This window comes from Ligilactobacillus ubinensis (assembly GCF_024160875.1).
Taxonomy (GTDB): domain Bacteria; phylum Bacillota; class Bacilli; order Lactobacillales; family Lactobacillaceae; genus Ligilactobacillus; species Ligilactobacillus ubinensis.
Genome location: NZ_JAIULA010000007.1, coordinates 57,672 through 105,804 on the forward strand (window position 1 = coordinate 57,672; position 48,133 = coordinate 105,804).

Consider the following 48,133-nt stretch of genomic DNA (forward strand, 5'->3'; position numbering starts at 1 on the left):
ATGCAGGATTAGGCACAGCAATTAATGCTATTTTGCCAAGTTTGTCAGCAGATTCAAATGAACGTGCATCTGCAAATATGTTTAGAAATATCTTAGGACAAACAGGTGGCTTGATTTCTGGTTTAGCTATTTTACCGTTAGTTTCACTATTTGGTGGAACTAACAATTCAAAAGGTTTTGCAATTGGAATGGGAATTTTTGCTATTATTTTGGTACTTTCTGAAATGTTTACTTTTGCTAAGGTACGTGAAAATGTTACTCCCGAACAAGAAAAACCTGTACCTTTACATCAAAGTATTAAAGCACTTGTTCCTAATACTCCTTGGTGGGTAATCATTATTACAAATATTATTATCTTTATAGGTGTTGTTGTAAAAAACTCTTCGATGGTTTACTTCTTCAAATATGTTTTGAACAATGAGCAAATGTCATCAATTGCTAATTCTATTAGTGCTTTAGCTATGATTGTTGGCGCAATTACGATTCCGGTTTTGATTAAGAAATATCCAATGCGTTCAGTTGTTGTAGCCAATTTAGGAATTGCAGTTTTGGGACAGGGTGTACTATGGGTAGCAGCAAGTAATCTGTCAATGGGGATTGCAATGTTAGGAGTTGCCGTTTCAGCATTTGGTTTAGGTGCAGCACAAAGCTTGATGTTTGTTATGACCGCTGAAACAGTAGATTATGGTGAATGGAAGTTTGGTGTACGTGCACAAGGCTTGTTAACATCTGTTTCAGCAATTGGTGCAAGTATAGGTGCTGGATTAGCTGGGGTTATTAATAGTGAAATTTTAGCTGCATTTAAATTTGTACCAAATGTTCAACAATCAGCATCTGGTATTATGGGTATTAATATTTGCTTTATCTATGGACCAGCATTAATAGATGCAATATGTGCAGCAACTATTTTATTCTATACTTTAGATAAAGTGAGCCAAAAAATGCATGCAGATTTAAATCAAAAGCGTCAATTAGAAATGAAACAAGTTTTTGAAGGGAATGGGAAAAATGATTAGTTATTTAAGCACTGAGGTTAATGGATTGACATTGAGAGGAACTGTTCATATTCCGGATGATGCAACTAAGCCAATGCCAACAGTATTAATGTTTCACGGCTTTGGAGCTGTAAGAGATGAGTATTTTTGCTCATTTGTACAGATAAGTCGATTGTTAGCCAAAAAAGGTATTGTAGCAATTCGCTTTGATTTTTCAGGCCATGGAGAAAGTGATGGAAACTTTCTTGACTATACCTTTAGCAATGAAGTTTTTGAAGGAACTAAACTAGTCGAATTTGTAAAAACATTAGAGTATGTGGATTCCGACAAGGTATCATTATTAGGAATGAGTTTAGGTAGTGTTGCAGCAAGTATGGTTGCAGGATTGATGAACGATAAAATTGCGGGGCTATGTATGTGGTCACCAGCAGCAGTTTTTCAAGATGAGATTTTAAAAAACAAAACGTTACAAGGAAAATCAATTGCTGAAGTGGCTGAAAAAGGTTATTTCGATTTTAATTCGCTTAAGTTAGGGAAAAACTTTTTTGAAGATTTAAAGAAAGTAGAAATATACCCAACTGCACAGAAATATCAGGGAGTAGTTAAAATTATTCATGGAAAAGATGATTGGATAGCACCTGTGGAATATGCACAGAAGTATGTAGCGACATATCAACAAGAGGTTGATTTAACCGTCATTGATGGTGCTGATCATAGTTGGGGTGATGTTGTGACAAGAGAGCAATTATTTAACACAACGCTTACTTTTTTTGATAAACTATATAGATAGAGCAATGAATTCTTTAATTGGGGATGAACGAGGTGAAACACACATTAAAAGATGTAGCTGAAAAAGCAGGTGTATCATTAACAACTGTTTCACGTGTGATTAATAAACGTGGTTATTTTTCTAAAGCAACAGAAGCACGTATCTTTGCAGCTATGAAAGAATTGAATTATTATCCTAATTCAGTTGCGCGGTCATTATCAGGTAAGAAAACAAAGTTAATCGGAGTGATTTTAACAAATACACACAATCCGTTTAATGCAGAATTACTAGAGAAGATTGAAACGGAACTGTTTAATCGAGAATATAAAACAATTATTGCTAATAGTTTAGATAATCCACAAAAAGAACGATCATATATTAGTTTGTTGCAATCAAATCAAGTCGATGGTTTGATAACGGCATCACATAATACAATCATTAATGATTATCACCAATTAACTTTACCAGTTGTTTCTTTTGATAGGTATTTTGGTTCGCATATTCCAACAGTTAGTTCAGATAATTTTTTAGGTGGTCAAACAGCAGCAAAGGTTTTACTCGAAGGTGGAGCGCGCAGATTATTACTATTTTCTGGAGAGATTAGTGATACTAATCCTACCTCTGATCGAATGAATGGTTTTATGGATATATGTCTGAAAAGGAAAATAGTACCTGAAATTCAAGGTGTTCCTAGTGATGCAACATCAAATTTTAGGAAAATGCTAATTCACCAAGCGATAACACAGCATCATCCAGATGGAATTATGTGTACTGATGATGCAACTGCTTTGTTGGTGATGAGGGAGTTAAAACAGTTGAACTTGAGAATTCCAAGTGATGTTCAAGTCGTAGGTTATGATGGAAGTGATTTTATTTTACAAACATTTCCTGAATTGTCAACAATTGTTCAACCATTAGATGATTTAGCAAAAACAATGGTTAATTTATTACTAAACAAAATAGACCAACCTGATGTACTACAAGAACGACAATATATTTTTCCGATAACATTCCATCGGGGAACGACAACTAAATTTATTGATACAGAATAATCTAAATACCCAAAACACGAATGAACAGCGTTGAAAAAAAGATTAATGTATGGTAATCTTTTAAAGTGTTCTACTTATATAATGTCATAATATGGATGACGAGTTTCTACCTAAAACCGTAAATTTTAGACTATAAGTAAAAAAGCTGTTTATATACATGGCTTCTTTTACTGTCGATAACTGTAAAAGAAGCTATTTTTATTAAAGGAGAGTTATAAATTGAAGTTATTAGAGGATCGAATTCGTGAAGATGGGCTAGTTCTTCCAGGAAATGTTTTAAAAGTAAATCAATTTTTGAATCATCAGATTGATCCAGAGTTGATGTATGCATTGGCAGAAGAATTTGTTAAATTATATAAAGATGAAAAAATAACGAAAATTTTGACAATTGAGGCATCGGGAATCGCACCTGCAATTATGACGGGATTATTATTGCGTGTGCCGGTTTTGTTTGCACGTAAGCAAAAAAGTTCAACAATGAATGAGGGTTTGTATACAGCAGAAGTATACTCATATACTAAAAAAGTAAAAAATACGGTTTCTGTTGATGAGAAATTTTTGAAAAAAGAAGACCGAGTTTTAATTATTGATGATTTTTTGGCTAATGGACAAGCGGTGCAAGGATTGATTGAAATTTGTCATGAAGCTCACGCTGATATTGTTGGTGTTGGAATTGCGATTGAAAAGTCATTTCAAGAAGGGGCAGAGTTAATTAGAAATCAAGGGGTTCGTCTTGAATCTTTAGCTAGAATTTCATCATTTGCAGATAATAAAGTTCATTTTGTGGAGGATGCGGATAATGAGTAACAATTCTTTTAAAGAAGTTAGTCATAGCAAAGCAGCTGTTTTAGGTTTACAGCACTTATTAGCAATGTATTCTGGTGCGGTTGCTGTACCGTTATTGATTGGAGCTGCTCTGAACTTTAATAGTACACAAATGACCTACCTAGTTTCAATTGATATTTTTATGTGCGGGCTAGCAACATTCTTACAATTATTACGGAATCGTTATTTTGGAATAGGATTACCTGTAATTTTAGGTTGTGCAATTCAAGCAGTGGAACCATTGAAGATGATTGGTAAGGAATTTTCGATTGGAACAATGTACGGAGCAATTATTGTAGCAGGTATTTTTGTTTTTCTAGTAGCAGGTCAATTTGCAAAAATCAAAAAATTATTTCCACCAGTAGTTACAGGATCACTAATTACGGTTATAGGTCTAACCTTAATTCCTATTGCAATTCAAAACATTGGTGGTGGTGACTCAACTGCAAAATCATTTGGCAGTTTACAAAATCTCTTTTTGGGCTTTGTCACAATTGTTATTATTTTAGCAATTCAAGTTTGGGGACGAGGCTTTATTGGAACAATCGCTGTTTTAATTGGATTAGTTACAGGCACGCTAGTTGCAGCATTATTAGGTCAAGTATCACTTTCACCTATTACTGAAGCAGCATGGTTTCATATTCCACAGCCTTTTTATTTTGGTGCTCCTCAATTTGAATGGTCATCCTCACTAACAATGATTATCATTGCACTGGTGTCAATGGTTGAATCTACAGGCGTATTTTTTGCTTTAGGTAATGTTTTAAATAGAAAAATTTCTGCTGATGATTTAAAAAAGGGATATCGTGCAGAAGGAATAGCAGTTATTTTAGGTGGTATCTTCAATACCTTTCCGTATACAACTTTTTCACAAAATGTTGGGTTACTACAATTATCTGGAATTAAGACGAAACGTCCAATTTATTGGTCAGCTGTTTTATTGATGGTAATGGGTCTTTTGCCTAAAATAGGTGCAGTTGCCACAATTATTCCAACACCTGTACTTGGAGGAGCAATGCTAGTTATGTTTGCAATGATTAGTGTGCAAGGAATTCGTATTTTATTAGATGTTGATTTTTCAGATCAAAGGAATATTTTGATTGTCGCAGTTGCTGTTGGAATGGGATTAGGCGTCTCGGTTTATCCAAGTATTTTCCAATTCATGCCAAAATCAGCACAGTTATTTTTAGGTAATGGAATTGTAATTGCAAGTATAACCTCAGTTTTATTAAACGTTATTTTTAAAGGGAAAGACGGTTTAACCGAATAATGTATGGAGAAGATAGATTGATTTTAATTATCTATCTTTTTTGTTGTCTAATAGAACTATTTTTGGAAATGCTTAAAAAAACGCTTGCTTTTTAAATGTAATCCGCTTACAATTATGTTGTAATGATAATTTATATAGCGGATTGTAACTCTTGGAGGCATCACCGCAACTAAAAAATGTATTAAGTATAGTACATTTTAAGTTGCTGTGATGCTTTCTTTTTATTTGTAAGAAAGGAAGAGAAAAATGTTTAAGATATTTACTAAAAAAAATTTCATCGTATCGGCTCCAATTTCTGGCAGACTAATAGATTTAACAGAGATAGAAGATGAAGTATTTGCATCTAAAATGATGGGAGACGGTTTTGCTGTTAGACCAATAAATGGAAATAATCTTGTTATAGCCCCGGTTGAAGGAAAAATAGTCTCGGTGTCTACGACGCGTCATGCAGTTGGAATTGAAACAACTGATGGAATTGAAGTTTTAGTGCATGTTGGTATTGATACTGTAAGATTGCAAGGGAAAGGATTTAAGCTATACGTAGCGGACGGTCAAAAAGTCAAAAGAGGTGATAAGCTTATAGAATTTGATGAAAAAATAATGTCAGAAGAAAAATTGGATATGGCAATATTAACGATATTTGTTAAAGGATACGATAAAAAAGTTATTTTAGATAAGCAATATGGTCAAGAGGTGGCCTCAAATGAAGTCTTAATTCTATAATTCTTTTTTTGTGAAAGGATGGTTATAGTTTTGAAGGTTATAAAAAAGATCAATAATAATGTAGCCGTTTGTTTGGATAATAATGAAGAAGAATTGGTAGCTTTTGGTAAAGGAATTGGTTTTCCTAAAATACCATATGTCTTGAATGACATGTCCAAAATTGAGATAACGTTCTATCGTTTAAATTCGCAGAAGCTATTGCTACTAAAGGAAATTCCAGAAGATGTAGTTGAAATAAGCACAGAAATTGTAAAACTAGCACAAAGAAGAATAACCAAACGCTTAAATCCAAATATTATCTTTGGATTAGCGGATCATATAAACTTTGCACTCATTCGACAACAAAAATATAAAGATATAAAACTTCCCTTTGCATACGACATTAAAGAACTATATCCAACTGAATATGAGCTTGGTATTCAAGCAGTAAAATTAATTAGAAATAAAATAAATCCAAATTTTTCTAGTGATGAAGCTATTGCAATTGCTACACATTTTATTAATTCACAAGAAAATGGTGAACCTTCGGATTTAAATAGAGTTGTGTCTAGCATTATAAAGGAGACTACGATAATTATTGAAGAACATTTTAAGATAAAAATTAATGAGCAAGGTTTTTCCTATAATCGATTTAGTATCCATCTAAGATATTACATTAAAAGAATTCAAGAAAATAAACAAATTGAAGATGGAGCTAGTGAAGACTTGTTGAATACATTTCGCAAGAACGATTTTTCAATATATAAATGTACTATGGATATAGTTACAATGATTGATGAAAAATTAAATAGTATTAGTTCAAACGATGAGATGTTCTATTTGATGATATATGTTAAACGAATGATTTCAAAAACAGAATAAAGGAGTGAACAAAATGAATAATAAAAATAAAAAATATAGAGAAACTGCAGAGGCAATTTTAAAAAATGTTGGTGGTTCCGAGAATGTTGCTAGTGTAACGCATTGTATGACAAGGTTACGATTTAACTTGAAAGATATGAGTGTTCCAGATGATGGCACGGTAAAAAAAGTTAATGGTGTTTTGGGAACTATGCGTGCGGGTGGTCAATATCAAGTTGTTATTGGGCAAACTGTTAATGAAGTATACTCAGAGATTGTTGAAGCTGGTAATTTAACCCAAAGTGAACCTGTGGATGAAAATTTAGATGCACCGAAGGAAAAATTTTCATGGAAAAATTTAGGATCAACTATTTTAAATAAAGTTGCAGGAAGTTTAACGCCATTGATTCCTATGTTAATGGCAGCTTCAATCTTCAAAATGTTAGCAGCTGTTTTAGGCCCTAATATGCTAAATGTTATTGCCGCAAGTAGTGATTTATATAAGACATTTGTTTTTGTGGGGGATGCTGGTTTTTACTTCTTCCCAATTGTAATTGGATATACATCAGCCAAACAGTTTAAAACATCACCAATTTTAGGTATGTTTTTAGGAGCAATTATGTTGGATCCAAATTTGGTTAAAATAGTAGATGCTGGCAAAAGTTTTTCAATATACGGAATACCAATGCATTTAACTGATTATTCAAGTACAATAGTTCCAATTCTATTGTCAGTCTGGGTTATGTCTTATGTAGAACGTTTTTTTGAAAGAAAAATTCCAGCTTCGATTAGAACAATTTTTGCACCTACATTAACTGTTGCAGTGATGTTACCGGTTGTTCTTTGTGTTTTAGGTCCTTTGGGCGGATATATAGGAGATTATATCTGTAATGGTATTTTAGCATTTGGTAAAATGGGTGGAATAGCGACAGTACTTGGTGTAGCATTAATTGGTGCTTTATGGGAATTGTTGGTTATTACAGGAATGCATTTGGTAATGTTAAGTGCAATGATGTTGCTATTCTCACAAGGTGGCCATGATAATTTTGTTACTTTAGGAGCAGTTGCTGCAAGTATGGCTGTATCTGGAATGAGTTTAGGTGCTGCATTACGTATTAAGGATAAAGAACAAAAGTCATTGGCTTTAGGTTATTTAGTAGCAGGTCTGATTGGTGGAGTTACAGAACCAGCTTTATACGGAGTAGCTATTCGATATAAAAAACCTTTTATTGGGATGATGATTGGTGGCTTTTGCGGAGGACTTTATGCATCAATAACACACAGTACTGCATATGTACTAGTTCCCGTAGCTAATTTCCTATCATTGACTGCTTATGTTGGTGGATCAACTGCTAATATATTAAATGGAGTGATTAGTGGTGTAATAGCGTTTATAGTTGCAGCTATTGCAACTTATGTAATAGGAGTTAAAACAGATGAAGATATTTCTCTAAGTGAAAGAAGTGTTAATGTATGAAAAAAATGTTAATTAGAGCAGATGATTTAGGATATTCAAAAGCTGTTAATTATGGCATTTTTGAAAGTATTCATTCAGGTATAATCAACAATGTTGGAGTAATGGTAAATATGGAAGCTACATCACATGGATTAAATCTTATAAAAAAAGAAAATGTAGATTTAGGACTGCACACAGTTATTTGTGCAGGACGACCATTAACAAATCCAAAAGATATTTCTAGTATTGTTGACGAAAGAGGCTTTTTTAAAAATTCTAGTACTTATCGAAGTGCTAATAAGGATTTTGTTAATTTAGATGAAGTAATGATTGAAATTGAAGCGCAATACCAAAGATTTATTCAGTTAATCGGACGCAAACCAGATTATTTTGAAGGACATGCAGTTGCAAGCCAGAACTTTGTAAAGGGAATGAAAATGATTGCTAAAAAGCACAAAGCACCGTATTTACCATTTGCATTTGGCACCAAAGTGACTTTTAAAAATACCACTTTGATGCCGGTAATGGAAAGTATGGAAGAAAATTATCAGCCTCAAGCGACTTTTTTTAAAGCAGTGTCACTTAGTTCTGAGTCAAGTGAAAATATTCCAATGATGATTTGTCATCCAGGTTATTTAGATGAATACATTTTGGAACATTCTAGTTTAAAAATTCCTCGTGTTAAAGAAGTTGAGATGCTATGTGCTGCAGAAACTAAGGAAGCTTGTCAAAAACAAAAAATTAAGTTAATTAGATATAGTGAGCTAACTTAATTTTCTACAATCACGAGAAAAAACATCTGAATTATGTTCAAATATTTAAAAGTCCACAAGTTTTCATAGAAATTTGAAAACTTGTGGACTTGATTGTATTTTTGTTAGAAGAATACTACTTTTGCGTTAATACAGGAACTATGCCTTTTGCTGTTTTTAATAGTTTTGTTAACTAGTCAAAAGGATATTTCATTCCCCAAGCGTTGCGAACACTATCTAAGATATGTGCAACATCGTGAGAAAGAGCTAAACGACCATCGTCTTGCCCAGTTGTAATATATTGCTGCATATCTAAAACTTCATATTGTAAGGCTTTATTAGTATCACCTGCACTTATTGTTTCGGTAGTTTGCTGATGAGCGTCTTGGGTGTAAGTTATTTTCGCATTTGTAGCTCTAGGGTAATTTTCAATTTCAATATAACCTTTAGTACCAGAAATAACACCACGTTTGGGTTGTTTTGCCCGTATTGACAAGGTAATTACAGCTAATTGTTCTTCGTTATTTTTAAGGATAATACCGGATTGTTCGTCAACGCCGGTTTCAAAGAATTTAACTGTTGTTAAAGTAGTGTTAGGCTGACTGGATAAAAACATACGAGCAAAGGCTGTTGCATAACCACCTATATCGAGTAACGCTCCACCTGCTAGATCTTTGTTGAAAAAGCGATTTTTAGGGTCGTAATCCTTGAGACTGCCAAAGTTGACTTGAACTAATTTGATTTCTCCAAGTTTTCCGGTGTTAATAAGTTGGTTAATTTGTTTAAAAAGAGGCATATGAAAGAGTGTAAAACCTTCTGTTAAAATCAATCCTTTTTCATGCGCAATTTCTTGTACTTCATCAAATTGACGAGCGTTGACAGTTATTGCTTTTTCGCAAAAAACATGTTTACCTGCTAACAAGGCTTCTTTGATATATTCATAATGAAAAGTATGTGGTGTAGCGATATAGATAATATCAATATTTTTGTCATTGAACATTTCTTTGGCATTTGAAAAGACTTTGGTTATTTTTTTTTCAGTAGCAAATTGTGTTAGTTTTTCCATATTTAAAGCAGTTACTCCATAAATGGAACCATTAACAGCATTAAGTGCATCTGCCATTTCATGTGCTATCCAGCCTGTACCTATAATTCCCCAATTATAATTTGTCATAAATATCATCCTTTCTAAGCGGTTTAACCTTACCATCTGGTGAGAATGTTAAAGCCATGGTAACTAGATTGTTGAAATAAGATGTTGCAACAACACCAGCAATTTCTTCTATTTCAGTAGCGATGTGCTGGATATCTGACCAGTCTTTAGCATAACAGTCGATTAAAAGATTATTGAGTGGTGTTTTAAAAAAGTCATTATGTTCTTTATCATAACGTAAAGAACAGTGATAACCTAATTTTTCGAGATAGTTTAGAGTATAGTCAGCAGCGGCAAAAACAACTTCAACTGTCAGTGGTATTTTCGTATTTAGAGTAGGGGTAAATCGATTTATAGGGGTTAGAATAATATATTCAGCTGCCTGATATGCATATAGTTTTTCGAAGAGATGAATACCACCGTTACTTTTAAGTGCGTTTAGCCGATAGTCAATAGCATCACAACCATCAAAGGCTAGGTCTATTTTTGAAATGTTTGAGATAGGTGTTATTGTTAATCCCAAATGTTCACACAATTTCTTGGTTTCTTGAGAAGGCGTACAGAAGGTTAGATTGAGCTTTTTTCTATCAGATAAGCTCTTAGCTAATTGTGCAACATTACTACCACCCCCAAGACTAATTGTCATATTTGGCTTAATTAAATTTAAAGCTGTTTCAATTACAGGTTTGATGTTAATTCCCCCTTATAAAAAGTTATTGTTTAGAAAATAATTTTCATATATAATAATATTGTGAAAATTAATTTTTGTCAATTGATTTGATTAGTATTTTATCAAAGATAAAGTTGTAGGCTAAACCTATTTTTTTGAGTTGGAGTATCATATAATAAATAGTACATAAGGAGGGGCAATGTTGAAAAAAAGTGATAGTATCATTGATGTTATTTATAGTCATTTGAGCGGTATGACTCAGACTGATGAAAAAATTGCCCAATTAATTTTAGATAATCCTAAAACGATAGTAGATTATACAATTTCAGAACTTGCGGATAAAGCAGAGGTTAGTGCAGCATCTGTATCCCGTTTTTGTAAAAACTTACAATTAGCTGGTTTTCATCAGTTAAAAATTGAAATTGCAAGAGTTTCTGAAAATAAAGCTAGTTACTATAAAAACTTTGCGATTGATAGTATTCAAAAAGCTTTAAGTAATATTGCAGATAATAAAAAAGCAGAAGTAACAAGAACATTAAGCAGTATAGAAACACGAGAAATAAAGCTAATTTTAAAATTACTTAATAATTGTCGTATTTTACAGGTAGCAGCTGAAGGAAATACGTATCCAGTTGCTGCTGATGCAATATACCGATTTAACCAAATCGGCCGATTGGCTATAGGTGCTGAATCGTGGCAAACAGCAATTGGGCAAACACTAAATTTAGGTAAAAAAGATGTATTATTGATAATATCTAATTCAGGGGAGTCAAAAACGTTATTAAAGCAAATCTCAATTGCCCAAAAAAATAATATGAAAATTATAGCAATTACCAATAGAAGTGATTCTCCAATTGCGCTTAAGGCTGATTTTCATATTCAAACAGCTGTAAGGCAACGAGTATTACAATCAGAATATTATTTTTCGCGTGTGGCTGCAATGACAGCAGTTGAAGCACTTTTTTTACTTTTAATTGCAGATGATGATCAGCGAGTAGAGTTAATACGGAAGCATGAGTTATTAATTTCAGATAGTAAAATATAAATATAGTGTATGGAGGTTTCTTTGAAAAAATCATTTTATTTCGATTCATTTGGTGAACCTAAGAAAAAGATAAAGCATGCTTTATTTGTGGTTGAAGCGTTAGATGAAGATGAAGTTTTAGTAGAGATGCGAATGTTTCCAGTTAATCCATCAGATTTAGTACCTATAACAGGGGCTTATGCAGCTAGAATAAAATTACCTAAATTCATAGGATATGAAGGGGTAGGTATCGTTACTGCTGTAGGTGCTAAGGTACCGCAAAAATATCTTGGAAAGCGGGTTTTACCATTAAGAGGAGAGGGGACGTGGCAAACCCTTGTCAAAACAAAATTGGAATATATTGTTGAAGTTCCCACAAAAATTAGCGATGTTGATGCTGCAAGATTATATATAAATCCTTTAACAGCTACATTAATTGTGAATAGAGTTTTAAGAATTAAAAGCGGGACAAAGATTTTATTAGATGGCGGTTTCTCTAATTTAAACTTTCTATTTTTACAAATGTTGACAAAAATAGGGTGTCAAGTAGATGCAATAGCTCGTTCTATTGAATCAAAAGTTAACTTACAAACTTATGGCTGTCAAAATGTTTTTTCACTAAACGAATTTAAAGCAAATAGGTCTGATAAAACATATGATTATGTTATTGATTCTGTTGGAGGAAAAACAGGACAAGCTGCCTTTAATGCAACTAGAAAAGAAGGTACTTTTTTAAGTGTAGGCTTACTTTCAGGTGAACAAATAGATTCTAAAGTTTTTTCACAAGCGAATAAGCCTAAAATTGAGTTATTTTATTTACGTCATTGGAATGCAAAGTTATCCAATCAAGCGTGGCACTTTATGCTACAAGAAATAATGACAGCTGTTTTGCAAAAAAAACTATTGCTATCACCTAACTATGCTGTGCATAGTATAGAAAAATTGGAAAATAACTTGGAACTATTGCAACTGCATATTAAGGTACTTATTAGATGTCATCCGAATAACAGTTAAGTTTACTTGTATAGGGATAGTTAGCTTTGTTATGATAGAGATATATTTTATAGGAGGGTTAGGTTATGCATATTAATATAGGCATAATTATAGTTTGTGGAACGTGGATAGCGTTTTTAATCGTTGTTGCACTATTATTTTTAAGCTTAAAGCGAAATAAATTTCGTTTATTGAATGGAATATTAGGGAATACAGCACTACTTTTATTAATTGCAGCAGGATCTTTTTCAATTTTGCATAGTCAAATTATTTGGCTAGAAGATTTGATGTTGGTTGTTGCAGCAATCGTTATTATTCCAATTATATTATTGTATTTTTCATTAGGTATTTTATTATTATGGAATGCCGTAATTGTTTGGCGCCGAGAAAGTCATTCGCTAGGGAACATGTTAACGTTGATTTTGGGTATTTTACTTGTGATTAGTCCATTGTTTTTTGACTTTTTGAAGATGGTTTTACCTGGACCAATTGCACAGGCTATAATAAACACGATTGTATTTTTTGCAGCATATGCGGCCTTTTGGTTATTAAATTTCATTACGTCATTCTTGATTACAAGATTATCACGACCTAAGTGGGATAAACAGTATATCATTGTGTTAGGATCAGGTCTGATAAATGGAAATAAAGTATCTCCTTTACTAGCTTCGCGTATATTAAGAGCAAAAGAATTTTATGAGCAGCAAGTTAAGCGAACTAATCTAAAGCCAGTAATTATATTTTCCGGTGGTCAAGGTGCAAATGAAACAATGTCTGAAGGACAAGCAATGAAAGAGTATGCAATGGCTAACGGAATGGCAGACTATGATTTAGTTGCAGAAACCGAATCAAAAAACACCTATCAAAACATGCTATTTTCTAAAAAGATTGTGGAAAAGCGTGGTCTTGATCTTCAAAAGGGTATCTTTGCAACAAGTGACTATCATACTTTTAGAGCAGCTGGATATGCAAGGTATGTTGGTCTAAATATTGATGGAATCGGTGCAAAAACGAGTAAGTTTTTTATTCCAAATGCATTTATCAGAGAATACATTGCAATCTTGATGAATCATAAAGTTTTTCATATTGCCGCGCTAACTATATTTGTAATTACAAATATAGCAGTTACAATATTAGATGCTAAGATAAATGGTGGTTTTTAGCGGAAATAAAAACACTAATTTTTTATTTAATTTAAGAAATATGTTTAATTAAGCTATGATGTCAGCTATTATATAGTTATGCATTATAGCTTTTTTATTATCATTTTTATTTTGAAGAAAAAAATTTACGTTATTTTAAAAAGACGGTGATCAATTATGGGAAATATGAAAGAACAATTTGTGCAGGCTTTAAGAGCAGGTGTAGTACCTGCTACCGGGTGTACGGAACCAGTAGCTATAGCACTAGCGGCTGCAAAGGCAATGGAATATGTTGATGAAAAAATTGCAGAAATATTGGTTGAAGTTTCGCCCAATGTGATGAAAAATGCACTGGCTGTCATGGTTCCAGGAACTGGAGAACCAGGCCTTTTAATTGCAGCAGCTGCTGGAGCTATTGCAGGAGATGCCACAGCTGGTCTAAGTGTTATAGCTGATGTACCGGCAAATAAAGTTGATGAAATTAAGCAGTTGGCGCATTCAGGTAAAGTTAGAGCTAAAGTAGCGTTAGTTCCGGATGATTTATTTGTACAAGTAACAATTAAGACAGTTGCGAAAAATACTGTTGTTGTTGCAATCGCAGGTGGACATACAAATATTTATCTAGTTAGAAAAAATGAGCAATACATAGTAAAAGAGAAACGACCTGCGGCACATCAAGTTTCTAAAAACAGTACTTTTTTGAGGCAATGTCATTTTAAGGATATCTGGAATTTTGCAGTTGAAGTAGATTGTGCTGAAATCACTTTTATGCAAAAGGCGGGGGACTTAAACATGGCACTTGCTAGAGAAGGTTTAGAGAAAGACTACGGTATTTCTCTAGGTGATAGTTTAAAAGAAGCTGCTAAGAATGATTTAAGTAACAAGATAATAGCATATGCAGCTGCCGCTTCAGATGCACGAATGGGTGGAGCGCAATTGCCAGCAATGTCAAATTCTGGATCAGGAAATCAGGGAATTACCGCAACTGTTCCTGTATGTGTGTTGGCTGAAAACATGGCTGTTAGCTCTGAAAAATTAACTAGAGCTTTGACATTATCACATTTAACTGCTTTATACATACATTCATTTTTACCGGTATTATCAGCATTTTGTGCAACGGCTTCAGCTGCAATGGGGGCGGCTGCTGGATCAATTTATTTGAAAACTGGCAGTTATCAGCAAGCGTGTAATGCTATAAAAAACATGTGTGGTGATGCAGTTGGAATGGTTTGTGATGGAGCAGGTTGTTCTTGTGCAATGAAAGTTGCAACTTCAGTTTCAGCGATGACGCGTGCGGTAAATCTGGCTTTAAATGGAGTTACAATTCCAGCATCAAATGGATTAGTGTGTGAAGATATAGATAAAACATTACATGGAATCGGTGATTTAGCGACTATTGGGTTAAAAGAAACAGATAAAGTAATATTAGAAACAATGTTAAATAAATAAAAATGTTGTTTTAGTTTTGTTTGATAAAGGGAGGAAGCACTTTGAAAAAAATGTATTTGGTACGCCATGGACAAACTCGATTTAATGCTCTTCGAAAAATTCAAGGAGTATGTGATTCACCGTTAACTGAAAAGGGAATAAAGCAAGCCACGGCACTACGAAAATATTTTGAAAAAATAAAGATAGATAATTGTTACTGTTCTACTTCAGAAAGAACTTCAGATACTTTAGAATTAATAACAAAGCAACCTTATACACGATTAAAGCAATTAAAAGAAATGGATTTTGGCCTTTTTGAAGGAGAAAGTGAAAACTTAAATCCAGCGCGGGAACGCTATAATAATTTTTTTGTTGATTATGGTGGAGAAGCTGCAGAACATGTTGAAAAAAGAATGGTAGAATGTTGCACAAAGATTATGGAGCAAACTGAAAATCAGCAGGTTTTAGTTGTTTCGCATGGTGGCGCTTGTACTAATTTCTTAAATCATTGGACAACTGATAGTGAAATGGCAGAAATCTTGAAAAATGGAGTAGGGAACTGCAATATATTTGAATATGAGTTTGATCAAATGACTAAAAAATTTAAGTTTGTAGATTTAATTACTGAGGTTTAGCTAGACTTACTTGTAAATGAGAAAATATGCTCATTAATTTTCCATATAGGATTATTAATGGGCATATTTTAAACTGGTTAAAAATAAATTTTAAGCTATTGATGATATTGGAAAAACCTGGAATTACATCGCGTTTTAAAAGAAAAGATAGCTAAAATATTATTTTTGATTTTGCGTTAGCTGAACTATAAAGAATTAGCAAGATCTTCCATCAATTTAGCAACTTCATTTAATTCTTCCATAGAGGCCAGAACTTCTTCAGTAGCCGCTGATTGGTCACCTAATGTATTGACAGAAGATTTTAAATTAGTGGAAAAGTCAGATACCTGTTGATTCATTTCAGATAACACTGAATCAATTTCACTGATTGAATTAGCTGTATTTGTAGAAAGTTTTCTAATTTCCTGAGCTATAACCCCGAATCCAGCTGATTGTGTAGATGTTGTATGGGCTGCTGCAATTGCAGCATTAATACCTAGCATGTTTATTCTTTGTGAAACAGAACGGATAAAAGTAACCACTTTTTTAATATCTTCCATTTTTCTAACTGTCATTTCAGCTGACTTTGATAGTTCTTGATTGGTTTGATCCAGTGATTGGGCGCCATTTGCAATTTCATTAATAGCAACTGTTGTTTGCTCTAATGCAGCAGCTAAAGAATGAGCTTTTTCAAGTACTTGATGCTTACGTTTCAAGCTCTTACCAATAACTAAGATTCCAATTAGATGTTCATTATTTATAATAGGGAATGCAAATGATTGAAAAGCGACACCATAAACTTCTTTACCAACTTCACGAATGACTGGCTTTTTTGAGACTAGAGCATCATGGACGGCACCACCAGTTGGAACAGGATCGCCAATTCCAAGTTGCATGGGGATTTCTTGATGTGGAATAACACTAATGAATTTTTCAGTATCAGCAAGTCCTACAGAAATTGCATCTTTGAAAAGTTGTGGAAAAAGATTCATTATTTTTTGATATGTAATTAGTAATTCTTGATCGCTGATTTCTTTTGTTGCCATTGATATCCAACCTTCTTTTTAGCTTTAAGAGCAGATATACTCTCTATGTATATATCGGTTATATAATTCATAAGTTAATAAAATAAATAAAAACTTATTTTTTATAGTAGTAGATATTAAAAAACAATGTGACATTTAATGAATTTTACGTAAAAGATAAACTGTAAAAAAATTATATAATTATGTGTGCTTTCTTATGCTATAGGTGTATAATAATACCAAGAATTAAGTAAGAAAACTTATTTTTTTCGAGTGACATTTTTTATGAAGTGGTAGTGTGGTAGTTAATTATAAATGGACGGATAATTTATCGGTTTATTATTAAGAGGTGAAGCATAATGATTATACGAATAATTGGTGTCATATTTACAATGATTGGTGTATGGGAATTTTATTCTGTACGCAAAACAATTGAAACTGTAAGACAAACTAAAGGAGCAGCCACTACAGGTTGGATGCCACGAGCTTTATGGGGTGGTATGTCTTTTGGAATAATTATAGTTATTGTAGGGATAGCAATGATAATTTGATTTTTTGTAAGCGCATTATCTTTGCTAAATCTAACAGATGATTGTGTGTCATAATTCAAGAGAAAATGGACACAGCTATCAAAGATGGGGCTTTATCATAAGTCCTGAAATAAAAACTAGTCTATGATAATTTTTAGTTTTTCATAGACTGGTTTTTTATATTAGAGGAAAATATTAATTATTTCTATGTTCTATTGGAAATATCTTTTTAACCTAGATAAGAAGGTGAGGCAAATGCAGAAAGAGTTTGAAAAAACATCTCCAAATATTTAATGCTATAATGTGTGTAAAAAAGTAGTTAGTTGAGATTCCCCTCGTAAGTTAGGCTCCGGATGACCTAACTTACGATGTTAATGCTCTCTGACTAGTCATCTTTTATTACATACTTCAACTGGCTATATTGAATTATGGTTTAAGCATTTTGCATTTCAGCTTGTTTAATGGCAACACGTTCAGCAATTTTAATGAATGGCATATAAAAGACAGTACATACAGCTAGAATAATAATTTGAACTAAAACAACTTTCCAATCACCTTGGCTCGCTAGTAAACCACTTATAATCGGAGGAGTGGTCCAGGGAATATAGACGCTTAGTGGTTGAACAAAGCCGATTGCAGTTGCAAAATAGCCAATTAATGCACCAATAACTGGGCTCAAAACAAATGGAATAATCATAGGAATGTTAAAAACAATTGGAAATCCGAAGATTATTGGTTCATTGATTTCAAAAATACCAGGCACTAAAGCAAGTTTAACAACATCTTTGTGGGGTCTATATTTTCCAATGATCATTACTGCAATTATTAGTGAAATGGTTAAACCAGTACCACCCATTTGAGCATAGCAAGTTTGAAAATCTGAGTTAATAATATGTGTTGGTGCTTTACCAGCGGCAACTTGAGCCATATTTTCATTCATGTTGACAAGAGTTAATGGGTCTAGTAAGGTACCATTGATTACGGTTTGATGAATACCTAAGGTAAATAGAAAATTGCCAGTTGAATAAATTAATAGATATCCAGGTAAAGAAGTATTAACTTTACGCAATGGTTCTTGTACTAGTGTAGAGATTAAAGAAACTAAATCCGTATTAAAAGCAGCAAGAAGAGCTGCAATTATTGCAAAAAGACTAATTGTTATCAATGATGGAATCAAAACAGTAAAGCTTCTACCAACGGCTGGAGGAACTTGATCACCTAAATTTATGTTAAAAGCTTTGATTTTTGAAAGCTTCATGTAAATTTCAGTTGCTAAAAGGCCGACAATAATACCTGCAAACATGCCTTTTGTACCAATTTGGCTATAAAGAGCGGCTCCGGTTATTTCGACGGTTTTTGTTGAATTATTGGGTACGATATCAACATTAATAGCTAGCATAACAAATAAAGTTGCTAATGAAATTGCAGCTGCTGAAATAGGATTTTCAAAGTTTTTATTTTTAGCTAAGAAGTAGGCAATCATAGGAGCGATTAAAACACTAGCAACATTTAAAGTCCCGTTGGTAATAGCAGTGCCCCAAACTTGAACCTTTGTAAGTGTAGACCCATGGAACAACCATGTAAAAATAACATTATTAAATAAAACAGCCATACCTGCAAGAATGAACATAGGCATTATTGTTGCAAAAGCATCTCGCAAAGAACGCAAATGAACTTGATTGCCTATTTTTACAGAAATTTCGGTGAATTTATCTAAGAATTTTTGTAGTTTTGGATGAGATTGTGTATTAGTTCCGTCCATAAAAAAACAACTCCTTTCATTATATCAGCGTAGCTTTTCTCCATTAGATAAAATTACCTGTTTAAGCCAGTGATAGCTTTTTTTAGGTACACGTTGCATATCTTTTAAATCTTGATTATCACGATTAACATAAACAACACCATAGCGTTTTTCCATATCACCTTGAGAACTCAATATATCAATTAAGCCCCAACCAAGATAACCAATGACATCAACTGCATCTATTGAAATAGCAGCTTGCATGGCTTTAATATGTTCACGATGGTATTCAATACGATAATCGTCTTGAATTTCATTAGTTCCATCCCATTTTTCACGAACTCCTATGCCATTTTCAATTGGAAAAACTGGTAGATGATAACGTTCATACATTTTAGTAAGCACATCGCGAAAACCTAAAGGATCGATTTGCCAGTGCCATTCAGTTTCTTTAAGATATGGATTTTTTATGGCACCATAATCTAGATAATAATTAGGAGCAATATCAGTAGTAATTTTTTCTGAAGAAAGTACAGTTGAGGAATAGTAGCTAAAACTTAAAAAATCACTGGACATTTTAGAAATCTCAGCTAACTCATTTTGGGTCATTTCGACATCAATGTTATGTGCTTTGATGTACCCTAGTACAGTTGAAGAGTAGTGACCATTTGCAAATGCTTCTAGTAAATTTTGATTTATAAACTCATCCCATTGATGTGATAAAAAAGAATCTTTTGGATTTGATGTTGCAGGGTAAACTTGACTATATGCAAGCATGCCACCTATTTTACTGGAAGTAGTTGCATGTAAATAATTGCTGAGGGTTGCATGGCAATACATAACATTGTGTGTTATTTGATATAGTTCATGAATATCATGTTTACCGTTTAGAGAACCAGCAATTCTAAAAGCAGTACTTGGCTGTGAGTATAAATTTTGTTCATTAAATGTAATCCAATAATGTACTTTATCAGCATAACGATCAATAACAGCTTTACCGTAGCGGATAAAAGCATCAGCTACTTGTTTGTTTGAAAAGCCATTATATTTTTGTGCCAGCTTTAAAGGCATATCAAAGTGATACAAACAAATCATTGGTTCAATATTTCTTTCAAGTAAAGCTGCAATTAATTTATCGTAATATTGAAACCCTAATTCATTAAAGTTGCCATCACCATCTGTAACTAAACGAGACCAAGATATTTGAAAACGATACATATTCATACCCAGATCTTGCATATAGTCCAGGTCTTCAATAAAATTATGATAATTGTCATTGGCAAAATGCCAATCACTATGGGTACTATCGCCTTTGCGAATATCATAAACAGAGAGTGATTTTCCATCTTCGTTCCAACCGCCTTCGGTTTGCATACTTGAAGTTGAGTTTCCCCAATAGAATTTTGACATAAGTAAACACCTTTCATTTCATTTTTAAATTGTTTGCTATAGCTTACAAGTAAATAGTAGGTTAATTGAATTGATGTGTAAATACTGCTATACTTGTAAGTAAAGTAAGCGCTTTACTTACAGAAGCAGAGAAAGGTCAGGGCTTTTTAGTGAAGGAAACGAAATATATATCAATAGCAGCAAAAATTGAGTCTGAAATAATCTTAGGTGCATACCATGATAAATTACCAAGCTTTGAAGAGTTGGCACAAAGATATGGAACAAGTAAAGTTACAATTAGTAAAGTGATTCAATTACTAGAATTTAAAGGAATGGTTCATGCAGTTAAAGGACATGGAACTTTTGTTGAAAAGAATACCAACTATTTAAGTGTTGATGCACATGAACATAAAGGCATGTCAAGTTGGCTCGGGAAAACAGGAGAGTTAAAAAGCAAAATTATTTCTTTTGATATCCGAGAACCAATAAAAGAGGAGTGTGAAGCATTAAGAATTGGTGTTCAAGAATATGTGTATGATATAATTCGACAAAGAGTATTTAATAATGAACCCTTAAAATTGGAATACACAATTATGCCGGTAGTAGTTATTCCGGGGATAACAACAGATGTTTTAGAAAAGTCTATTTATAGTTATATAAAAACAGATTTACAACTCGAAATAGGTAAAGCAAATCGAATTTTTAGGGCTGATCAATCTGATGCGTATGATATAAAATATCTGGATTGTCAAGAAAATGATCCAATCTTCGAAGTGGATCAGGTTTGTTTTTTAGCAGATGGTCGCCCATTTGAATACTCACAAACACGCAATCGATATGATAAAGGTGCATTAGTATTAATGGAAGCTGAAAATTAAAAAATATTTTATTATTTTTTAATTTTATAGAAGTGTTGATATAACAATAATATTTAAAAATAGTAATTTTATGATATGTGATTCTGTACTATGTAAGCATTGATATAATAGTATTTATTTAAAATAGTGAAAAAGGTTGACAAAACATGTAACACTCGCTATTATTAAAAACAATAAAATATTCGTCCAATAAACCAACGAGGTGGAGATCAAGGTTATCGTGCACGCACAGAGAATTGCAGATGATGAGAATGCAATCGAACGCAGTTAGCTAAATGGACCACCGAGGGCTCTTTTGAAAAGTAATGAGTATGAAGAGACGTGCAGACATACGTCAGTTGTCGGGGGGATGATGGTCCCTCGCTAAGCAGGAGTATTTTGTATCTAAAAGTTATTGTGGATCAGTGGATACAAGTGTACTCAAATAAGGTGGCACCGCGGTAAAATCCGTCCTTAACAACTCAGTTTAGGGCGGATTTTTTGTGTATTTTAATAAAGCGAGGTCGGTAGTATGGTTGATGTTTTTACAAAAAATGAATTATTACAGCAAGCAAATGAGTTTCCGGCAGTTGTTGTTGCTATAAGATTTAAGGTAGCAAGTTTTGATGCTCTTAAACTAATAACAGAGTTAAATAAAAAAGAAGAGCATTGCTTTTTATTGACGGGGTCACCCAAAGATACTAAAAGCAAATACACCTTTATAGGCAAAGCAGATGATGGAGTAATTCGTTGTCGGAATGGATTATTAACGCAAAATAGCAAGGTTATAGAAAAACAACCTCAATTTTTTTTAGAGTCACTACTAGCAAAATCAAAAACAAAAAGAAGTTCTGACTTACCACCCTTTACAGGTGGGCTAATGGGATATCTTGCATATGATTATGCTAAATATCCTAATAAGACATTGAATCCTCATGGAAGTGATCCATTAGAACTGGATGATTTTAGCTTGTTATATGTAAAAAATGTTGTTGCATATGATCATGCTAGACAAGAAGTGACACTAACACAAATTGTTGATAGTGATGAATTAGTTAATAAATTAGTTGAAGTTTACAAGCAGTTAGTGAGACAGCAAGCAGAAATAGTGGAAATGTTAGAGAAATCAATTAACGAAGATATTAGTTTTAAGATAACAGAGCCGTTTAAGTTACAATTTTCATTAGCTGAATTTACTGAGCAAGTAGAGAAAACACGGGCATATATTAAAGCAGGAGATATTTTTCAATTAATTTTATCTAATCCACAAAAAGCTAAAATGACAGGCAGTTTATTAGGAGCAGCTGCTGAATTATTTAAGACAAGTCCAGCACCATATCAATTTTATTTTCATGATGAGCAGTTTGAAGCATTAGGAGCTTCGCCTGAAACATTAGTAACACGAACTGGAAATAAACTTTTCACTTATCCGCTAGCTGGCACACGAAGACGAGGAAAAAATGAATGTGAAGATCAAAAATTTGCAAATGAATTACAAACAGATTCAAAAGAACAAGCAGAACATAACATGTTGGTCGATTTAGGTAGAAATGATTTAGGGCAAATAAGTCGTTTTGGTACTGTTAAAGTAACTAAATTAAGAAAATTACTGAAGTTTTCAAATGTGATGCATTTAGGTTCTACGATTGAAAGTGAAAGTGCAGATGGTGTTAGTGCAATTGATGTTGTAAATGCATTAATGCCTGCAGGTACACTTTCTGGAGCGCCTAAAGTACGAGCGATGCAAATTATTGATGAATTAGAGAATAATAAACGTGGTTTGTATGGAGGTTGTTTAGGATATTTTGATTTTAATGGGGATTTAGATATGTGTATAGGAATCAGGCTTGCATATCGCAAAAAACAAGCATTAGTTATTCATTCTGGAGCAGGCATTGTTGCAGATAGCATTTCGAACCAAGAATATCAGGAATTTAATAATAAAGTTCGTGCAGTAAAAGAAGCGTTATTAAATAGTTCAGAAAAAAGGCAGGTGGTAAGCAATGCTTTTAATAATAGATAATTATGACAGCTTTACGTATAACCTATATCAACTATTAGGTGAATTAACTACTCAAAAAATTAAAGTTATCAAAAATGACGAAACAACAGTAGCTCAAATTTTAAAATTAAAGCCTAGTGGTATTGTGTTATCACCAGGGCCAGGAGAACCTAAAAATGCTGGAATTACAGAAGATGTGGTGCGTTATTTAAGTGGAAAACAACCAATCTTAGGGGTGTGTTTAGGACATCAAGCAATTTGTGAGGTATATGGCGCAAAAATAACGGCTGCTAAAAAGCTAATGCACGGGAAAACATCATCTATAAAACTTACAGCTAAAAGTAAACTTTTTAGCAAATGCCCTATTAGTTTTCAAGCTGCACGTTATCATTCACTTGCAGCAATTGGATTGAAAAATACGACATTAACTTTAGTAGCAGATACGGAAGACAATGAGATTATGGCAGTTAGTGATGAGAGAAAACAAGTTTTTGGGGTACAGTTTCATCCAGAGTCAATCATGACTGATAGTAAAGTTGCACGGCAAATATTACAGAATTTTATTGAAATGACAAGAAAAGTGGAGGTAGCAAAATAATGATAGAAACAGCAATTAAAGAAGTCGCACAAAAAGAAGATTTAACTTTCGAACAAGCAAGGAATGTTATTAATGAAATAATGAGCGGGCAAACTAGTGCAGTTCAAATTGCAAGTTTACTAACTGCATTAAGTGTCAAAAAAGAAACAATTCCTGAAATTGCAGGAGCGGCACAAGCAATGCGCGATAAGGCATTAACCATTTCACCTAGTGGAGATGTGCTAGAGATTGTTGGAACAGGAGGAGATCATTCGAATTCTTTTAATGTTTCAACTACTACAGCGTTAGTTGTAGCCGCTGCGGGAATACCTGTAGCTAAGCACGGTAACCGGGCGGCTTCTAGTAGAAGCGGCGCTGCAGATGTATTGGAGGCGTTAGGTGTAAAAATTGATTTAGAACCAGAACAAAACGAAAGATTATTGGCTGAATTAAATATTTGTTTCTTATTTGCACAAAAATATCATCAAGCAATGAAATATGTAGCTCCAGTACGCAAAGAATTGGGGATTAGAACAATTTTTAATATTTTAGGTCCATTAGCTAATCCGGCAGGAGCTAATTTACAGCTGTTAGGTGTGTACAGTCCAGAACTTGTAGAACCGTTAGCGCGAGTGTTACAACAATTAGGCTTGAAACGAGCATTAGTAGTTAATGGAGCAGATGGATTAGATGAAGTAACATTAACTGGCGAAACAAAAGTATGTGAATTATGTAATGATGAAATTAAACTGTACAGCATAAAACCAGAAGATTTTGGATTTGAACGTTGTAATAAAAGTGATTTAGTTGGCGGAACAGCAAAACAAAATGCTGAAATTACACGTTCAATCTTAGCTGGTCAAAAAGGACCAAAATTAGATACGGTACTATTAAACGCAGGTTGTGCAATTCATCTTGCAAAGCCTGAGTTAACTATCGAACAAGGAATTGAATTAGCGCGGGAAACTATTTTAAACCAAAAAGCAATAGCCAAATTAGAACAGTTTATTGCCGCTAGTCAAGCAGAGGTTGCAAGATGATTTTAGATGATTTAGTTATAGCAACTAAGAAAAGAGTAGAAAGACAACGCCAATTAACTTCATTGTCAGACTTAAAAAAAAGGGTGCAACATGATGTGACTAGGCCAGGTGATGAATTTATGACTGCATTAGGCAAACCTGGGCTGAGCGTAATAGCAGAAATTAAGAAAGCATCACCATCGAAGGGGCAAATTACTAATTCGTTTGATTATCTGGATATTGCAAAAAAGTATGCTGAAGCAAGAGTTGATGCAATTTCTGTTTTAACTGAACCAGAGTATTTTAAAGGCAGTCTGGACTATCTAACAAAAATTGCAGCACAAGTGAAAATACCATTATTAAGAAAAGATTTTACGATTTCAGAATACATGATATATCAAGCAAAAGCTGCACGTGCAAGTGCGATTTTACTGATTGTAGCTATTTTGACACAGCAGCAATTAGAAGAATATCTTAAATTAGCTGACGAACTTGGACTTGCAGCGATTGTTGAAACACATGATGAAAAAGAGGTAAAGCAAGCTTTACAAGCTGGTGCCCAGATAATTGGAGTAAATAATCGTAATTTAAAAGATTTTAGTGTTGATTTAAACAATTCTTTGCAGTTACGCAAGTTAGTTCCTGAAAATATTGTTTTTGTTGCAGAAAGTGGTATTAAAACAGCACAGGATCTAAAGATTTTGACAAATGCTAATGTTGATGCGGTTTTAATAGGTGAAACACTGATGCGGGCAACTGATAAAAAAGCCTGCTTAACTAATTTATTAGGCGAGGTAAAAGAAGATGAAAGTTAAGTTGTGTGGTTTGACGCGTAATGTAGATATTCAAGCAGCTAATAAAATTTTACCTGAATATATAGGCTTTGTTTTTGCTAAAAATAGTAAAAGAAAATTAACTTTTGAGCAAGCAAAACAATTACGAAAGCAACTATTACCGCAAATAAAGTCTGTTGGAGTCTTTGTAGAACCAAGATTTGAAGAAATTAAGTTACTAGCAGATGCTCAAATTATTTCTTGTGTGCAATTGCATGGTGATATAGATTCTACTTTGATTGAAAAGATACAAGGACAAGGACTTTATGTAATTCAAGCATTAAAAGAAGAATATCGTGAAACGATAGCTGATGCAATTTTACTTGATGCAAGTGAAGGAGCGGGTATATTTACAAAATGGAAAAATATACCTGTTAAAAGAAACAAGCCGCTATTTTTAGCAGGGGGATTAACTGTAAAAAATATAGAGCACGCTATAAGGGATACAAATCCTGATGTAATAGATGTTTCCAGTGGAATTGAGACAAATGGCTTAAAAGACGCTGATAAGATGGCACAAATAACGCAATTAGTGCATAAATTTAATTAAAAGAAGGTATTTTAAATGACAACAAGAGTAAAGAATGGACGCTATGGTCAATATGGTGGGCAATACGTTCCAGAAACCTTAATGACAGAAATTAAACGTATGGATGATGCTTTTAGAGAATATAAAGACGATCCAGAATTTAAAAGAGAACTAACGGATTTATTGAACAATTATGCTAATAGGCCATCAATGTTGTACTATGCTAAACGTATGAGTGAAGACTTAGGGGGTGCTCAGATTTATTTGAAAAGAGAAGATTTAAATCATACAGGAGCACATAAAATAAACAATGTAATTGGACAAGCATTATTAGCTAAAAGAATGGGAAAGACACGGTTAATTGCAGAAACTGGAGCTGGACAGCATGGTGTAGCAACTGCTACAATCGCAGCATTGTTTGGCATGGAATGTGAAATTTTTATGGGAAAAGAGGACACTGAACGTCAAAAACTAAATGTTTACCGAATGGAACTTTTGGGAGCTAAAGTCCACGCTGTAACTGCCGGTTCAATGGTTTTAAAAGATGCAATTACAGCAGCGATGCAAGAGTGGACTCGGCGAGTTGCAGATACATTTTATGTAATGGGATCAGCGACTGGGCCAGCACCTTATCCTGAAATGGTGCATCACTTTCAAAGTGTAATTAGTCAAGAAGCACGTAAACAGATTATAAAAGAGACAGGAAAACTACCTGATGCGGTTGTTGCTTGTGTCGGTGGTGGAAGTAATGCCATTGGATCATTTGCTGCTTTTTTGGATGATAAAAGTGTTCAATTAATAGGTGCGGAAGCGGCTGGTAAGGGTGTGAATACGAATCAAACAGCAGCTACTATTGCTAAAGGCTCAGATGGTATTTTTCATGGGATGAAGTCAATTTTTCTTCAAGATAAAAATGGTCAAATAGATAGTGTTTATTCAATTTCAGCTGGTCTTGATTATCCAGGGATAGGCCCTGAACATGCAAAACTTGCTGTCAGCAAACGAGCACAATATGTTGATATTACAGATGATGAAGCTGTAGCAGCCTTTGAATATATTGCTAAAACAGAAGGAATTGTAGCAGCAATTGAAAGTAGTCATGCTATTGCTTATGTTCAAAAAATTGCACCAGCTATGCAAAAAAATCAGATTATTATCTGCACGTTATCCGGACGTGGAGATAAAGATGTTGCTGCAATTGCAAAGTATAGGGGGATAAAGATTGATGAATAAATTAAGTCAGGTTTTTCAAAACAAAAAAGCTTTTATCGGTTTTGTGGTTGCAGGTGATCCTAACTTTGAAGCGACTGTGGATAATGTGATTGCTTTAGCTGAGGGTGGGGCAGATATTGTTGAAATTGGCTTACCATTTTCAGACCCAGTAGCTGATGGACCAGTAATACAAGAGGCAGATTTAAGAGCTTTTGCTGCTGGAATGAATACGGATAAAGTTTTTGAGCTTGTCAAAAAGATTAGAGAAAAAACGCAAGTACCATTAGTCTTTTTGACGTATCTTAACTTAGTTTTTAAGTATGGATATCAAAATTTTTGTGCAAAATGTCAAGCGTTAGAGGTCAGTGGTTTAATTATTCCTGATATGCCATATGAAGAAAAAGGTGAACTTGAGCCAATTGCTAAAGAAAATGAAGTGGCGCTAATTCCGTTAGTTGCGCCAACTTCTGGAGACAGAGTTGAAAAAATAGCTCGTGATGCACAGGGATTTATATATGTGGTATCTTCTTTAGGAATAACGGGAACAAGAAATACGTTTGCAAAAGAATTAGAAGATGTGCTTAAGCAGATTAAAAAGGTTACTAATACACCGACGGCTATTGGTTTTGGTGTACATACACCTAAACAAGCTAAAGAATTAGGTAAGTTAGCTGATGGTGTGATTGTTGGAAGTGAAATTGTTAAAATAATTAAAGATAATCAACCAGATGCAACTAAGGCAATAAAAGAATATACATCTGAAATGAAAAAGGCATTGCAAAGTATTTAAGTAAAAATGTTACAGGTAAAAATAAAAGACGGGCTAAAATCAGTTTCAATTAACTGTTTTAGCCTGTCTTTTTGTAATTAGCGATAATTAATCTTTATTAAATAAAGCTGCAAGTTTAGCCGCAACTTTGGGATCGAGTTGATCTCCAACAGAACTAGACTCTACTTGTGCTTCAGCATTAACCCGCTCGGTAACTTGTTCATGTTGTTTGATAATATCAACGACAGCTTGTTCTCCAATTTCTATAGGGTTAATAATTAGTTTTCCGCCAGCAGAGTCTGCATGACCGCCACCAGAAAAATATTCAGTCGCAAAAGTTGCAACATCAAGTTTGCCATTACTACGAAGAGAGATACTATGATCATCAATAACTAAGGCAGCATCAACAGGAAATTTTTTTAGCAAAGCATGTGCAATTTCTGATTTATAATCGCTTGCGTATACAACGCCAAAACTGTTGTCCTTAATTTTAAAGGTAGTTACGGTCCGAAGATGTTTTTGCATATAGCTTTGACGACGACCATTTAATGTTTCTATTAATAACATATTTTGTTTACGATAGTTACTCCATCCTATAGTGAAAACATCATTAACAAATTGGTGGGATTTATTAAGTGGATAAAACCAAAAAAGCTGATTTAAATCATCTGCAGCTTGGCGTTTTTCGAGGGGAAAATCAGGATCATTTTGCCAATCCCATGTATCATAAGCTCGGATAAGCTCTACTAATTCTGCAAGATCAGATTTTTTTTGTGGATTTAAACGCGAGAAGTTGGGGTTTTTTTGTAGCCAATCCCAAACCAAACTGGTGGCACTTGGGTTAATAGTTGTATTGTTAGGTGAAATACAGTTACTTGCGTAATCCTGGCGTAATTTTTCTTCACTTTCATGATGATCAAAAATTAACCAATGGTTGGCAAAATGTTGTTCAAGTTGCTGAAATGAATAATCGCTATCAGGGGTCATATCCATAATAAAAACATCGGTATAACGGGTTATATCAGGTTGTCTGAACCAAGTTGCTAGTTTAGAATCTAACCGACCAGCTGGACAGGTAGTTAGATCAAAAATTATTCCTTTGAAAAGCTGGTCTTGCACAGCATCAAATAATGCAGGAGCACCAAAGCCATCTAAATCATTGTGTGAAAATAATTTTATATAACGCGTTTTTTTAGTCAAAAAATCACACTCCCTGTAAAGTTTCTTCTATAATAATAGTATATCCTTTTTACAAAGTACATATTTTTAATTAAACTAATAATAGAAGAAGAAAACTTTGAGGTGATGTAATTGTTTGAACAATTTATAAAAAAGATACAGCACAGATATTTAAAAGTAGCAGTTAAAACAACAAAAATTCCAGATTTCGTCGAGACTTACCCAGAAAGAAAACATTTTATTTTTACAGGAGTTGTTCAAGGCATTGGTTTTCGTTATCAAGCACAGGTTTTAGCACAATGTCTTTTTTTAACAGGCTGGGTAAGAAATTTAAATAATGGACAAGTAGAAATGGAAATTCAAGGAGCACCTGAAAAAATTTACTTTTTTCTTAGTCGAATGCAAAAAACGGCTCGAATTAAGATAAGTAGAATAGAAACAAATTCTAAAAAAGTTGATTGGAATGAGCATAAATTTTCTATTTTAGATACTAGATAAGGGGAGAAGTCCAGAATATAGGCTAATTATTTTGAAAGCTAGTTAATGTAAATTATCAATTTACATAACGTTTACCTTGTTGTTACATATATAAGGACTGTTCTTTACATTAACCCGTTATACTAACTTACGTACTCAGGTAGTACAAAAACGTACACAAGTTGCGGGGGAATAAAAAAATGCATACTATTAAAGAATCATTTCCAAAGACGATCTTAGCCTTTGTAGCATCATGGAGTGTGATGTTGGCAACTGGAGCGATGGTTATTAATCATAATCCAGCTACGGTGAATGCAGATACGAAAATAACAGCAGTAGGGTCAACAGCATTACAACCATTGATTGAGCAAGTGGCAACTAAATATCAGGCAAGTCATTCAGGTGTAACGATCACAGTTCAGGGTGGCGGCTCAGGTACAGGCTTAAGTCAAGTGCAATCAGGTGCAGTAACAATTGGGAACTCCGATATATTTGCTTCTCAACAAACTGGGATTACAGCAAGTAAATTAACAGATCATAAGGTAGCTGTTGTGGGCATGGCACCTGTTGTTAATAAGAAGAGTGGCGTAAAAAATGTTACAATGGCACAATTAAAGAAAATCTTTACAGGAAAGATTACCAACTGGAAACAAGTTGGTGGCAAAAATCAAAAAATAGTTGTTGTTAACCGTGCAGAAGGTAGTGGAACACGAGCTACTTTTGAAAATGCAGTTTTAAAAGGAGCAACAGCTGTTAAATCACAAGAACAAGATTCAAATGGGACAGTTGAAAAAATTGTTTCAAGTACACCAGGCGCTGTTAGCTACTTAGCATTTTCATATATCAATAAAGCTAAGGTGCAACCATTATCCATTAACCATGTAAAACCAACCGATAAAAACGTTACGACTAATAAATGGAAAATTTGGTCTTATGAACATATGTACACACAAAAGAAAACTTCTAAAGAAGCTAAAGCATTTATCAAATATGTAAAATCTAAAACTATTCAAAAGAGTTTAGTTAAGAAATTAGGCTATATCAGTATCAGCCAAATGAAAGTTACAAAGAATGAAAATAACAAAGTAACGAAGAACTAAATGTAATCTGGTGGGTGGTGGGAGTACGTACCAAAACCTCTAGTGAATCCTTTCCTACTACAATTATTCACTAGTAATACCCCGGTACGTGAATAAGATCTAATATTTGGAAGCAGGTAATTGAGAATCTCTCAAAAGCCTGTTTTTTTGGTATACTTAATAGAAAATACAGAAAAGAGATATTTTTATGAAATATCAAAAATACCTTAGTAAATTAGATAATCAGCAAAAAAAATATGCAAAAATACCCCAAGTTAATCACAAAGTTGATGCTGTTAAAGAAACTGTAATCGCACTTAGTAATAAGCAAATACCAGTGCAAGAATTACCACAATTGTCATTTACACAAGAAGAATTATTTGAACATCCGGAATTATTTGAGGTTGAAGATTTATTATTAGATTTGCGACAAGTAGTAATTGAAAATTTTGGTGTTTGGCATATTTTTTCAACAAGATGGTTAGCAGATTTACGTGATTTTTTGGGAAATACAAAAACATTAGAATTGATGGCTGGAAATGCAATTATAAGTGCGAATTTAAATAACACATATGCGACAGACAATTTTTTGTGGCAAGGTCAAGATATTGAGGTGCCTTCTCCTTGGACAAATGTAGAGAGATTAGATGCAATGCAAGCAATACAAAAATATTATCTACAGGTTCAAAATATTATAATGGCATGGGCACCTGATAATAACCAGAATGACTGGGAAGTTTTAAGTTGGTTAAGAAAAGTAAATTGGCAGGGGAATTTTATTCTAATCGGCGAGAAGAATGGAGCAACGAATTCAGAACTTTTTTGGGAAAAGGTGAAACTAGAAGAACCAATTAAACTAAACAAGCATCATAAAGAATTTGATTTTATTAAAGATAAGGTCTATTTTGTTAAATAGTTTCTAATTATATTTTAGTTTATATGTTATAATTAAATTTAAATTCTTTTTAATTTATGATGTGAGGTTTTTAACGTAATGCAGATTAAAAGACACAAAATTAGTTTGTTTTCTGCTGTGATGTTGGCATTAGGCTCGTTAATTGGATCAGGATGGTTATTTGGTGCAGGCGAGGCAGCACGTGTGGCTGGGCCTGCAGCTATTATTTCTTGGGTTTTGGGTGCAATTATTATTATGATTATTGCATTTAATTATGTAGAATTAGGAACGATGTTTCCTGAAAGTGGTGGAATGAGTCGTTATGCCCAGTATAGTCATGGACCTTTGTTAGGTTTTATAGCGGCTTGGGCAAATTGGATTTCTTTAATCACACTTGTGCCAATTGAAGCAGTTGCATCAGTCGAATATATGAGTACGTGGCCATGGGAGTGGGCAAATTGGACAAAAAGTTTTATGCATAATGGGAGTGTATCTGGATTAGGTATTGTTGTTGTTGTCGGATTTATGCTTTTTTTTACGCTTTTAAATTTTTGGTCAGTAAAAATTTTAACGCGATTTACTAGTTTAATTTCTTTCTTTAAAATTGGAATGCCAACTTTAACAATAATTATGCTACTATGCAGTGGATTTCATACAGGAAATTTTGGCAATTCTTGGCATTCATTTGCACCATATGGATTACGAGCTGTTTTTGAAGCAACAACAGTTTCAGGAATTATTTTTTCTTATGATGCTTTTCAAACGATTATCAACATGGGTGGTGAGGTAGAAAAACCACATAAGAATATTGCTCGAGGCATTGCTATTTCACTAACAATTACAGCGATAATTTACATATTGTTACAAGTTGCATTTATAGGAGCAGTGAAACCATCTTTATTAAATCATGGATGGCAAGGTGTTAATTTTTCATCTCCATTTGCAGATTTAGCCATTTTAGTAGGGCTTAATTGGTTATCGGTTCTATTGTATATAGATGCCTTTGTTTCACCTTTTGGTACCGGAGTGGCATTTGTTGCTACTGCAGCAAGAACATTGGCATCAATGACTAAAAACGGTCACGTTCCTACTTGGCTAGGACGCTTAGAAAGACGCTATATGGTACCACGATTTGCATTAATAGCTGATTTTATTTTATCAGTAATATTAGTTTTATTTTTTAGAAATTGGAGTACATTAGCCAGTGTAATTTCCGCTTCAACGTTAATCGCATATTTAACAGGACCTGTTACAGCTTTTTCATTAAGAAAATTACGTCCAAATTTCAAAAGACCAGTAAAATCAAAATTGCTTCCGGTACTAGCACCAACTTCGTTTGTACTAACTAGTTTAGCAATATATTGGGCAATGTGGCCTACGACAATTGAAGTAATTTTTGTTATTGCTTTGGGATTGCCAATTTATTTTTACTATGAATGGCGTTATGGTATAAAAAATTGGAAGGATCAAGTGAAAGGTTCACTATGGATGATAGTCTATTTGATTTTTATTTCGACTATGTCTTATATTGGAAGCACAAGTTTTGGTGGTAAAAACATTTTACCGTATCCAACTGATTTTATTATTATTATTGTGGTATCATTACTTTTTTATAGATGGGCAATAAAAAGTAGTATCGAAGGGCCTGATCTTAAGGCCGCTAAAGAAGTTAATGATACAGTAGAATTGCCAGATTAATATGAAAAAATGTTAATGAAAAAAAAGAGTTCAGGTTCAATGACGTATGTGACATTGAGTTTGAACTCTTTACTATTGCAAACATTAATTGCTTAAATACATAGCGCTTAGTCTTGTTAGTGGATTATTTTTCTTTTTTAAGTAAATCTCTGATTTCGGTTAATAGTTCAACTTCAATTGCTACATTATCTACAGTTGGTTCTTTTTCTTTCTTTGGAATGGCTTTATTAACAGCTTTAACAATTAAGAAAACAACAAAAGCGATAATCAAAAAATTGATAATGGCATTAATAAAACTGCCAACTTTAAAGGAAGCTCCCCCGACTTTGATAATAAAGTCAGAAAAATCAATACTACCTAAGAATAAACCAATTAATGGATTAATTATGTAATTAACTAATGCTGTAACAATCGATGTAAAAGCTCCCCCAATAATAACACCAACAGCTAAGTCTAGCACATTTCCCCTAGCAATAAATTCCTTAAACTCTTTTAACATTCAATACCCTCGCTTTCAACTTAATGAACAATATAAATTTGTCTAAATATTTTCATGTATTAGTATAGCATTAAATGTTGCAGACAATAAAGTATAAAACCCTAAAAGATGCACATTTTTTTATGATTTAAGCTAAAATATAATAAGGGAGTGAAAAAATGGAAAAAGAAAAGATGGTGCAAAAAAGAAAAGCAATTATTAGAGTGCTTATTATAGTAGATGTAATGCTTATTATTATAGTAGCAAGTATTCTTATAAAGGATTATTATCCAGAATTAATAAGATTACTAGATAAAAGAAAAGATACCCAGTTGTTAACTGCAACTTTTCGTAATCATGGTCCAAGAGATATATTTTTATTAATTTTACTCACAAGTTTGATGGGGGCAATCCCGGGAATATCCAATTCAATTTTTTGTGTGTTTAATGGCATATTATTTGGATCATGGCTAGGGTTTATCATGAATGTTGTGGCCAACAGCCTGGGCAATATAATTATTGCATTTGTGATTAAAAAAGTTAATTTGAAAAATAAAACAGCTAAATTGGGGAATGTTATTCAAGATTTATCTCGTTTTAATAATAAAACAATAGGTCTTACATTGGGATACATGATTCCGATAATTCCTTCGTTTTTGGTTAATTATGCAGCATTAAAACTAAATATAAATTCTAGAAAGAGAATTTTTTCTACTATTATAGGAGTAATTCCTGCCTCCTTTTTATATGCATTTGGAGGTGACTTTATTTTTAAAGGTAAAAGTCAAAATGCAGTGATTGTAATAAGTTGCGTAATGGTTCTAGCTCTTTTGTACTATTTTATATACAGAAAACATAAGCAACATGAGCAATTAACCCGATGAATTAGGCTAGAGAAAAGAGAGAGTAGAGTTCTTTGAAATTTGTACCAATCAATTCTGAGCAAAATTACTAAATGACAGAACTTTTACAAAAAGAGGATATTTAGATGTAAAATAGCCTAAATTCGAGTTTTTAATACAAAAAAAGAAAAAAATATTTTTTTTTGAGTTTTTTTTGAATTTATTTTGCCTAAATAACTACTATTTTTGTCATAAACTGTTTTTTTTAGCAGAAGTTGTTATAACAGCTTTTATAAGCTATAAATAAAAAATTATAAAAATTAATTATTACTCAATATTACAAAAAAACTAAAATATTACAAAAAACGACTGTTTAGTAATGTTACTGGTATTCTCTTGTTACATAAAGACCGTATACTAATTACTGTTAGCTCGTAGGAAACGGGCATTAAAAACTAGACGTTTTCCGAATAGTAAGAGAAAACATAATCTAAAGTATATAGAATTTTACAGGAGTGAATAACAATATGAAATTAAGTAAATTATTATTATCAGCTACAGCAGCCGCAGGTTTTATGGCAGCATCAGCAGTCGCAGCTAACGCTGATACTGTAACAGTTAAATCAGGTGATACTGTTTCAGAAATTGCTACAGAATATAATACTACAGTTGATTCAATTCGTAGTTTGAATGGTTTATCAAATGTTAACTTGATTTATGTTGGTAATGAATTAAAAGTTAATACAAATAATGAATCTACAGCAACATCAACTGCAACAAGCACAGCAACATCAACAGTAGCAAGTACAGCAACATCAACAGTTGCTTCAACTAGTGCAGCTTCTTCAACAGTAGCAAGTTCAGCAGCCACAGCAAGTTCAGTTAGTTCAACTGCAAGTACAGCTTCGGTTAGTTCAACAGCTACAACAACATCAACTGCAACAAGTACAGTAGCTGCATCAAGTTCTGCAAGTACATCTACAACAGAAGCAGCTGCTGAAGCATTTATTGTTTCAAAAGAATCAGGTGGTTCATATACAGCATCAAATGGTAATTATTATGGTAAATACCAATTATCAAAATCAATGTTGAATGGTGATTATTCAGCAGCTAACCAAGATAAAGTTGCTAATGCATATGTTACAGCACGTTATGGCTCATGGGCAGCAGCTAAGGCATTCTGGGTAGCTAACGGCTGGTACTAGAATAAAATTTAATATAATTTTGAAAAGTCGAATATTTTCGGCTTTTTTAATTTGGAAAGATTTCTTAATAATTTTTCAAATAAAAATTTCTGAACGATTTTATGTATACTTTATCTGAAGCAAGCATTATAATCAGTAATGTATTGATAAAGATGAGGTGATGACGGTGCGGGTTTCAAAAACGTTAATCATCATGTTGCTTTTTGTTGTTGGGGTTTTGATGATTTATGGAGCTTTAACCATGAAAGCGCGAGATACTTGGTTAACACGCATTTTGATAATATTATTAGGATTAGCCTGTGTAGGTAGTAGTGGCTATTTATTATTGCATATTTTTATTTTAAAATAAGTTAAAATTAAGAGTGAATCAATATATTTATAATGTATTCAAAAGAGTATTTTTGATGATTAAGGGTATATTTGATACGCTTTTTTATTTTTGTCTCTATAAAACGCTTTCTTATATCGATTAAATTTGATAAGATAAGGATGAAATATTAAGTTTTATTTTTAATAAAACTGTATCCGGTGTTATTTTAGAGTTAAGAGGTGTTTAAGATGGAAAATGAAAAAAGAGATTTTGTGACAACCATCGCACAGCTTACGGATGATGCGACGATATATAATCAATTGGATACCACTAAAAACGGATTGAGCGCTCAAGCGGTTGAAAAAAGACAAGTAAAGTATGGTAAGAATATATTACGAGAGGCTAAGGGAGAACCATTATGGTTAAAATTTGTTAAAAATTTTACTAGTTTAATGGCGATTTTATTATGGGTTGCTGGATTAATATCTTTCGTTGCGGATTTAACTGAGTTAGGTATCGCTATCTGGGCAGTTAACATTATTAATGGTTGTTTTAGTTTTTGGCAAGAGTACCGTGCAGGTAAAGCAACTGCTGCACTAAAAGATATGTTGCCTGCTTATACAAGGGTAATTCGTGAAAACGAAGAGAAGAAGATATTAGCGCAAGAATTAGTACCAGGAGATATAGTCAAACTTGAAGAAGGCGATGATATTCCTGCAGATATCAGACTAATACATGCAACGGATGTTAGAGTGGATCAGTCAACTTTAACAGGAGAAGTAAACCCTGTTAGTAAAGATGCTCGTGCTATCAAGGATGTAACAGGAAATCATGCAGATTTAAGAAATACGATTTTTTCAGGAACATCGATGCTTAAAGGAAATGCAATAGGTATTGTCGTTGTGACTGGGATGAGTACTGATTTTGGAAAAATTGCAGATTTAACCCAAAACGTAAAAGAGGATATCAGTCCATTACAAAAAGAATTAAATGTATTAACAAGACAGTTATCTGCATTGGCTATTACAATTGGAATTGCATTTTTCTTATTAGCAACTTTTGTAGTTCATTATCCAGTTGTTAAGGCTTTTGTATTTGGGTTAGGCATGATCGTTGCTTTCATACCAGAAGGATTGTTACCAACTGTAACCCTTTCATTAGCAGGAGCTGTACAAAGAATGGCACAAAAAAATGCGCTAGTAAAAAAATTGGCCAGTGTAGAGACGTTAGGATCAGCTTCAGTTATTTGTTCTGATAAAACAGGGACTTTAACGCAGAATCAAATGACAGTCAATCATTTATGGACAACTAAACATAGCTATACGGTTAGCGGAGAAGGGTATGAACCTAAGGGGAAAATTCTAGAAGGGCCTAAAGAAGTTAAAGCGGTAGATACTCCGGATTTATTTGAATTATTAAGAGGGGCGTTATTAGCAGATAATGCAAAGATTGTAGCTCCTAATGAACACCATAAGCGTTATCAAATATTAGGTGATCCCACGGAAGCTTGTCTGGAAGTTGCAGCATCTAAAGGCGGCATTAACCCAGAATTAGAAAGAAAGGTGGCTACGCGGATTAAAGAGTTACCTTTTGATTCTGATCGTAAGATGATGACAGTGATAGAGCAAAGGGTCACAGAACGCAAGTTTGATACTTTCACAAAGGGTGCGCCTAATTGTGTGTTAAAACAATGTAATAGTTATCTAGAAGATGGAAAAGTAAAAACTTTAACAGCAGAAATAAGACAAAAAATTATGGCAGCAAATGATGGTTATGCTAAGCAAGGGTTACGCGTTTTAGCTGTTGCTTGTCAAGAATTACCAACGCAATATAGAACTGAGATTGAAAAAGCAACTTTGGAAAATGTAGAAAAAAATATGATTTTTGTGGGGTTAACGGTTATGTTTGATCCTCCACGAAAAGAGGTTCGTGCAGCAGCAAAATTATGTCATAAAGCTAAAATAAAAATAATTATGGTAACTGGAGACTATAGTTTAACGGCAGAAAGTATTGCGCGTAATATTGGAATAGTTCCAGCTGATGCCGCTGTAAAAGTAATAACAGGTGAAGAATTAAAGGAAATGTCAGATAATGAACTAAAGCAAGCGTTAAAAGGTGAAATTGTTTTTGCACGGATGGCACCGGAACAGAAATATCGAGTTGTTACAAATTTGCAACAAATGGGTGAGGTTGTTGCTGTAACAGGTGATGGCGTTAATGATGCTCCTGCTTTAAAAAAAGCTGATATTGGAGTTGCAATGGGTATTACAGGGACTGACGTTGCCAAAGAAGCAGCTGATATGATTTTAACAGATGATAATTTTGCTTCAATTGTGACGGCCATAAAAGAAGGGCGCGGAGTTTATAGTAATATTCGAAAGTTTTTGCTGTATATCCTAAATAGTAATATGCCAGAAGCAGTTCCATCGGTTCTCTTTTTATTGAGTGGGGGATTGATTCCACTACCGTTGACTATTATGCAGATTCTTTCGATTGATTTAGGAACAGATATGTTACCAGCACTTGGTTTAGGCAAAGAATATGCAGAAGATAGTGTTATGGAAAAGCCACCACGCTCACTAAAACAGCATCTGATTAACAGAAAATTATTATTAAAGGCATTTTGTTGGTATGGACTATGGGCATCAATTATTTCAACAGGTGCATATTTCTTTAGTAACTACTTTTCTGGGTATATTTTCCCACATTTAGCAAATAGTGGAACGGCTTACGCTCAGGCAACAACGGTTACACTTGGCGCGATTATCTTCTGTCAGATTGCAGCTGTATTAAATTGTCGTTATGAAAAAGAATCAATGTTTCAGCGATACTTCTGGAATAATTCCCTAATTTTTGCAGGGATTATCTTTGAAGTAGTGCTATTCTTAGCATTGACATATGTGCCTATTTTACAAGCAGTTTTTGGGACGGCACCTTTGGAATATAGAGACTGGCTCTTTTTAATCTGTATTCCATTTCCACTTATTTTAATTGATGAAATAAGAAAATTATTTGTACGTAAGCGACTAATTTGAATAGATGGATTTAAAATAAAAAATTGGCTAGAATGTATGTTATTTCAACTTGAATAACAACGCTCTAGTCAATTTTTTTACCATGGCTTTAGAATAAAGCCACAGTAAGTATACAGTAATAATAGTAGAATAGTTAATCCCCATTGCCATTTAGGCAACCTTTGTGTTTGTAATGCAGTTCGTTGATAACCCTCTGAAAAACCCTGAGAGGTCATTGCTTCAGCAAGATCACCAGACCAGTTTAGTGCAATAATAATAATTCTTAAATAAAGTCCAGGTTGCCAAGGGCGATAAGTAATGCCGCGCATTTGAGCGGAATATTGAATCCGTTTGAATTGTTGCCGAACTCGAGGGAGAAGATTAAAAGCAGCCAACAAACCAAAAACAAAGGTTTCTGACAATTTTAAGTGACCAGCTAAATTAAATAATAATTGTTTGACGCTAACTGTTAAAGTTAGCGCTGAACCAATAAGCAAGTAAGCGTAGACACGAGTCCCATAAATCCAAGCAATATGCCATTTATCGGTTGTACCAAACAACATAAATGACCACCAACTACCAAAAGCAAGCGGTAGAGTTACTAAGATTACAATAAAAATAGTTTTTAATTTAACCCGTCTAAAAATTATTATATATAAAATACTTAGTAATGAAACAATGCAATTTAGCCAAACACTTTTAACAAATGTGGTTTGAAGACCAATACCTAACATGATTAAAAAAAGAATTGCAGGGTTTAGAGGTTTAAGTTTCATTAGTGGTCCTCCTTAGATGCAATGTTTTATCAGTAATTTCTAGCTCATAGTCAATTTGCGGTCGAACTTCAACAAGTTGATGTGAAATAATTAGAGTACTTAACTGTAAAGCTTGAGTTACTTCAATAATAAGTTGTAAAACATTATTAAGTGAAGTAGAGTCAAGACTTGCTAATGGTTCATCCAATAATAAAACTGGTTGTGCCATAATTAGCATTGATAGTACTTGTAATTTACGTTGTTGTCCACCTGAAAGTTGATAGACAATATGTTGTTTTGAAAGATTCGTTAGATTTAATAGTTGATAAGCATCATTAATTCGTGAATCAGTCCAGTATTCTGGATGAAGGCTATGCTTTTTGGATAAATTTAATTCTTCAGCAATGGTTAAGCGAACAAATTGATCAGTACTATTTTGGAAAACTAGGCCAATTATCTGTGCCCAAGCTTTCCGTTTATATTTAGTACTTAATTTTTGCTGATAAAAAATATCACCTTCGTAGGTGGTCTGATGTGTTAGTGCTCCAAAAAAAGTAGACTTTCCAACGCCATTTGCACCTGAGAGCAAACCAACTTGTCCCTTAGGCAAATATAGTGTATTAGGCTGCAATAATATTTTGTCATGAATAGATAGGCTCAGATTATTCCAAGTTAAATTGTGTAGTGAACCAAAATTTTGTTGCGTTTGCTTGGAGAAAATAATTTTATCTAAGATTTTAGTTGAACCTTTAGTTAGTTGTTTATTTTCAATCTTATATAAGTTATCAACAAGACCAGTGTAATTGCTAAAATCATGATCAGTAATAAAAATAGTTTTATGATGTTTTAGTTGTAGCTTTTTTAAATCATGTAACAATTGTTTTCTAGCAACAGGATCAACATTGGCAAAGGGTTCGTCAAGTAAAATAATCTGACTATCTAGTGCAAGAATAGTTGCTAAGGCGACACGCTGCTGCTCTCCGCCAGAAAGAGTCAGCAACTCACGCTTGGTAAAGTTTTCTAGATGTAGTTCAGATAAGACCCAAGCAACTCGTTGTTTAATTTTTGAGCGGTCCAGTTGAATGTTTTCAAGCGCAAAAGTTATTTGCTCCTCTACAGTCCGCATGGCAAATTGACGACTAGGATTTTGAAAAAGCATTGCAAGATATTTTGCTCGTTCAAATGGAACAATATTATTAACGGATACATCGTTTAATAATATATCACCAGCAGTAATTTTTCCGCCATATTCTGGATATAGACCAGCTAATAGTTTAAAAAAAGTAGACTTTCCACAGCCAGATGGCCCAACTAGTAAGTTGAATGTATTTAATGCTAATTTAAAATTTATGTTTTCAAGAACAGGCGGCTGGTTATCTGTATATGCAAACGTCAGATTTTTAACAGTTAAGGTGGTAGTCATTATTTAATCAATCCTGTCTTATCTAAAAGTGATTTAGTCCAATATACTAAGACTCCAGCAAAAAAGCCAATTGAAATGAAACGAATAATGAACAAAGAAATTAACATTCCAAAATTGTAAGAAGAATAACCACTTTGAAATAAATCCCAGATAAATGTAATAATAGTTGAGCCAATCGTAGATAAGAGAAGGCCTAATTTCCCCCAGTTTTTATAGCCTGTTGCTGCAAAGCCTAGTTCATTGCCAATACCTTGAATAAAGCCAGATATCAAAGTAGAAGCCCCCCAACTTGAAAAAAGTAACATCTCCACAGCTGCAGCTAAAAGTTCACCAATAACAGTTGCGCCAACCTTTTGTAATAGAATCCCAGCGAGCGGCCCTGCCATAATCCACACACCTAGTGTAGCATCATTAGCATAGGCTTTTAATGGCGTAGCGGCTATAGCATAATATGCATAGCTCCATAGTTGATAGATAATTCCAAAAAAGATACCAATAATTGCTAGAAAAATAACGTCGCGAATACTCCAACCTTTTTTGTTCTTGTTAATAGTTTGCATGATAATACTCTCCTTTAAGATATAGTTGCTAATAAGACAAGGAGAAGACTGGTTTGTTATATTAGTAAAAAATTAGAATAAAAAACGCCGTAAAAACAAATTACAGGCGTAGTTAAGGTCATTATTCATTCAAATATACTAATATAAGAACAAGACTTCCTACGCTGGTATTAACCAGATCAGGTTCATGGGTGTATCTCAGCCAAAAAAATGGCACCCCAGCTTGTGGTATCAACGCTTACATTCTAGCAAAAAAATATTTTTTTGTAAATAATATTGTCCTAAATTTTTAAATTAGTTCGATATACAAAGCAAATTATCCTTGCCTTAAATATTCTTTTTTCGTTATATAAATATACTATATAGAGTCATATTGTTTGAAATATAGTTTTTAAAATATTACTATAAAAGATGGAAGATAGTGAAAGGGGTAATGCTATAATGACAGTTGATCCAAGTAAAGCACAAGATGTATGGAAAGATATTGGGGAACATGTTCAATTTACGGTTTTAAAATTAAAACGTAAAAATCAAAGGGATGAACGTGAAGTAATAGAAAATTTTTGCGATCGTTATCAAGCTATATTGCGGTCATTAAGGATTAGAGATGCAACACCGCAGGCACAATCAAATTTGAAAGCAACATTTGGTTTTAGTAATTCGGCTTGGGAATATCTTTTCCCTGATGCTGCAAAGCCAAATGAATTGGAAACATATACGGAGTTAGTAGGTCCTAAGTATAAGATGCCTGCCTCTGAAGGAGATTTATTTTTTCACATCCGAGCAAGCAATGAAGCTGTGGTATATGAAGCACAGACTCAGTTTATGCGCTTTTTAGATAAAGTGACAACTGTAGTTGATGAAACAAAGGGCTTTAGATATTTTGAAGGTCGTGCAATTATAGGTTTCATTGATGGAACTGAAGCGCCAGAAGTTCAAAAGGCTGCTAGTTACGCATTGATAGGTGATGAGGATCCCAAATTTAAAAATGGTTCCTATGCTTTCGCACAAAAATGGATACACAATATGGATTTTTGGAATAAGCTTAAAACAGAAGAACAAGAAAAGGCAGTTGGAAGAGAAAAATTTAGTGATCTTGAATTAGAAGATCGAGATAAGTTTAAAAATGCACACAATGTTAGCTCGAAAATAGAGATTAATGGAGAGGAACAAAAAATTATTAGAATGAATGTTCCATTTTCTGATCCTGCTATAGGCAAAACGGGGACATATTTCATGGGGTATTCTCGTCATTGGAAGGTTACTAAAATGATGTTGCAGCAAATGTTGGATACAAATGACTATTTACTAACCTTTTCGAAGATTTTATCAGGGCAGTTATTCTTTATTCCTTCAAAAGATCTGTTAGATGATATAGTAGATGGCAAAATGTAAGAAAGATTATTTTATGATTAATTGTGGAGCTTTTTGTTAGGTTTTCTATTACAGAAGATGGTAAAATATACATAAAATGTAATGGAGGTAAACTTATGACAGAAAAGACATTTACTAAAGAGGAATTAGCCGCTTACGACGGTGTTGATGGAAATAAAGCTTATGTTGCTGTAGATGGTGTTGTGTATGATGTTTCAAATGTAGCTCCTTGGAAGGGCGGATCTCATCATGGAAACAAGGCAGGTACAGATGCAACAGAAGGCATTGGACATTCACCTCACGGGAAAAAAGTTTTAAATAAGTTGAATGTTGTTGGAAAATTAGTTGATTAATTAAAAATAGCTGTTTGATAGTGATGTATTAAGACTATTAAGCAGCTATTTTAATTATTAATAAAATGGTAAATCAGATAAATTTAAATTATTTTATGTTGAATTAGAGTAATTAATCGAAAATGAAAAAATAATAAATTTACATTATTAACTGAAAGAAAGATGAAAGGATATAAATATATAGGGTATAATATAAATTAAAGAAAGCGGAGGTGCGGTATAAAATGCCTAAAATCTTATTAATGAATGCTGGAAGTTCCTCAGTGAAATGGAAACTTTTTGAAATCGAAAATGAAAAAATTGTTGCAAAGGGTTTAGTTGAACGGATGTTAATGCCAGAGTCGACTTTTGAAATTAGCTATAATGATCAAAAATATAGCAAAATTATAGATAATTTAACATATGAAGATGCAGCGCAAATGATAATTGAAAAAATTCAAACGTTAAATATAACAACATTAGATGACATTAAAGCGGTAGGACACCGAGTTGTTGCTGGTGGTCAGAAATTTAAACAAGCAACATTAATAACACGTGAAAACTTAAAGAATATTGAAGATTTAAGTGACCATGCTCCATTGCATAATCCGATGGAAGCTAAGTACATAGAACTTATGCAAACTGTAATGCCTCAAACACCCCAGTATGCAGTGTTTGATAGTCAGTTTTTTACAGATATGCCAGAAGTTAATGCAATTTTTAGCTTACCTTATGAATATACGGAAAAATTTGGGATTAGACGCTACGGTGAACATGGAATTAGTCATGCTTATATTTCTAAGCAGGCTGCAAAATTGCTAGGAAAAGATTTAAACAAATTGAAAATGGTAACTCTACATTTGGGTAGTGGCTCATCAATTTCAGCAGAAAAAGATGGAAAGGCATTTGATAGTTCAATGGGGTTTACTCCATTAACAGGAGTTACAATGGGAACTCGATCAGGAGATATTGATCCATCTTTGGTGCCCTTTTTAATGAAGAAGTTGGGTAAAAGTGCTAGTGAGATTATCGAAATTTTTAATACAAAGTCTGGTTTGTTAGGAATTTCAGGAGTTTCATCAGACATGCGCGATATTATAAAAAATAGAGCCAAAGATAAGCGCTGTGGATTAGCAGTTGATGTTTTTGTAAATCGTATTGTAAAATATGTAGGAAGTTATTTTGCAGAACTAGGTGGGTTAGATGTGATTGTTTTTTCAGGTGGAATTGGTGAAAATAATAGCAATATACGTGCAGAAATTGCACATAAGTTGGCTTGTTTAGGTGTTTTACTTGATGAAAAGCGCAATGCTAATACTAAAGAAGGGGTGATTTCTCAAGAAGCATCGCCCATAACGGCAGTAGTAGTACCCACAAATGAAGAATTGGCAATGATTCAACAAATAAAAGAAATAATTTAAACATTTTTTGATGAAAGTAGATAAATATGGTGAGGATATTAGATGCAATATAAAACACATGTTGTTACGTCTTTAGCATTAGGATTACCACTAATAGTTAGCAGTAATGAATTAACCGCGATAAATGTGGGTGCATTAATAGTTGGTAGCTTGCTGCCAGATATAGATCAACCAACTTCATTTTTGGGCAAACGGAATAAGTTTGTTAGTGGTGTAACGCATAAAGCGTTGGGACATAGGGGTGGAACACATTCAATTATTGGCTTAGTGATAACTTTTGTTTTGTTGGCGTTTATTCAAGGACAGTATATGTCGCAAAACGCACAATATATGCCGTTTTGGCTAGTTTTAGGCTATTTATTGCATTTAATAGAAGATAGTTTTTCAAAAGATGGTGTACGTTGGCTTTGGCCTTTAGGCAAGCGAGGTCTTCGGACAGGAGGAAAATTTCTGGCTTATACAACAGGTGGAATTGGTGAATACTTGCTACTAGGGTTTATGGTCTGCTTGTTGATTATAGAAATCAGACTAATTTGGTTAAATCAATTAGCAAGTTTTTTACCCAATGGAATGGTGCAGGTTATTCAAAGTTGGGTGATACGAGTCCAAAAATTATTTTAATTGCTTATTTATTTTAAATTAGTAAAATTTAAAATGGACTTTTATTAGATTTTGCGCAATAATGGTAATGAAAGAGTTTTATTTAAGAAAAATTATAAAACTAAATCTTTTAAAAGCAGAGGGAAAGGAGCGCTTCATATGCTCAGAAATCAAGAAATGCTTGTAACAGCAGCTAAAACCTTAAAAAAGCAAAGTATTAAAAATACACCTCAAAGACAAGTCATTTTAGCATATCTAATGAATTCAAAAGAACATCCTTCTATTGAAATGATTCATGATCACGTTCAAGAAAGTGGATTTAGTGTTAGTTTAGCTACGGTGTACAATACTCTTGAATTATTTTTAAAAAATAAATTAATAATTGAAGTAACCCCAGATAATGAAGGACATATGCGATATGATTTTTTTGCACGTCCACATTATCATGTTATTTGTGTAAACTGTAATAAAATTATCGATATCTTTAATGATACATTTATGACTCTTGAAAAAGAAGCTGCTAAAAAAACTGGCTACCTGATTTATAACAGTCAATATGAAGTGCATGGTCTTTGCCCTGATTGTCAGAAAAAGTTAGCTCAAAAGAATGAAATTTAATTTAGTTGACTTTTAATTCAGAGTAGCCTATATTAATAGTATTATTTTAAAGCTTTGAAGTAGCATAGTAGGATGGTAATCACTGGCTTAGAGAACTTGGTGGAGGCTGCAAACCAAGGCATATATACTATCTGAATTACACTATGGAGCAAAAAAAGGGTCATTCCTCTATCAATGTCAAAGTTGGTTGCTAGTTTATAGTAACAATTTGGGTGGTAACGCGGAAATTTTCGTCCCTAATGTTAAGTACATTAGGGACTTTTTTTATTTTTAGGAGGTTTATATATTGGATATTTTTGATGATTTAAAATGGCGTGGTGCAATTAATCAAGTTTCTGATGAAGAAAACTTAAAAAAATTATTAAATGACAAATCAGTAGGACTATATTGTGGAACTGATCCTACTGGTGACAGTTTACATATTGGCCATTTAATTCCTTTTATGATGTTAAAGAGATTTCAATTAGCCGGTCATAGAGCTCATATTTTGATCGGAAGTGGTACTGGGGCAATTGGCGATCCATCAGGGCGTAATTCGGAACGTGTTTTACAAACAATGGAACAAGTAAAGCATAATGAACTTGCGCTAACAAAACAGATGAAAAATCTATTTGGTGCAGATAATATAACTATTGTTAATAATTATGATTGGTTATCTAAAATAGGTATGTTAGATTTTTTACGTGATTATGGAAAACTTTTTAATATTAATACAATGTTAGCAAAAGATGTTGTAGCTAGTCGTTTGGAAAATGGTATTTCCTATACGGAGTTCACTTATCAGATTTTACAAGCAGTTGATTTTCATCATTTATGGAAACATAATGACGTGCAATTACAGATTGGTGGATCAGACCAATGGGGTAACATTACATCTGGTATTGACTTGATTCATAAATTGGAAGGTACCGATGCACAAGCATATGCATTAACTATTCCATTAATGTTGAAAGCAGATGGAACAAAATTTGGAAAAACTGCAGGCGGTTCAATTTGGCTAGATCCAGAAAAAACGACACCATATGAATTTTATCAATTTTGGTTGAATCAAGATGATCGAGATGTTATAAAGTATTTGAAGTATTTTACTTTTCTTGATAAAGAAGAGATAGAAGAATTAGCAAAAAAAGTTGAATTACAACCGGAAAAGCGTGAAGCACAACGACGTTTAGCGCAAGAAGTAACAGAGTTTGTTCACGGAAAAAAGGCAGTTAAAGAAGCTGAAAATATTTCTAAAGCTTTATTTTCTGGAGCAGTAAAGGATCTTACTACATCTGAAATAGAACAAGGTTTTAAGAATATGCCTTCTGTTAATGTAAAAGATGAACAAAAAAATTTAGTAGAGTGGCTTGTTGATATAACTAAAATCGAAAAATCACGCCGTCAAGCTCGCGAGGATATTTTGAATGGAGCCATATATTTAAATGGCGAACGTATTACAGATGTAAACTACGAAGTTGAGCCAGCAACAAGTTTTGATGGTAAGTTTATTATTGTTCGTCGTGGTAAAAAGAAATATTTTTTAGCAAGGATAGTTAAATAATTTAAAAAAGTTATTTTAATTAACTGATAGAGATTAGTGAAAACTGATTTTTATCAGTTTTTTATTTTGTCTTTAGACCTAGTTGAGCTCGCTTGCGTGCGAAACAAAAAACCACCTGCTTTGCGGGTGGAAAAGCAAACG

The 48,133-nt window shown here is 33.4% G+C and carries 47 protein-coding genes, 2 riboswitches and 1 other annotated feature (1 of these 50 running past the window's edge); of the genes, 37 read left to right on the plus strand and 10 right to left on the minus strand.

Features of this window, described 5'->3' with window-relative positions; all coding sequences use genetic code 11:
* From LB941_RS04850 to LB941_RS04890, 9 genes are all read left to right on the plus strand, one after another.
* Nucleotides 1–1,016, plus strand: the 3' portion of a protein-coding gene (locus LB941_RS04850) for a glycoside-pentoside-hexuronide (GPH):cation symporter (protein ID WP_253359964.1). It extends 364 nt beyond the left edge of the window; the window shows 1,016 of its 1,380 coding nt (coding positions 365–1,380); its start codon lies off the left edge, out of view; its stop codon occupies nt 1,014–1,016.
* Nucleotides 1,009–1,785 (plus strand): alpha/beta hydrolase family protein, encoded by a 777-nt coding sequence (locus tag LB941_RS04855; protein WP_253359966.1) that lies wholly within the window; start codon nt 1,009–1,011, stop codon nt 1,783–1,785. Before LB941_RS04850 ends, LB941_RS04855 begins: the two co-directional genes overlap by 8 nt.
* A 32-nt stretch (nt 1,786–1,817) precedes the next feature.
* Nucleotides 1,818–2,816, plus strand: a complete 999-nt coding sequence (locus tag LB941_RS04860) for a LacI family DNA-binding transcriptional regulator (RefSeq protein WP_425270491.1) — start codon at nt 1,818–1,820, stop codon at nt 2,814–2,816.
* A 54-nt stretch (nt 2,817–2,870) separates the two neighbouring features.
* Nucleotides 2,871–2,969, plus strand: a riboswitch (purine riboswitch).
* A 66-nt stretch (nt 2,970–3,035) separates the two neighbouring features.
* The gene (locus tag LB941_RS04865; protein ID WP_253359970.1) at nt 3,036–3,623 is read left to right on the plus strand and encodes a xanthine phosphoribosyltransferase; all 588 of its coding nucleotides are present in this window, start codon (nt 3,036–3,038) and stop codon (nt 3,621–3,623) included.
* Complete coding sequence (locus tag LB941_RS04870; protein WP_253359972.1) at nt 3,616–4,911, plus strand: nucleobase:cation symporter-2 family protein; 1,296 nt, start codon at nt 3,616–3,618, stop codon at nt 4,909–4,911. The genes LB941_RS04865 and LB941_RS04870 overlap by 8 nt, the downstream gene beginning before the upstream one ends.
* A gap of 246 nt (nt 4,912–5,157) precedes the next feature.
* Complete coding sequence (locus LB941_RS04875; protein WP_253359973.1) at nt 5,158–5,634, plus strand: PTS sugar transporter subunit IIA; 477 nt, start codon at nt 5,158–5,160, stop codon at nt 5,632–5,634.
* A gap of 30 nt (nt 5,635–5,664) precedes the next feature.
* Complete coding sequence (locus LB941_RS04880) at nt 5,665–6,495, plus strand: PRD domain-containing protein (RefSeq protein ID WP_253359974.1); 831 nt, start codon at nt 5,665–5,667, stop codon at nt 6,493–6,495.
* A gap of 13 nt (nt 6,496–6,508) precedes the next feature.
* Nucleotides 6,509–7,951, plus strand: coding sequence for a PTS transporter subunit EIIC (locus tag LB941_RS04885; protein WP_253359975.1), 1,443 nt, complete (start codon nt 6,509–6,511; stop codon nt 7,949–7,951).
* Nucleotides 7,948–8,703, plus strand: coding sequence for a ChbG/HpnK family deacetylase (locus LB941_RS04890; protein WP_253359976.1), 756 nt, complete (start codon nt 7,948–7,950; stop codon nt 8,701–8,703). The genes LB941_RS04885 and LB941_RS04890 overlap by 4 nt, the downstream gene beginning before the upstream one ends.
* 172 nt (nt 8,704–8,875) lie before the next feature.
* Here the strand turns inward: LB941_RS04890 and LB941_RS04895 are convergent, their stop codons facing one another.
* Both LB941_RS04895 and rpiA read right to left on the minus strand, forming a co-directional pair.
* Nucleotides 8,876–9,856, minus strand: coding sequence for a Gfo/Idh/MocA family protein (locus LB941_RS04895; RefSeq protein ID WP_253359977.1), 981 nt, complete (start codon nt 9,854–9,856; stop codon nt 8,876–8,878).
* On the minus strand, nt 9,843–10,532 hold the full coding sequence (rpiA, locus tag LB941_RS04900) for a ribose 5-phosphate isomerase A (RefSeq protein WP_341869223.1): 690 nt from the start codon (nt 10,530–10,532) through the stop codon (nt 9,843–9,845). The genes LB941_RS04895 and rpiA overlap by 14 nt, the downstream gene beginning before the upstream one ends.
* Before the next feature lie 172 nt (nt 10,533–10,704).
* On the opposite strand from rpiA, the gene LB941_RS04905 reads away from it, so the two are divergent.
* The 5 genes from LB941_RS04905 to LB941_RS04925 all read left to right on the plus strand — a co-directional run bounded on the left by LB941_RS04905 (nt 10,705) and on the right by LB941_RS04925 (nt 15,727).
* Nucleotides 10,705–11,550 (plus strand): MurR/RpiR family transcriptional regulator, encoded by an 846-nt coding sequence (locus tag LB941_RS04905; protein ID WP_253359981.1) that lies wholly within the window; start codon nt 10,705–10,707, stop codon nt 11,548–11,550.
* A gap of 21 nt (nt 11,551–11,571) precedes the next feature.
* Nucleotides 11,572–12,543 (plus strand): alcohol dehydrogenase catalytic domain-containing protein, encoded by a 972-nt coding sequence (locus tag LB941_RS04910; protein ID WP_253359982.1) that lies wholly within the window; start codon nt 11,572–11,574, stop codon nt 12,541–12,543.
* 65 nt (nt 12,544–12,608) lie between these two features.
* Complete coding sequence (locus LB941_RS04915) at nt 12,609–13,685, plus strand: YdcF family protein (protein ID WP_253359983.1); 1,077 nt, start codon at nt 12,609–12,611, stop codon at nt 13,683–13,685.
* 156 nt (nt 13,686–13,841) lie between these two features.
* Nucleotides 13,842–15,113 (plus strand): L-cysteine desulfidase family protein, encoded by a 1,272-nt coding sequence (locus LB941_RS04920; RefSeq protein WP_253359984.1) that lies wholly within the window; start codon nt 13,842–13,844, stop codon nt 15,111–15,113.
* Between the two features lie 50 nt (nt 15,114–15,163).
* Entirely contained in the window at nt 15,164–15,727 is a 564-nt protein-coding gene (locus LB941_RS04925) for a histidine phosphatase family protein (RefSeq protein ID WP_253360031.1), read from the plus strand.
* A 185-nt stretch (nt 15,728–15,912) separates the two neighbouring features.
* Here the strand turns inward: LB941_RS04925 and LB941_RS04930 are convergent, their stop codons facing one another.
* Nucleotides 15,913–16,752 (minus strand): methyl-accepting chemotaxis protein, encoded by an 840-nt coding sequence (locus LB941_RS04930; protein WP_253359985.1) that lies wholly within the window; start codon nt 16,750–16,752, stop codon nt 15,913–15,915.
* A gap of 338 nt (nt 16,753–17,090) precedes the next feature.
* Between LB941_RS04930 and LB941_RS04935 the strand changes: the two genes are divergently transcribed.
* Nucleotides 17,091–17,282, plus strand: coding sequence for a hypothetical protein (locus LB941_RS04935; RefSeq protein WP_253359986.1), 192 nt, complete (start codon nt 17,091–17,093; stop codon nt 17,280–17,282).
* A 412-nt stretch (nt 17,283–17,694) separates the two neighbouring features.
* On the opposite strand, the gene LB941_RS04940 is transcribed toward LB941_RS04935, so the two are convergent.
* Together LB941_RS04940 and LB941_RS04945 are read right to left on the minus strand one after the other, a co-directional pair.
* On the minus strand, nt 17,695–19,023 hold the full coding sequence (locus LB941_RS04940) for a PTS sugar transporter subunit IIC (RefSeq protein WP_253359987.1): 1,329 nt from the start codon (nt 19,021–19,023) through the stop codon (nt 17,695–17,697).
* Nucleotides 19,024–19,047: 24 nt separating this feature from the next.
* Nucleotides 19,048–20,412 carry a glycoside hydrolase family 1 protein gene (locus LB941_RS04945; RefSeq protein WP_253359989.1) on the minus strand — a complete coding sequence of 455 codons (1,365 nt, stop codon included), beginning with the start codon at nt 20,410–20,412 and terminating at the stop codon, nt 19,048–19,050.
* A gap of 149 nt (nt 20,413–20,561) precedes the next feature.
* On the opposite strand from LB941_RS04945, the gene LB941_RS04950 reads away from it, so the two are divergent.
* The 8 genes from LB941_RS04950 to trpA all read left to right on the plus strand — a co-directional run bounded on the left by LB941_RS04950 (nt 20,562) and on the right by trpA (nt 28,210).
* Nucleotides 20,562–21,269, plus strand: a complete 708-nt coding sequence (locus LB941_RS04950) for a GntR family transcriptional regulator (protein ID WP_253359991.1) — start codon at nt 20,562–20,564, stop codon at nt 21,267–21,269.
* 511 nt (nt 21,270–21,780) lie between these two features.
* On the plus strand, nt 21,781–23,271 hold the full coding sequence (locus LB941_RS04955) for an anthranilate synthase component I family protein (protein WP_253359993.1): 1,491 nt from the start codon (nt 21,781–21,783) through the stop codon (nt 23,269–23,271).
* The gene (locus tag LB941_RS04960; protein ID WP_253359995.1) at nt 23,252–23,848 is read left to right on the plus strand and encodes an anthranilate synthase component II; all 597 of its coding nucleotides are present in this window, start codon (nt 23,252–23,254) and stop codon (nt 23,846–23,848) included. The genes LB941_RS04955 and LB941_RS04960 overlap by 20 nt, the downstream gene beginning before the upstream one ends.
* Nucleotides 23,848–24,867: an anthranilate phosphoribosyltransferase gene (trpD, locus tag LB941_RS04965; protein ID WP_253359997.1), complete on the plus strand. Its 1,020-nt coding sequence runs from the start codon at nt 23,848–23,850 to the stop codon at nt 24,865–24,867. The genes LB941_RS04960 and trpD overlap by 1 nt, the downstream gene beginning before the upstream one ends.
* Complete coding sequence (gene trpC, locus LB941_RS04970) at nt 24,864–25,661, plus strand: indole-3-glycerol phosphate synthase TrpC (protein WP_253359999.1); 798 nt, start codon at nt 24,864–24,866, stop codon at nt 25,659–25,661. The genes trpD and trpC overlap by 4 nt, the downstream gene beginning before the upstream one ends.
* Nucleotides 25,651–26,229 carry a phosphoribosylanthranilate isomerase gene (locus tag LB941_RS04975; RefSeq protein WP_253360001.1) on the plus strand — a complete coding sequence of 193 codons (579 nt, stop codon included), beginning with the start codon at nt 25,651–25,653 and terminating at the stop codon, nt 26,227–26,229. Before trpC ends, LB941_RS04975 begins: the two co-directional genes overlap by 11 nt.
* Before the next feature lie 15 nt (nt 26,230–26,244).
* Nucleotides 26,245–27,441, plus strand: coding sequence for a tryptophan synthase subunit beta (gene trpB / locus LB941_RS04980; RefSeq protein WP_253360003.1), 1,197 nt, complete (start codon nt 26,245–26,247; stop codon nt 27,439–27,441).
* Nucleotides 27,434–28,210, plus strand: coding sequence for a tryptophan synthase subunit alpha (trpA, locus tag LB941_RS04985; RefSeq protein WP_253360005.1), 777 nt, complete (start codon nt 27,434–27,436; stop codon nt 28,208–28,210). The genes trpB and trpA overlap by 8 nt, the downstream gene beginning before the upstream one ends.
* A gap of 87 nt (nt 28,211–28,297) precedes the next feature.
* On the opposite strand, the gene LB941_RS04990 is transcribed toward trpA, so the two are convergent.
* Entirely contained in the window at nt 28,298–29,389 is a 1,092-nt protein-coding gene (locus LB941_RS04990; protein WP_253360008.1) for a DHHA1 domain-containing protein, read from the minus strand.
* Nucleotides 29,390–29,500: 111 nt separating this feature from the next.
* Here LB941_RS04990 and LB941_RS04995 point away from each other — a divergent pair, with 111 nt between their 5' ends.
* The 4 genes from LB941_RS04995 (at nt 29,501) to LB941_RS05010 (ending at nt 33,517) form a co-directional block, all read left to right on the plus strand.
* Nucleotides 29,501–29,866 carry an acylphosphatase gene (locus LB941_RS04995; RefSeq protein ID WP_253360009.1) on the plus strand — a complete coding sequence of 122 codons (366 nt, stop codon included), beginning with the start codon at nt 29,501–29,503 and terminating at the stop codon, nt 29,864–29,866.
* A 179-nt stretch (nt 29,867–30,045) separates the two neighbouring features.
* Nucleotides 30,046–30,945, plus strand: a complete 900-nt coding sequence (locus tag LB941_RS05000) for a phosphate ABC transporter substrate-binding protein (RefSeq protein ID WP_275979995.1) — start codon at nt 30,046–30,048, stop codon at nt 30,943–30,945.
* A 187-nt stretch (nt 30,946–31,132) separates the two neighbouring features.
* Entirely contained in the window at nt 31,133–31,840 is a 708-nt protein-coding gene (locus tag LB941_RS05005) for an SAM-dependent methyltransferase (RefSeq protein ID WP_253360010.1), read from the plus strand.
* A gap of 78 nt (nt 31,841–31,918) precedes the next feature.
* On the plus strand, nt 31,919–33,517 hold the full coding sequence (locus tag LB941_RS05010; RefSeq protein ID WP_253360011.1) for an APC family permease: 1,599 nt from the start codon (nt 31,919–31,921) through the stop codon (nt 33,515–33,517).
* A gap of 124 nt (nt 33,518–33,641) precedes the next feature.
* Here the strand turns inward: LB941_RS05010 and mscL are convergent, their stop codons facing one another.
* Nucleotides 33,642–34,016: a large-conductance mechanosensitive channel protein MscL gene (gene mscL / locus LB941_RS05015; protein ID WP_253360012.1), complete on the minus strand. Its 375-nt coding sequence runs from the start codon at nt 34,014–34,016 to the stop codon at nt 33,642–33,644.
* A 158-nt stretch (nt 34,017–34,174) separates the two neighbouring features.
* On the opposite strand from mscL, the gene LB941_RS05020 reads away from it, so the two are divergent.
* The 4 genes from LB941_RS05020 (at nt 34,175) to LB941_RS05035 (ending at nt 39,387) form a co-directional block, all read left to right on the plus strand.
* Nucleotides 34,175–34,879, plus strand: coding sequence for a TVP38/TMEM64 family protein (locus LB941_RS05020; RefSeq protein ID WP_253360013.1), 705 nt, complete (start codon nt 34,175–34,177; stop codon nt 34,877–34,879).
* 485 nt (nt 34,880–35,364) lie between these two features.
* The gene (gene apf / locus LB941_RS05025; RefSeq protein WP_253360014.1) at nt 35,365–36,042 is read left to right on the plus strand and encodes an aggregation-promoting factor; all 678 of its coding nucleotides are present in this window, start codon (nt 35,365–35,367) and stop codon (nt 36,040–36,042) included.
* Nucleotides 36,043–36,208: 166 nt separating this feature from the next.
* On the plus strand, nt 36,209–36,391 hold the full coding sequence (locus LB941_RS05030; RefSeq protein WP_253360016.1) for a hypothetical protein: 183 nt from the start codon (nt 36,209–36,211) through the stop codon (nt 36,389–36,391).
* A gap of 209 nt (nt 36,392–36,600) precedes the next feature.
* Nucleotides 36,601–39,387, plus strand: coding sequence for a cation-translocating P-type ATPase (locus LB941_RS05035; RefSeq protein ID WP_253360018.1), 2,787 nt, complete (start codon nt 36,601–36,603; stop codon nt 39,385–39,387).
* A gap of 77 nt (nt 39,388–39,464) precedes the next feature.
* Here LB941_RS05035 and LB941_RS05040 read toward each other — a convergent pair whose 3' ends face one another.
* From LB941_RS05040 to LB941_RS05050, 3 genes are read right to left on the minus strand one after another with little or no spacing between them, the layout of a single operon-like run.
* Nucleotides 39,465–40,142 carry an energy-coupling factor transporter transmembrane component T family protein gene (locus tag LB941_RS05040; protein WP_253360020.1) on the minus strand — a complete coding sequence of 226 codons (678 nt, stop codon included), beginning with the start codon at nt 40,140–40,142 and terminating at the stop codon, nt 39,465–39,467.
* Nucleotides 40,132–41,544 carry an ABC transporter ATP-binding protein gene (locus tag LB941_RS05045; protein ID WP_253360022.1) on the minus strand — a complete coding sequence of 471 codons (1,413 nt, stop codon included), beginning with the start codon at nt 41,542–41,544 and terminating at the stop codon, nt 40,132–40,134. The genes LB941_RS05040 and LB941_RS05045 overlap by 11 nt, the downstream gene beginning before the upstream one ends.
* Entirely contained in the window at nt 41,544–42,104 is a 561-nt protein-coding gene (locus tag LB941_RS05050; protein WP_253360023.1) for an ECF transporter S component, read from the minus strand. The genes LB941_RS05045 and LB941_RS05050 overlap by 1 nt, the downstream gene beginning before the upstream one ends.
* A gap of 138 nt (nt 42,105–42,242) precedes the next feature.
* Nucleotides 42,243–42,335, minus strand: a riboswitch (TPP riboswitch).
* Nucleotides 42,336–42,545: 210 nt separating this feature from the next.
* On the opposite strand from LB941_RS05050, the gene LB941_RS05055 reads away from it, so the two are divergent.
* From LB941_RS05055 to tyrS, 6 genes are all read left to right on the plus strand, one after another.
* Entirely contained in the window at nt 42,546–43,499 is a 954-nt protein-coding gene (locus tag LB941_RS05055) for a Dyp-type peroxidase (RefSeq protein WP_253360024.1), read from the plus strand.
* Between the two features lie 95 nt (nt 43,500–43,594).
* A complete protein-coding gene (locus LB941_RS05060; protein WP_253360025.1) occupies nt 43,595–43,831 on the plus strand; it encodes a cytochrome b5 domain-containing protein in 237 nt (78 codons plus the stop codon).
* A 224-nt stretch (nt 43,832–44,055) separates the two neighbouring features.
* The gene (locus tag LB941_RS05065) at nt 44,056–45,231 is read left to right on the plus strand and encodes an acetate/propionate family kinase (protein WP_253360026.1); all 1,176 of its coding nucleotides are present in this window, start codon (nt 44,056–44,058) and stop codon (nt 45,229–45,231) included.
* Nucleotides 45,232–45,273: 42 nt separating this feature from the next.
* Nucleotides 45,274–45,852: a metal-dependent hydrolase gene (locus LB941_RS05070; protein WP_253360027.1), complete on the plus strand. Its 579-nt coding sequence runs from the start codon at nt 45,274–45,276 to the stop codon at nt 45,850–45,852.
* 138 nt (nt 45,853–45,990) lie between these two features.
* Nucleotides 45,991–46,449 (plus strand): Fur family transcriptional regulator, encoded by a 459-nt coding sequence (locus LB941_RS05075; protein WP_253360028.1) that lies wholly within the window; start codon nt 45,991–45,993, stop codon nt 46,447–46,449.
* Between the two features lie 45 nt (nt 46,450–46,494).
* Nucleotides 46,495–46,690 (plus strand) — a binding site (T-box leader).
* Between the two features lie 45 nt (nt 46,691–46,735).
* Nucleotides 46,736–47,992, plus strand: coding sequence for a tyrosine--tRNA ligase (tyrS, locus tag LB941_RS05080; RefSeq protein ID WP_253360029.1), 1,257 nt, complete (start codon nt 46,736–46,738; stop codon nt 47,990–47,992).
* Nucleotides 47,993–48,133: the final 141 nt, after the last annotated feature.

What these genes read in the sequence shown, in the direction of transcription:
- LB941_RS04855 (WP_253359966.1), top strand. Translation starts at nt 1,009, where the DNA reads ATGATTAGTTATTTAAGCACTGAGGTTAATGGATTGACATTGAGAGGA.
- LB941_RS04870 (WP_253359972.1), top strand. Translation starts at nt 3,616, where the DNA reads ATGAGTAACAATTCTTTTAAAGAAGTTAGTCATAGCAAAGCAGCTGTT.
- LB941_RS04875 (WP_253359973.1), top strand. Translation starts at nt 5,158, where the DNA reads ATGTTTAAGATATTTACTAAAAAAAATTTCATCGTATCGGCTCCAATT.
- LB941_RS04885 (WP_253359975.1), top strand. Translation starts at nt 6,509, where the DNA reads ATGAATAATAAAAATAAAAAATATAGAGAAACTGCAGAGGCAATTTTA.
- LB941_RS04890 (WP_253359976.1), top strand. Translation starts at nt 7,948, where the DNA reads ATGAAAAAAATGTTAATTAGAGCAGATGATTTAGGATATTCAAAAGCT.
- LB941_RS04895 (WP_253359977.1), bottom strand. Translation starts at nt 9,856, where the DNA reads ATGACAAATTATAATTGGGGAATTATAGGTACAGGCTGGATAGCACAT.
- LB941_RS04905 (WP_253359981.1), top strand. Translation starts at nt 10,705, where the DNA reads ATGTTGAAAAAAAGTGATAGTATCATTGATGTTATTTATAGTCATTTG.
- LB941_RS04915 (WP_253359983.1), top strand. Translation starts at nt 12,609, where the DNA reads ATGCATATTAATATAGGCATAATTATAGTTTGTGGAACGTGGATAGCG.
- LB941_RS04920 (WP_253359984.1), top strand. Translation starts at nt 13,842, where the DNA reads ATGGGAAATATGAAAGAACAATTTGTGCAGGCTTTAAGAGCAGGTGTA.
- LB941_RS04925 (WP_253360031.1), top strand. Translation starts at nt 15,164, where the DNA reads ATGTATTTGGTACGCCATGGACAAACTCGATTTAATGCTCTTCGAAAA.
- LB941_RS04930 (WP_253359985.1), bottom strand. Translation starts at nt 16,752, where the DNA reads ATGGCAACAAAAGAAATCAGCGATCAAGAATTACTAATTACATATCAA.
- LB941_RS04935 (WP_253359986.1), top strand. Translation starts at nt 17,091, where the DNA reads ATGATTATACGAATAATTGGTGTCATATTTACAATGATTGGTGTATGG.
- LB941_RS04940 (WP_253359987.1), bottom strand. Translation starts at nt 19,023, where the DNA reads ATGGACGGAACTAATACACAATCTCATCCAAAACTACAAAAATTCTTA.
- LB941_RS04945 (WP_253359989.1), bottom strand. Translation starts at nt 20,412, where the DNA reads ATGTCAAAATTCTATTGGGGAAACTCAACTTCAAGTATGCAAACCGAA.
- LB941_RS04955 (WP_253359993.1), top strand. Translation starts at nt 21,781, where the DNA reads ATGGTTGATGTTTTTACAAAAAATGAATTATTACAGCAAGCAAATGAG.
- LB941_RS04960 (WP_253359995.1), top strand. Translation starts at nt 23,252, where the DNA reads ATGCTTTTAATAATAGATAATTATGACAGCTTTACGTATAACCTATAT.
- trpD (WP_253359997.1), top strand. Translation starts at nt 23,848, where the DNA reads ATGATAGAAACAGCAATTAAAGAAGTCGCACAAAAAGAAGATTTAACT.
- trpC (WP_253359999.1), top strand. Translation starts at nt 24,864, where the DNA reads ATGATTTTAGATGATTTAGTTATAGCAACTAAGAAAAGAGTAGAAAGA.
- LB941_RS04975 (WP_253360001.1), top strand. Translation starts at nt 25,651, where the DNA reads ATGAAAGTTAAGTTGTGTGGTTTGACGCGTAATGTAGATATTCAAGCA.
- trpB (WP_253360003.1), top strand. Translation starts at nt 26,245, where the DNA reads ATGACAACAAGAGTAAAGAATGGACGCTATGGTCAATATGGTGGGCAA.
- trpA (WP_253360005.1), top strand. Translation starts at nt 27,434, where the DNA reads ATGAATAAATTAAGTCAGGTTTTTCAAAACAAAAAAGCTTTTATCGGT.
- LB941_RS05000 (WP_275979995.1), top strand. Translation starts at nt 30,046, where the DNA reads ATGCATACTATTAAAGAATCATTTCCAAAGACGATCTTAGCCTTTGTA.
- LB941_RS05005 (WP_253360010.1), top strand. Translation starts at nt 31,133, where the DNA reads ATGAAATATCAAAAATACCTTAGTAAATTAGATAATCAGCAAAAAAAA.
- LB941_RS05010 (WP_253360011.1), top strand. Translation starts at nt 31,919, where the DNA reads ATGCAGATTAAAAGACACAAAATTAGTTTGTTTTCTGCTGTGATGTTG.
- mscL (WP_253360012.1), bottom strand. Translation starts at nt 34,016, where the DNA reads ATGTTAAAAGAGTTTAAGGAATTTATTGCTAGGGGAAATGTGCTAGAC.
- LB941_RS05020 (WP_253360013.1), top strand. Translation starts at nt 34,175, where the DNA reads ATGGAAAAAGAAAAGATGGTGCAAAAAAGAAAAGCAATTATTAGAGTG.
- apf (WP_253360014.1), top strand. Translation starts at nt 35,365, where the DNA reads ATGAAATTAAGTAAATTATTATTATCAGCTACAGCAGCCGCAGGTTTT.
- LB941_RS05035 (WP_253360018.1), top strand. Translation starts at nt 36,601, where the DNA reads ATGGAAAATGAAAAAAGAGATTTTGTGACAACCATCGCACAGCTTACG.
- LB941_RS05040 (WP_253360020.1), bottom strand. Translation starts at nt 40,142, where the DNA reads ATGAAACTTAAACCTCTAAACCCTGCAATTCTTTTTTTAATCATGTTA.
- LB941_RS05045 (WP_253360022.1), bottom strand. Translation starts at nt 41,544, where the DNA reads ATGACTACCACCTTAACTGTTAAAAATCTGACGTTTGCATATACAGAT.
- LB941_RS05050 (WP_253360023.1), bottom strand. Translation starts at nt 42,104, where the DNA reads ATGCAAACTATTAACAAGAACAAAAAAGGTTGGAGTATTCGCGACGTT.
- LB941_RS05055 (WP_253360024.1), top strand. Translation starts at nt 42,546, where the DNA reads ATGACAGTTGATCCAAGTAAAGCACAAGATGTATGGAAAGATATTGGG.
- LB941_RS05060 (WP_253360025.1), top strand. Translation starts at nt 43,595, where the DNA reads ATGACAGAAAAGACATTTACTAAAGAGGAATTAGCCGCTTACGACGGT.
- LB941_RS05065 (WP_253360026.1), top strand. Translation starts at nt 44,056, where the DNA reads ATGCCTAAAATCTTATTAATGAATGCTGGAAGTTCCTCAGTGAAATGG.
- LB941_RS05070 (WP_253360027.1), top strand. Translation starts at nt 45,274, where the DNA reads ATGCAATATAAAACACATGTTGTTACGTCTTTAGCATTAGGATTACCA.
- LB941_RS05075 (WP_253360028.1), top strand. Translation starts at nt 45,991, where the DNA reads ATGCTCAGAAATCAAGAAATGCTTGTAACAGCAGCTAAAACCTTAAAA.